Genomic DNA, 57,671 nt, shown 5'->3' on the forward strand with positions numbered 1-57,671 from the left:
CTCCAGGGCCGGGACGTCGTCCTGACCGTCCGGGGCGTGATCGAGCACCCCACCGGTCGGGTCATCGGTGAAACCCCGGCGCACCGGGTCGTTCCACGGTCGCCGAAGATCGTCGACGACTCCCCAGGCGAACCACACCTCACCGGCGATCCGCACGACGACCGCCGCCCAGTACACGACGTCGGAGTCGGTGCCGCCGGGGGTGGTGAGGCCGCCCAGGTGGGCCCACACGGCGCACTGGTACAGCAGCTCGCTGACCGACAGCACCCCCCAGTCCCGCCAGTCTGGACGCGCCAGGGCGGCCAGCGGCACGAGCAGGAGGGCGAACTGCGGGGAGAAGACCTTGTTGGTGCAGAAGAGGATGAGCAGGGCCAGGACGGCGACCTGCGCCACGCGGGGCCGACGCGGCACGGTGAGGACGAGCCAGGCGAGCAGCAACAACCCCGCCACCGTCAGGGTGCCGGCGATCCAGCCGACCGCGGGCACCTCCGACCCGGTCGTGTCCTGGATGACGTACCACAGGCTGCCCAGACCGGTGCCCGACCAGTAGATCGCCCGGATCATCGCCCACCACGTCGACGGATTGACGACCGCCGCGATGGCATGGCACAGGAGGAACGTCCCCAGGGCGGAGCCTAGGTACCGGCCCAGGTCGGACAGCAGGGTCGTGCGCAGGCAGAGCAACAACACCGCGAAGACGATGACGGCGACCTGCAGGCTCGTGGCGCAGGCCAGGCCGACGAGCACCCCGGCCACGATCGGACGGCGGCGGGCCCAGGCCAGCATCGACGCCATGGCCAGGGCGACGGCGACCATGGAGAAGTCGATGAGCCCGGCCATGAGGACGACCGGGCTGGCAGCGACGAGGAAGGCGTCCCAACTACGCCGGCGAGCCGTCCCGTCGCGCCCGCGAGACTGGATCGAAGCGTCGCTGCCGCGAGACTGGATGGATGCGTCGCTGCCGCGACCGAGGAGCATCGTCGCGACGACGACCGCGACGAAGGCCACGAAGAGCACCACCGACGCGATGGCCCAGTACGTGTTGGCGGCGTCGAGCACCTGCTGGGCCGAGGCCCGGGGGCCCACCGTCGCCCCGAACAGTCGCGCGACGGCCCGGCACAGGGTCATGACGGCCACCACCCCGGGCGACTGGAGCACCCCCGAGTGCCCGAGGACCATCCCGCCGCGGCCGATGCCAGACACCTGGTAGATGACCGGGATGTCGGAGTAGCACAACCGCTGGTAGGGGTCGACCGCCTTCGTCACGTCGTGCTGGATGCACGGGGTGATGCGGTACACGGTCGCCAACCACACGAGCAACCCGGTGAGGATCGCCCAGGGAGCCGGGTCGAAGAACACCCCGCGGCGCTGGGCATGGCGTCCCACCGGCCCGCCGATGCGTTGGTCCAGACCCCAGACGGACAGCCGGGAGCGCGACCAGGAGGGGGCGCGATCGCCACCGGCGGGAGGCTCGAGGGCAGGGGCGTCCGGGCTCGACCCGGCTGGAACGGTCACGTCCATGAACCCTATCCGCCAGCGCCGGACGAGGTCTGTCCCCCGCCGGTCGGTGCATTCGTCGGCTCCGGGGCGGCGTGGGTCGTCGACGTCTGCGTCGTGGTCGTCCGGGTCGACGTCGACGTCTGCTGGGTGGTCGGCTCCGCGGGTTGCGTCTGCGTGGTGCGCGTGACGCTCGGCTGTGGGGCCGACGTCGTCGGGGCCGCCTGGGTCGACGGCGCCTGGCTCTGCGGGGCCTGGGTCGTCTCGACACTGGTCGGTTGCGACTGGGTCGTCCGGCTCGTCGCGGAGGCACTCGACCCGCCGTAGTGGTGGCCGCTGAGGTTGACCCAGTCCGGATCGGCGAAGGATTCGGCCGTGAGCCCCTTCATCGCCGTCTGCATGTACTCGGCCCAGGTGAGCGCCGGATACGTGCCGCCGTAGAAGGTCTGGTCCCCGGACCGCTTGTACGGGTCGAGGTCGGCATTGCCGGCGTCACCGGCGACGAACATGACGGCGGTCGAGATCTGCTTGGTGTAGGCGACGAACCAAGCCGAGGTGATGGCCGACCCGACGCCGCTCGTGCCGGTCTTGCCGGCGACGTCGTAGCCGAGATCGGAGACCGCCGATCCGGTGCCCTGGGAGACCACCGACTCCAGGGCGTAGGTCGTGTCGTGGCTGATGTCCTGTTGGATCGTCCGGGTGCCGGTGGTCTTGGCGGTGTACAGCGTCTTCCCCGCGGAGTCGGCGACCTTGGCGACGATGTGGCTGGCCACCCGCACCCCCTCGTTGGCGATCGTCGCGTAACCACTGGCCTGGTCGAGCGGGCTGACCTCCGCGGTGCCCAGGGCGATGCGGTTGTTGTTGTCCCACCCCTGCCCCTTGGGAACGCCGGCGTCGTTGGCGGCCTTGATGACCTGGGTCGGGCCGTTGCCGATCTGGGAGACCATGTCGACGAAGGCCGTGTTGATGGACTTCTCGGTCGCTTCCTGGAGGGTCACCGTCCCGTACTGCTGGTCGAACTCGTTGCGCACCTCGGTGGTGTCGCCCTTGGGGGTGAAGGAGTCGCCGTCGAGGGTGGACTCGAGGCTGAACCCGTTCCTCATCCCGGCGATGACCGCGTAGGTCTTGAAGGTGGATGCCGCCGGACGGGCGGTCGTCGCCCAGTTGCGGGAGTTCGTCACGTAGTCGTCACCGCCGTAGAGGGCCAGGATTGCCCCCGTCCCCACCTGGACCGAGGCGATGGCCGGGTGGAGCTGGGACGACTTCGAACTCCCGGCGTTGGCCCCGGCGAGCTTCTTGTACTTCTGCCCGACGCGCACCGCCGCCGCCTGATCCTGGACGTCGAGGGTCGTCGTCACCGTCAGACCGCCGCCGTTGATCTGTGAATCGGTGAACCCGTCGTCGACGAGTTCCTGCTGGACGAGGTGGAGGAGGTACCCCTTCGTCCCGGACCACTGGTTGTTGATGGGAACGTCGGGGAAGGTCGGCAGTGCTCGATATGCCTGGTCGTGCACCGACTGGGTGATCCTGCCCATCTGGAGCATGCCGTCGAGGACGTAGCGGTACCGGTTGAGCAGGCGTTCCCGTGCGTCCTTGCCGCCGGACGGGTCGTAGAGGGTCGGGTTGTTGAGCACCGAGGCCAGGACCGCCGACTGCGGCACGGTGAGTTTCGACGCGTCCTCGTAGAAATAGGCCTTGGCTGCGGCCTGGACCCCGTAGGCACCGCGTCCGAAATAGATGGTGTTGAGATATCCCTCGAGGATGGACTGCTTGGAGACCTCGCGTCCCATCTTCTCAGCCAGGACGAGCTCGGTGAGTTTGCGCTGGGCGGTGCGGGACTGGTTGAGGTACAGCACCTTGATGTACTGCTGGGTGATCGTCGACCCGCCCTGCACCTCTCCGCCGCGCAGAATCGTCCAGGCGGCGCGGGCCATACCCTTGGGCGAGATTCCCGAATCGGTCCAGAAGGTGCGGTTCTCGGCGGAGACGACGGCGTCCTTGATCGACTGCGGCATCTGCTGGTAGCTGATCGACTGCCGATTCTGGATGGAGAAGCTGCCGAGCTTGGTCCTGCCGTCGTTGTAGTAGACGAAGGTCGTGTTCGTCTGGAAGTCCTTGTTGGGATCGGGCAGCTTGGTGCGCTGGTAGAAGGCGAAGAGCCCGATGACCGCGACGATCGCCAGGGCCAGGACGATGACGAGCAGCCACAGGAGGACACGGCCGATGACGTGGCCGGCCCCCGGGTTCCTCCGCCGTGGTGGGGTCCTCCGGCTGGAGTCGACCCTCCGGTGGGGAGCCCGGGATCTCGTGCTGCGAGCCGGGCGTGAACGATCAGCCATAGATGTCCTCCACGGTGGGTTGGTGACGCGGCGGGCGTCGACGCCGTCCGTCGCCCAGGACATAGTGGGTGAGGACGTGGTTCCAGCGGCAGTCGGGGCAGACCTCGACCTCGTAGACCCGGAACTCGCCGAACTCGTGCTCCATCTCCTCGAGTTCGTCCAGGGTGCGCAGGCGGCCCGAGTACTGTCCCAGCTGGGGCCCGAAGGTGTACCTCAAGAGCACCAGGCGCGGCGATTCGCACACCGGACACGGGGTCTCGAGCTCCTCACCGTGGTGCAGGGCCGAGCGAACCAGCATGGGGTCGGCGTCGCACTGGGTGGGGGCGTTGAGGTCGACCTGGGGGCTGCGCAACGCCTCCAGTGCTCGTCGGCGTTGCAGAGCGTGGGAGACCACTTCTCGCTGCGTCTGCATGTCCACAAGGGTACGGCCCGGGTACGACGGCTTCGACGATGACCGGCTGGGCCGGTCCGTGGTGTCCCTCCGGTTCCGACGCCGCGGGCCCTAGGTGTAGGAGCTCATGACGTTGGTGACGCGCGCGGGGGTTTGGCTGGCGGGTGGCTGGTCTCGGCAGGCGGTGTGGGGTCGATGGTAGTTGTAGTGGATGTTCCAGGCGGCCAGGGCGCTGGTGCGGGCGGACTCGCTGNGGGGCCACAATTGGTTGAGCAGCTGAAGCTCGGTTGCGGTCTCGTAGCGGTATCTGAAGGCGTGGCGGCGGACCCAGTCGCCGTTGCGCTGCTCGACGTGGGCGTTGTCGTTCTTCTTGTAGGGCCGCGAGCGGGACATCGCGATGTCGTGGCCCTTCGCCCAGTCGATGAGGCCCCAGTTGATGAACTCCGACCCGTTGTCGACGTGGACCTCCGCCACGGGCACGGGCATCTGGTCGACGATCCGGTCCATGCCGGCCCCGATGTGGACGAATGCCTTGTTCTTGACCGTGGTCAGGACCGTGTAGCCGGAGACGGGCAGGGTGGCCGACAAGGTCCACAGGAATTCCCCGACCAGGGTGTGGCCGCAGTGGGCCACGGTGTCGACCTCTACCAGCCCGGGATCGGTGATCGGCCCGTCCAGGCTGGTGCGCAGGGGCACCGCGGCACGCAGGATGTGAGGGGCGGGTCGGGTGGCTGACAGGCCGGCGGCCGGGTAGGCGGCGTCCTTGAAGGGTTTCAGGTACCTGTCGATGGTGGCCGCCGACATGGAGCGCAGTTCGGTCAGCACCGCGGGGGTGGCCCGGCGGGTGACTTTCCCGAACTCCTTGAAGCGTTCCAGCCTGTTCAGGGTGTCGTCCATCACGGGGGCCAGGTACTTCCCGGAGGGCTGACCCGTCACGCTCCACACGTGCTGGAGGACCTTCACGGCGTCGTAGGAGTACTTGCGGGGCCGGGGCCGGCGCTTCTGCTGGGACGCGGCACCTTTCCGCGTCAGGGCTGCCCGGATCGCGCGGCGGGCGTGGTCACGGGTCCAGCCTGTGGTGGCGGTCAGGGAGTCCAGCAGCACCGACTTGTCCTTCTTCGATGCGGCCCGGTACTGGTGGGCGTACTTCTTGGTGATCTCACGGCGTGCGGCCATCGACAGCTCCCGATCCATGGCCCGGGCCTACACCGTCAGTACGCGGACATCCTCATCTGAGGCACGTGCTGCCGCATCCGGACCTTTTACGTGAGTCTCGTCGCCGTGTCGCACGGACGGCGTCGATCGCCTACACTGTCGTGGTCCGAGGGGCATTGGCGCAGTTGGTAGCGCGGTTGCTTTGCAAGCAATAGGTCAGGGGTTCGAGTCCCCTATGCTCCACCCCGGCAGAGGTGTCGAACCCTCGTGGGATCGTCGGCGCCGCCCAGTTCTTCCCATGCGGGCGTGACCGTCCGCGCCGGACCTCGGCGAAGCGCTGGAGCCACTCCCTGACACGAGCCACCCTGGGTGGACAATGGCGCCATGAGTCGGACGCCGTCCACATCGGAGCCCCGGGGACGACGGCATCGCCGCTTCGTGAGCCGGGCGGTCGCAGCGATGACATGGTTCCAGGCCCTCTCCACACTCGTGGGCTGCGTGGAGCTCGTCGTGAGCCCACGGATGTTCGCCCAGCTGCTCGACGGCACGCCCTTCATGCGATGGCACGTCTTGGCCGCCGCCCTCCTCGGCGTGATCGTCGGCGGCGCCCAGTGGGTCGCGCTGGCGGTGCACCACTGGCGCCCGGAGTGGCTCGCCCTCGGGTACGCCGTGGCGGGCCTCGTCATGCTCGGATGGATCGCTGGCGAGTGCCTCGTCGTCGGCAGCTTCATCTGGCCACACGCCCTGTGGGGAGGACTTGGCGCGCTGCAGCTGGCGGGAACGACGATCTACCTCGGGGTCCTGGAACCCCACCCCGTCGCCCCGGGGCGGCGTCCCTGACAGGATCAGCTGGGAGCGCCCACGTCGCGTCCCCTGACCGCCACCACCACGAACGGAACCCCATGCCCACCGACGTCCTCACGGCGACCCTCGGCGCACCCATCCGCCCCGGGCTCCCCGATGGTGTCCGTCTGCATCCACTCGACGCCGGCGACGCCGATGCCCTGGCCGCCGTGTACCTCGAGTCCTACCCACCCGGGGTCGCGGCGTCGGATCTGGCGGACGCCCGACGCGAGATGGCGGCGACCTTCCGGGGTGAGTACGGGACCGTGCGCACCGATGCCAGCGTGAGCGCCTGGCACGAGGCCACACTCGTCGGGGCGATCATGGTCGTCGACCGCTCGATCTGGGACGCGTGGCTGGCGGGGCCGTTCATCATCGATCTGTTCGTCTCCCCTGCCCACCGCGGACTCGCCATCGGCCGGGCGCTCGTCACCCACGCCATCGGCGCCTGCACCGACGCCGGCGACCCGACGCTCAGCCTGCGGTTCGGCGCGGGCACCTCGGCGGCGGCCATGGCGATCTACCGGGAACTGGGTTTCCTGCCACGACAGGGGTGACGTCACCCCCGGGATTCGACCCGTTCCGGCGCGCCCCGCCGCCCCACCTCCGGCGCAGCCACCGATCATGGGAGGCGACGACGAGGGTGCCGGGGTAGTCGTCGAAGGAGTCCTCCAGGGCCGTGACGAGATCCAGCGAGAAGTGGTTCGTCGGCTCGTCGAGCAGAAGGATCTGCGGTGGCCGGGCCAGGAGGACCGCCAGGGCCAGCCGCCGTTGCTGCCGGACGCTGAGCTCGCCCACCGGGCGGTTCTGGTCGCGCGCGGCGATGAGCCCGAAGGTCGTCAGCGGCGAGCTCTGGGCAAGATCCTCGCCGACGAGGTCGGCGTACGACTCCGATACGCCCAGCCCTGACGCGCACCATGACAGGCGCCACAACCCCGAGGCGCTTTGCCCCACACTGAAACTCACACTCGCAGACGTGCACCGAGACTCCAAAACTCCAAGTGTGAGTTGTAGTCTGACGGCATGGAGTGGAGCGACGACCAACTGCGCCAGACCCTTGCCGATCTGCGCGCCCGTCGCGGCGACACGACGCTCATCGAGGTCAAGCATGCCTCCGGCGGTGTCCCGAAGGTGTCGGACACCCTCTGCGCTTTCGCCAACATGCCCGACGGGGGCACCATCCTCCTCGGGATCGACGAGGCACACGGCCGATTCGACGTGGTCGGCGTCAAGGACGTAGCTGCGGTCGAAGCCGGAATCGCCGGGCAGGCTCGGGACGCCGTCCAACCCTCTCCACATCTGGAGTTCCAGACTCTCACCATCGATGGCACACCGGTCGAGATCGTCCATGTCTCACCCTTGCGCATCGCTGACAAGCCGGCTCGCGTCGGGGACAGGGCCTTCCTGAGGCAGGCCGATGGCGACTACCCCATGCAGCTCCACGAGTTGCGCATGCTCGAGGTCGCCAAGCTCCATGTCGACGAGCAGATCGACTACGACCTGGCCCCGGCGACCGGCCGCCGGATGGAGGATCTGGAACCCGACCTCGTCACGGCCTACCTGACGGCGGTGCGCGCCCACGACGGACGGCTGCGTCACCATGCCGATGAACAGATCCTCCGCATGACGAACGTCCTCAGCGCATCCGGGGAACCGACTCTGGCAGGGTTGTACGCCCTGGGCGAGTATCCCCAGGGCCAATACCCAGCGCTCACCGTGACAGCGGCTGTCCAACTGCCGGGGGGCGAGGGCCAGGCTCGAAATCGCAATCTCCAGGACTTCACCGGGCCACTTCCGGTGCTCCTGTCCGACCTCATCGCGTGGGTCGAACGCAACCTCGACTCCGTGCGACGATACCGGCCGGACGGGCACATGGAGGCGGTGCCCGAGCTACCCCTCAATGCCGTCCGCGAACTCATCTCGAACGCTCTCGTCCACCGCGATCTCGGCCCCAACACCTTGGGGCTCGGCAAGCAGATCCAGATCCGGCTCACCCCGTCCTGCCTCTTCATCCAGAACCCGGGCGGCCTGCGCGGCGTCTCCCTGGCCCAGCTGGAAAGCGTCGAGCACGCCCAGGCCGCCGTGAACCAGCGTCTCTACCAGATCGCCAAGAGACTGCGGACTGCCGATGGTGCCTCGGTCATCGAGGGAGAGGGCGGAGGAATTCGCGAAGTGTTCCACTCCACGGCGGCACGCGGACTTCCACGGCCCCAACTCATCGACACGGGTGTGCAGTTCAAGGCACTTCTGTGGCGGTCCCGCGAGGACGTCGTCGAGCCGCCTGCGCCACAACCGTCGTCACCGACCCCGATCCGCCAGCGTCCCGATCCGAGTCCGGCGAACGCCACCCGGAACGTGGAGCGTGTCCTCGGGGCGCTTCGAGCCGACGATGACCTGACGATCCACGACCTCGTCAGGAACACCGGCCTGACGATCGGCCAGGTGCGTTATGCCCTGAGAGCGCCGCTTGCCGAGGGGATCGTCGTCATGGCAGGTGGTCAGGGTGTGCGATCGACGACGTACCGGATCACCCCACACTGAAACTCAAACTCGCAGACGTGCAACAACACTTCAAAAGTTGACGTGTGAGTTTGACGTCCCTCTACACGAGGGCCGACGCCACCACCGTCGTCCCGACGACTGCGGCCAGCAGGACGACGCCCCACAGGTCGGCCATCCCGAACCGGGACTCCCGAGCCCAGGTACGCCGCGAGGCGTGGGAGAACCCGCGCGAGTCCATGGCCCGCGAGAGCACCTCCGCCGAGCGCAGGGCGTCGAGCACCATGGCCAGGGTCATCGAGGAGGCGTAGTGCCACCACGTGCCCGGCGTCGCCCGGACCCCGGTGCCGCGAGGGCCGAGGCCACGCAGTGTCCGCACGTCTCCCGACACCCCCCAGGTACGGCGCATCTGGCCGACCCGGATGAGACCGGCCACCGAGGCGACGACCGGGCGCGCCGGCAGGTGTGCCCGCTGGCCGAGGGCGTCCCCCAGTCTCGTCGGGTCGAGGGCGCACGAGGTCATGGCACCGGGCAGGACGAAGACGAGGATGCGCATGGCCTGCCGCGCTGCCTCCCGCCACACGACCGGGTCGACAGAGCCCCGGAGGATCCCGCTGATCCTGCCGTGGAGCAGCAGGGTCGTCCACGCCAGGACCAGCGCCGCGAAGGCCACCGGTAGCACCCGGGTGAGCCCCTGCCGCCAGCTGCGGCAACACAGCAGCGCCAGGACCAGCGACGGCACGAGCCCGATGAGGCCGACGACCGGTGAGGTCACCCATCCCGAGGCGACCATGCCACCGAACCCGACCCCCAGGAGGGTGAGCGGGTTGAGGTGACGCTGGGCCCACGGGGCCCGCGGGGGCGTCACCTCAGGGTCCGGACGACGGTGCCCGGCCAGATCGACGACCTCGTCCGCCAGCGACATGACGAGCGGGTCATGGGTGGCGACGACGACCGCCACCCCGCGTCCTGCGGCCTCGGCCACCGCCCCGAGCACCGAGCCGACGAGGTCGGCGTCGAGCCCGACGGTCGGCTCGTCGAGGATGAGCAGGTCGGGTCGCTGGGCCAGGGCCGCGGCGATCGCCAACCGCCGCTTCTCCCCGCCCGAGAGGGTCATGGGGTGGCTGTCGGCACGCGCGTCCAGTCCGAACTCGGCGAGGCTGACCGCCCCCGCCTCGGCCGCGTCACCGGCGGGTCCGAAGTCTGCTGGTCTTGGGCCGTCCCTGTGGGGGGCCTGGGCGAAGGGCGAGGCCTCGAGTTCCTCGCGCACGGTCCGCGCCAGCAGGTAGTGCTCCGGATTCTGCGGCACCCAGGCCACCCGGCCCGGCTCCGGGCGCGGCCGTCCCGACCAGCTCACGGTGCCACCGGCCGGCCGGTCGAGCCCGGACAGCACCCGCAGCAGGGTCGACTTTCCGGTTCCCGAAGGGCCGGTGAGGGCGGTGATCGACCCGGCTCGCAGCTGCAGGTCGAGGTGGTCCAGGAGCGTCCCGGACCGGTCGGGCCGCGACACGGTGAGGTCCACGGCGGCCACGACGACCTCCCCGCTCACGGTCTCGCGGGACGGCACGACCGGGCCACGCGCACGCTCCAGGTACTCCGCCATGGGGACGACGGCGTCGACCCTGCCGGCGTCGAGGACGACGACCCGGTCGAGGATGCCCTCCCAGCGTTGCGGATGGTGGTCGACGACGACGAGGGTGCGCCCGGCAGCGGCTTTGACGACGGCGCCGCGGACGGCGTCGGCGGTGGCCTCGTCGAGCATCGACACCGGCTCGTCGAGCAGGACAAGGTTCGGGTCACAGGCCAGCACCCCGGCCAGGACGAGCCGCTGCATCTGCCCTCCGGACAGGTCGAGGGCACCGTGGTCGAGGTCGACCGCCAGGCCCACCTCACGCTGCCGGTCGACGACGATCGGCCAGATGTCCGGGCGTGGCACGCACGAGTTCTCCGGCCCGAAGGCGGTGTCCCGACCACAGCCCTCCGCGACGACGGCGTGGGCCGGCTCCTGCTGGAGCAGGCCGATGCTCGTGCCGGCTCCCTCGACGGTGCCCGACAGATCGTAGGTCTCCTCGTCGAGGAGTCCTCCGAGGGCGTGGAGGAGGGTCGTCTTGCCCGCCCCGGAGGGCCCCGCCAGGAGCACCCGGGAGCCCGGCTCGAGGTCGAGGTCGACCGGCCCGAGGATGGGCGAGTCGGCCCCGGGCGGGGTCACGGTGAGCCCACGGACCTGCACGCCCAGGCGCGTCGGCGTCGTCGTCATCGGGTGGGCCCGGCGACCGTCCTGGACCGCTCACGGCCCACCGGGAAGGGGTTGAGGGCTCCGGCATTGGCCAGGGCCACGACGATGGCATGACCGACGAGGCCGCCGAGGACCGCCCCCGAGATGAGACAGAAGATGACGAAGGCGACGGTGTCACCGGCGCGGAACACCGGGTAGTAGGCGATCCGCTCGTACACCGACTCGAAGGCCGCTGCCAGCACGCCGCCGATCATGGCGACCCTCACCCCACCACGTCGGTAGGCGAAGAGGGCGAGCGCGACCTCGACGCCGAGCCCCTGGAGCACCCCGGAGATGAGCGTTCCGTAGACCCACTGACCGCCCAGGAGGGCCTCGATGGTGGCGGCGAGCAACTCGGCCAGCAGGGCCGCGCCGGGCTTGCGGACGACGAGCCCGGCGACGATGCCGGCCAGCAGCCACAGCCCCATGTACAGCCCCTCGAGGGGCACGTAGACGTCCATGATCGGCTGCAGTGCGTTGAAGAGGGCTCCCAGCCCCAGGAAGATGACGCCGAAGGCGACGGCGATCATGACGGGCGTGACGATGTCGATGGTGCGGTAACGGGACCGGCTGGCCATGGTTGTCCTTCCACGGTGAGGAAGGGGTGCGCTCGCGCGCGAAAGAGGTTCCCGACTCCCTACGCCGGTATTGCCCGGTTCAGGTTCGAGGGTCTGGGCGGTGCCCACTCTCAGCATCCGGTGATGCTCCCCTGTCGTTCCTCCCATCGTAGGACGACCGAACCCCGACGTCACCTCGGACGAGGTGCCCGGGCGGCGCCTGCTCCGGGAGCAGGTGCCCGGGGACGGGTCAGCCGGCGTCGGACCCCGTCAGGGCGGCGAGGGCCTTCTCGTCGACGATGAATCGGGCCAGGCAGGCCTTCGGCTCCCCCGGCACCGGGGCGAACCGGACGCCGACGCAGCCCATCCCGGTGCGCTCGATCGTCCGGCCGACGAAACCCTCGCGCAGGGCGCTCGCGAGCTCGTCCTGTCGACCCCCGGGGGAGAACGGCAGGGCGTGGAGGATGAGCGTCGTCGGCTCCTGGGGGTGCTGCTCGGCGGCCATGCCGAAGTTCGTGAGGAAGAGCCGAATCTTCACCATGTGCTCGGACATCTGGAAGCCCGGGGTGATGCGTCCCTCGTGGCTGGGCACCTTGACGAGGTCCAGGGCGTCGTCGGCCAGGAAGGTGCCGAGCTGTCGGGCCCGACCCACCGGGTCCGAGCTCGTGGCACGCAGGAAGGCGTAGAGGGCCCGGACCTGGTGGCGCATGATGTCCGCCGGGGTGGCGGCCCCCTCGCGCAGCCGGGCGACGAACCCCCACGCCGGGCGGCCGGGACCCTTGACCGGCATCCGCAGACGCTCGATGAGTCCGGACGCCAAGAGGGCGTCCACCGACTCCCGGATGGAATTGGCGTGCAGGCCCGTGATCCGGGTGAGATCGAGGATCGTCACCGGTGCGGACTCGGCACAGACGCGGTCGAACATGGCCTGTTGGGCCGGCGTGAGGCGCGCGAAGACCCCGAGCGCCTCGGCCAGGCCGATCGCGCCCTCCGACTCGACGGTATGTGCCGCCATCATCACACTCCCGTCAGGTCGGGATCGACCGGACCGACGACCTGTGCTCCACGACGGCGATTCACAGGTCCTCACCTAGTTGAATGCTGAAGTTCCGGAGCATCCTCACCCGTTCCATGGCATCCCCCGACGGTGGACCCCCGACACACCGACACGCACGGCCACCCGTGCTCCGTCCCCTCACGACGGACGTCACGAACTGGCGTCATGATGGAGTCCCACCCATCAGGAGGTCACCATGGACGAGGTCACCGACAACCCCGAGCAGTCACGATACGAGGTCCACGTCGACGGTCGACTCGCGGGGTTCCTCGAGTACCGACGCGAGGGGGACGTCGTCCGTCTCCCCCACACCGAAATATGCCCTGACTACGCCGGGCGCGGCCTGGCCGGCCGTCTCGTGTCGCATGCCCTGGACGAGTTCGCCGCAGCCGGGGACACGGTCCGACCGGAGTGCTCGTTCGTCGCCGGGTGGCTCGAGCGCCATCCGGACCACCCGGTCGCGCGCGCCTGAGAATCATCCACGCCGGGCGCCCGGTCAGTCCCGCAGGGCAGATCCCGCGGCCCCCGTCGTATCATTTCGATGATCCGATCATCGAAAAGGAGTCGACGTGCCCACCGCTGCCATGAGTTCGCACGCCACCGGGCGCCTCCCGGGGCGGTCATGGCTCATCGTCGGGGCCGGGTTCGCCCTCCTCGCGGGACTGGACGGGGCCCTCGTCCTGCTCGGCGTGTGGTCGCCGCTCGACAGCGCCCGACTGTCGACCTGGCACGGGCCGCTCATGGTGCTGGGGTTCATCGGGACCGTCATCACCCTCGAGCGCGCCGTCGCCCTGGGCCGACCCACCGGGTACCTCGTGCCTGCGTGTTCGGGGCTCGGTGCCGTCGCCCTGGCGACGCCGACCCCTACCCGGATCGGACCGGCGCTGCTCACCGTCGCGCAGGTCGGGCTGCTGGCGATCTACGTGCCGCTGTGGCGACGCAACCGGGACGACGCCACCGTCATCCAGCTGGCCGGGGCCCTGTGCTCGACCGGGGCCGCAGCCCTGCTCACCGTCGGGTGGGACCCCTCCCAGGTCGTCGGCTGGCTCGCGTCCTCGATGATCCTCACCATCATCGGTGAACGCCTCGAGCTGTCCCGGCTCACCATGGTGCGCAATCGCGTCCTGCCCGCCCTGTCGGCCGCCCTCGTGGCCTCCCTCGTCATCTCGGTGGTGCGCCCGGGTCTCGGCTGGCGCCTCCTCGGCGCCGTCCTCGTCGTCCTGGCGCTCTGGTTGCTGCGCCGTGACATCGCTCGCGCCGGGCTGCGCCGGGGCGGCCAGGCCGCGTTCATCGGCGGGATGCTCATGGTCGGCTACCTGTGGCTGGCGGTGGCCGGCACGGTGTGGCTCCTGGCCGGACCGCTCAGCCCCGGACGGGGGTACGACGCCGCCGTCCACGCCGTCTTCCTCGGCTTCACCATGGGCATGGTCCTGGGCCACGTGACGATCATCCTGCCGGCCGTCCTGCGCGCCCGGATGGACTGGACCCCGTGGTTCTGGGTGCCGGCCGTGCTCCTCGAGGGGTCCCTCGTCACGCGCATCGGGGTGGGGGACGCCCTGGGCCGATCCGGCGCGGTCCGGGCCGGCGGCGTCGTCAACGTCCTCAGCCTGCTCACCCTCGTCATCGTCATCGTCTGTCACGTGCGACCCAGGAGGACCCGTGCCTGAGATCACCCACCCCGACCCCTCCGGCACCCCGGTCGCCCGACCCGACGCCGGATCGGCCCAGGGCNGCCGCCGCCCGATGTCGCGGCCGGTCCGTCGAGGGCCCGGCCGACGGCCACGGCGCCCAGGGCTGCTCCCAGACCAGCCACGGACTCGACGAAGGCGCGGCGTCCCGACCGGTGTCGATCTGGTTGACCCTGCTGATCGTCGTCGGCATCGCGTCCCACTGGGTGCCGCAGAGCCGCTGGTTGCTCGTCCACATGGTCACCCTGGGGGTGGCGACGACGTCGATCCTCGTGTGGGGCCAGTACTTCACCGAGGCCATCCTCCACACCAAGCTAGGCCCGGCCGACCGACGCCGTCAGGTGACGCGGATCTGGTCGCTGCAGGCCGGCATCCTGGCGTGCTGCCTCGGGATGGTCGGGTCGTGGCCGTGGGTCGTCGTCGCCGGGGCCACCGTCGTCGCCCTGGCGATGGCCTGGTACGCGATCGACCTGGGGCGTCAGGTGCACCACGCCCTGCCCGGCCGGTTCGACGCCACCGTGCGGTTCTACTGCGCCGCCGCCTGTCTGCTGCCGGTGGGGGCGAGCCTCGGGGCGATCATGGCCTTCTCCCCCACCGAACCGTGGCGCTCGCGGCTGCTGCTGGCCCACCAGGGGCTCAACCTCCTGGGATTCGTCGGGATGACGGTCGTCGGCACCCTCGTCACCCTGTGGCCGACGGTGCTGCGCACCCCCATGGAACCGCGTCAGGACCGACACGGACGGGTCGCCCTGTGGATCCTCGTCGGCGCGGTGGTCGCCACGACCGCCGGGGCCCTGGCCGGATGGTGGTGGCTCGGGGCGATCGGGGTGATGGCGCAGATCGTCGGGGTGTGCGTCATCGGCGCCGACCTCGTCGCCTGCGCCCTCCGCAAGCCCCCGCGCGACTACCCCGGGTACGCGATGGGGGCGGCCGTCGTGTGGTTCGTCGTCTGGCTGCTGTGGCTCGAGTGGACGATCCTCACCCGGCGGTCCGGGCTCATCGCCGACGACCTCACCGCACTGTCCGTGCCGGTCATCGTCGGCTTCCTGCTGCAGTTGTTGCTCGGCGCGATGAGTTACCTCATGCCCATGGTCATGGGCGGCGGACCGTCGATCGTCCGGGTGACGAATGCGCGGATGCACGCCTTCGGGGCGCTGCGGGCCGTACTCACCAACGCCGGCCTGCTCATCTGGGTGCTCGGCACCGGGTCGGCGATGCGGACCGCGGGGATGGTGCTGGCCGCGGTGGGACTGGCGGGCTTCCTGCCGGCGACCTTCGCCATGGTCCGGGCGGGCGTCCCGCTGCTCAAGGAGCGGGGGCGCCAGCTGGCGGCACGCCAGGCCGGGTCGGCGTCGGACGCCGGCCGGTCCGCGTCAGCCGAAGCCACGGCGGCACAGTCCACTGCGGCCCGGGCGCCCGGGACCCGGGTCACGGCAGCACCGTCCACTGCGGCCCGACCTGCTCCGGCCAAGCCCTCACCAGCCGGGACCGCACCGTCGGGACGCCGCGCCTTCGTCGAGTCCGTGGCTGGTCTGGGAGCAGCCCTGGGCGCCGTGGCCGTCGGCCGGGCCCTCGACGGACCGGCCGCGACATCGGGCGGCGGCTCCGGCGTCGTCGCCCCGACCGGGCACACGACGAGGGTCGCGGTGACCATGCACGACATGCGATTCCACCCCGGCACCATCGACGTCCCAGCCGGGGATCGGCTCGTCGTCACCCTGACCAACACCGACCCGACCCAGGTGCACGACCTCCAGTTCGCCAGCGGTGCCCACTCGCCTCGTCTGTCCCCCCGCCAGCACGCCACCGTCGACGCCGGAGTCATCAGCGCCCCCACGCAGGGGTGGTGCACCATCGTCGGGCACCGGTCGATGGGCATGGTGCTCCAGGTCAACGTCAATGGCGCGTCGTCGACGACGACATCGACGACGACGTCGAACCCGCGGCGTCACATCGACCTCACCCGGGCTCCCGGATCCGGGTTCGTCACCCGCGATGCGGTCCTGCCGACGCTGCTGCCCGGACGCACCCACCCGCTCACCCTCACCGTCCGTGAAGCCGTCCAGGAGGTGGCCCCCGGAGCGACGATTCGGGCCATGACCTACGACGGACGGGTCATGGGGCCGGTCATCCATGCCCGGATCGGCGACACCATGAAGGTCCACCTCGTCAACGACGGGTCGATGGGCCACTCCATCGACTTCCACGCGGGGATGGTCTCGCCGACGCCCAACATGCGCACCATCGCCCCCGGCCAGGCCCTCGACTACGAGTTCACCCTCAACCACGCCGGGATCTGGCTCTACCACTGCTCGACGATGCCCATGAGCGCGCACATCGCCGCCGGCATGTTCGGCGCCCTCGTCGTGCCGCCGCGCGACCTGCCATCGGTCGACCGCCAGTACGTCCTCGTCCAGTCGGAGGCCTATCTGGCGGCGGCCAACGGCAAGGAGGTCGACACCGACAAGATCGCGAACGAGACCCCCGACCTCACGATGTTCAACGGCCACGCCAACCAGTACGTCTTCGCCCCGCTCAAGGCCCGGGTCGGGGAGCGGGTGCGGATCTGGGTGCTCGCCGCCGGGCCGAGCCGCGGCATCAGCTTCCACGTCGTGGGCACCCAGTTCGACACGGTGTACAAGGAGGGGGCGTATGTGCTGCGTCGCGACAACCCCGAGGGAGGCGGGGCCCAGGCCCTCGACCTGGCCAGCTGCCAGGGCGGGTTCGTCGAGATGACCTTCACCGAACCGGGCCGCTACACCTTCGTCAACCACTCCTTCGTCGAGATGGAGCGCGGGGCGCGCGGGTTCATCGAGGTGACGTCATGAGCCTCACCGATCCGGGCCGCGGTGACCGCTCCAGCCAGGTCGTCGAGGCACTGAGACGCCGCGGCGGGGAGGCGACCTCGGCGCAGATCGCCGAGGACCTGCACCTGCACGCCTCCACCGCCAGGTTCCACCTCGACCACCTGGTCGCCGAGGGCCGCGTCCGGACCCGCCGGGAACAGCGCACGACGCGGGGTCGACCGCGCACCATCTTCCAGATCGTCGCTGACCCGGACGATGGGCCGCGGTCCTACCGGGTGCTCGCCGACATCCTCGTGGGGGCGGTGGCCCAGGCCGACGACCCGGCCGAGGCCGGCCGTCGGGCAGGTGCCTCGTGGGGACGTAACCACGGCGGCGAGGTCGTCCCGGTGCTCGAGGAGATGGGTTTTGCCCCCGAGCAGGACGGCGAGGTCATCGCGCTGCGGCACTGCCCATTCATCGATCTGGCGGCTGGCCGTCCCGAGATCGTGTGCCCGGTGCACCAAGGTGTCGTCGAGGGGCTCGTCGGCCAGCCGGTCGTGCTCGAGGCGCACCCGGGGTCAACCTGCTACCTGCGCCCGGGCGAGGCCGGCCAGAATCCTGGGGCCGCCACCGATCGGTGAGACGGTCTGCGGGCAACCGTGGCGGTGCCGGCCGCAAAGGCGGTGCTGCGCACCGCCGCCACCGATAATACTGCCGCTTGCGGTTCTCAACTGCTGATGCTACGTTTCACGATATGAACTGCAGCAGAATCTTCCGTGCACCGGTGAGCGCTATCTCGCCCCAGTGCATGTGCTGCATGTGTTGTCACTGACCTCTGCCTGAGTCCAAGCCCCCTCGCGTCCCCACACGGACCGCGTCCGGGGCGCTCCCACCGTTGCAAGGGACACCTCCGTGGTCAGACTCATCCTCCGAAGGATCGCCAGCTGGTTCGTCATGATCGTCGTCGCGACGAACGTCACCTACCTGTTGGCCAGCTGGTTCCTCGACCCGCGCTCCAACTACCGCGACACGCGCCCGGCCCCCACTGAGGCCCGCATCGACCAAGCGCTGGCCCCCTACAACCTCGACCCGACGGTGCCGCTGGCGGTGCGCTGGTGGCACTGGATCACCGGCATCGTCACCCGATGGGACTGGGGCAGTTCACCGACCGGTTCGTCGGTGAACGCCGAGATCGGCTACCGCGCCCTCACCAGCGCCGAACTGGTCCTCCTGGCGTCCGTGCTGTCGGTCGTCATCGGCGTGGCCCTCGGGGTGGTCTCGGCACTGCACCAGTACCGTCCCTCCGACCGAATCCTTCAGGCGATGTCGGTGGTGCTCTACAACGTGCCGACCGTCGTCGCAGCCCTGCTGCTGGTGCTGGGCGCCATCAGGATCAACGACGCCGTCGGTCATCGGGTCTTCTTCGTCACCGGCGACTCTTCGCCCGACGTCACGGGGTTCCTGCCGACCCTCGGGGACCGCGTGGCGCATCTCATCTTACCGACCATCTGCCTGACGATCCTGGGGTACGTCGGCTACCACCTCACCCAGCGCTCGCTGCTGCTCGACACCATCAACGCCGACTTCGTGCGCACGGCCCGGGCGACTGGACTCACCCGCTCCCAGGCGGTGCGTCGTCACGCCCTTCGCGCCTCCCTCATCCCGACGGCCACGTCGGTGGCGTTCAGCATCCCCGCCATTTTCACCGGCGCTGTTCTCACCGAGTCGATCTTCGGGTGGCACGGCATGGGCGAGTACTTCTCGGTGACACTCAACCGCAACGACGTCCACGGCGTCGTCGCCGTCGCCGCCTTCGGGGCTCTCATGACGGCGATCGGCGCCATCCTCGCCGACATCGCCACGGCGTTCCTCGACCCGAGAGTGAGGTTGTGATGTCGATCCACACCCAGGATCCTGCGGAAATGTATGAGCAGCCCGCTGTGGAGGCCGACTTCACCGCGACGGTGCCCGCGCCCCTCGTCACGCCGGCCACCGACCGCCCCGATGAGGACGATCAGCCCTTCGTGCGCCTGGGACGACGCCGTCTCCTGGCGCGCCGGTTCCTCCAAAACCCGTCGGCCATCGCCGGCACGATCGTCTTCGCCCTCATCGTCCTGTTCGCCGCCTTCGGTGGGCTGGGGACGCAGTACCGCTACGACGAGCCCGACTTCCTCGCCCTCACCCAGCCCCCGGGCGGCGACCACGTCTTGGGGACGACGACCGGCGGCAACGACCTGCTGGCCGAGGTCGTCCACGCCTTGCAACGTTCCCTCATCATCGCCGTGACGGTCTCGGTGCTCACCATCGTTCTGGCGGCCCTCATCGGGGCGGCGGCCGCCTATGTCGGGGGATGGGTGGAGCGGGTCATTCTCGCCGTCATCCACTTCCTGCTCGTCGTGCCGTCCTTCCTCATCCTGGCTCTCGTGAGCTTCCGGGCCGGAGGCGACTGGCGAGCGCTCATCCTCGTCCTGTCGATCTTCGGGTGGATGGGCACCGCCCGCGTCATCTGGTCGGTCTCCACGAGTCTGCGCGAACGCGACTACGTACGGATGGCCGAGGTCATGGGCGTGTCGCCGTGGAACATCATCACCCGCCACATCATCCCCAACCTGGGCTCCCTGCTCGTCATCAACTTCACGCTGGGCATCGTCAGCACCATCCTCACCGCGACAGCTCCCAGTGGATGTCGACGGTCTCCTAGGGCAAGTTCGACGCGCTCATCTCGGGCAACCGCTCCACCGACCCGTACGGCTCCTACATGCTGCCGGGCTTCTACGGCTCCAAGAACGAATCGAACATCACCGGGGTCGGCAACGCTCAGATCGACAAGGAAATCGCCGCTGTCAACGCGATGTCCGACCCGGCCAAGCAGGTCAAGCAGGCCAATGAAGTCGAGACGAAGGCGCTGGCCCTCTACGGCCAACTGCCGCTGTTCAGCGGCCCGTCCACCTACGGCGTCAAGAAGGGGCTGGCCAACGTGGGGGCGACCCTGCTCTACACCCCGCTGCCAGAGACGGTCGGCTGGCAGAAGTGAGCCGCCATCGATGACCGCCACAGATCCCTGCGCCATGGCCGGAAGAGACGTTGGGCCCGGATCTTGGCGGTGCCGGCCGCAAAGGCGCTGCTGCGGACTGCTGCGCGGGAGCGCCTCGGGTGAGAATGGCTCAGTCGCCCAGGCTCGTGCCGACCTCCCGGGCAGCGCGCACCCACGGATGGTCGGCGGGCACGTACTTGACCTTCCCGGCGACGTCCTTGAGCGGCACCGTGTCGGTCCCGGTACCGCGGGCCGCCACCATGACGCCGAACTGGCCGTCGTGCACCAACTGCGCCCCGGCGGTCCCCAGCCTCGTGGCCAGCAGCCGGTCATGGGCGCACGGGGTGCCGCCGCGCTGGACGTAGCCGAGGATCGAGACCCGCGACTCCAACCCGGTGGCCTCCTCGAGTTCGATGGCGAGCTTGAGGGTGTTGTCGCGCATCGACTGTTCGAGGTCTCGCTTGGCCTTCTTCGCTGCGGCCCGGGTCTCGGTGGTGGCCGAGTCGACCAGGGCCTGGGCGCCGGACAGGGCCATGGAGTCGGCGTGGTTGCGAGCCCCCTCGGCCACCGCGATGACCGAGAAGTTGAGCCCGCTGGCCCGCCTCTTCTCGACCGCCTCGGCGATGGCCTCGAGCCGGTAGGGCACCTCGGGCAGGAGGATGATGTCGGCGCCGCCGGCGATGCCCGAGCCCAGGGCCAACCAGCCGGCACGGTGCCCCATGATCTCGGCGAGGATGATCCGGTGGTGTGAGTGCGCCGTCGAGTGCAGCCGGTCGATGGCGTCGGTGGCCACCTCGAGGGCCGTCGAGAAACCGAACGAGTCGTCGGTGCCGACGATGTCGTTGTCGATGGTCTTGGGCAGATGGAGGATGTTGAGCCCGGCCTTCTGCAGCTTGTAGGCGTTCTTGGCGCTGCCCCCGCCACCGATGGTCACCAGGGCGTCGAGCCCGAGCTTCTCGTAGTTCTCGACGATGGTGGGGACCATGTCGGTCTCCTGACCGTCGATCATCATGCGATTGACCTTGTCACGGCTGGTTCCCAGGATCGTGCCGCCGACGGTGAGGATGCCCGACATCGACCTCTGGTCGAGCTCGACCGTGTGGTTGAGCGCCAGGCCCAGGAAACCGTCGTGGAACCCGACGAGATCCATGCCGTACTCGCGGATCGCCGCCTTGCCGAATCCGCGGATGGCCGCGTTGAGGCCGGGGCAGTCACCACCGGCGGTGAGGATTCCGACCTTCTTGTTCTTGCCCATGGGACCTCCCTGTCGAGTGGCGCCATTGTCGCAGAACTCGCGGCGGGCCGGGACGGTTCCGGACCCCATTGGCCCTGCCGGGGGGATCGGTACCGACCCATGCCGAGGATCGATGTCGATGCACCCCTGTGCCCTTACGATGACCCCCGTGATGACGACCTGGGCGCTGGCCATCGGTCGACGACACACTCGTACCGGTACCGACGACGTCGCCGAACTCATCGGGCGCCTCAGCGCCCCCCTCACCCTGGTCGCCCCGGACGGCGTCGTCACCCGTCGCGACCCCAGCTGGCAGCGTCCGCCCGAGCACACCGACGTCGACCTCGTCACCGCGACGACGACCGAGGCGGCGACCCTCATGGCCGCCCTGTGGCAGATCCGCGAGCTCCAGAAGTGGTGGGTCGGCGTCGGGGCCGGCACTCCCGATCCGTCCGATGGACCCACTTCGGGGCCCGGCGCCTGCCAGGACTCGGCCCGGGCGCGTGCCCGCAGCGCCCTGGGACAGGCCCGTGCCGAGGGCCGGGTGGCCGTCGTCTGGCCGTGCGGGGCGCAGTCCTGTGCGCGGGTCAGACGTGCCGTCCAGGTGCTCCTCGACGCCTCCTCGGCGCTCACCCCACGTGCCCGGGCGGTCGCCGAGCTCTACGACCGTGGCATGACGACGGGTCAGGCTGCCCAGACCCTCGGGGTGAGCGGCCCGGCGGTGAGCCAACGGCTGCCCCGCCAGCACTGGGAGTACCTCGTCGACGTGCGGGCGCTGGCCGTCGACCTGGCCGCCGAGGCAGCGCGGGCCCGCGTCGAGACGTCCGGTCAGGAGGGGTCGGGCAGGGCCAGGTAGATCGTCTCGAGGAACTCCTCGAGGCCCTGGTACGACCCCTCACGCCCCAGACCGGACTCCTTGACGCCGCCGAACGGGGCTGCGGCGTTCGAGAAGACCCCGATGTTCACCCCGACCATGCCGGTCTCCAGATGTGCCCCCATCCGCTGGATGCGGTCGATGTCACGGGTGAAGACGTAGCCGGCCAGGCCGACAGGGACGGCGTTCGCCAGCTCGAGGGCCTCCTCCTCGGTGCCGAAGGTGAGGATCGGCGCCACCGGTCCGAAGATCTCGGTGGACAGGATGGACGCGTCGGCCGGGACATCGGCCAGCACCGTCGGCGGGTAGTAGTAGCCCGTGCCGTCGGGGATCCGGCCGCCGCAACGCAGCGTCGCACCGGCGTCGACGGCGTCGAGGACGAGTTGGTGCACCCGGTCACGGTCGTGCGCGGTGATGAGCGGTCCGACGTCGACACCGTCCGTGAGGCCGTCGCCGACGGTCTGGGCGCTCATGACGGCGACGAACTTGTCGGTGAACTCGGCGGCCACCGACTCGTGGACGAGGATGCGGTTGGCGCTGATGCACGCCTCACCCATGTTGCGCATCTTGGCGGCCAGGGCCCCCTCGACGGCGCCGTCGACGTCGGCGTCCTCGAAGACGATGAGCGGGGCGTTGCCGCCCAGTTCCATCGAGGTGCGCAGGACGTGGTCGGCGGCCTTCTTGAGCAGGCTGACGCCGACCGGGGTGGACCCGGTGAAGGACAGCTTGCGCAGGCGAGGATCGTCGAGGACGGCGTCGGTGACCGCATGGTCGCGCCCGGTGATGACATTGACGACGCCACCCGGCAGGCCGGCGTCGACGAGGGTGCGGGCGAAGAGAAGGGTGGTGAGCGGGGTCGCCGAGGCCGGCCGGATGACGACGGTGCAGCCGGCGGCCAGGGCCGGGGCGGTCTTGCGGGTGGCCATGGCCAGCGGGAAGTTCCAGGGGGTGATGAACAGGCACGGCCCCACGGGACGCTTGAGGACGAGCTGGCGCACCGTGCCCTCCGGCAGGACCCCGTAGTCCCCGCGGATGCGCACCGCCTCCTCGGAGAACCAGCGGACGAACTCGGCGCCATAGGTCACCTCGCCGTAGGACTGGGCCAGAGGCTTGCCCATCTCGAGGGTCATGAGCCGGGCGAAGTCGTCGCGACGCTCGATGATGAGGTCGAAGGCACGTCGCAGGATGCTCGAGCGTTCGCGGGGCGAGGTCGCCGCCCAGGCGTCCTGGGCCCGGACGGCTGCGTCGAGGGCCGCCAGCCCGTCGTCGACGGAGGCGTCGGCGATGGAGACGAGGGTCTGCTCGGTGGACGGGTCGGTGACCTCGAAGGTCCGGCCTCCGGCGGCGTCCACCCAGGAGCCGTCGATGAGGAGTTGTGTGGGCAGGTCGGCTGGAAGCGAGCGGTCGGTGGTCGTCATGGACCCCACGGTACGACGGTGGGGTGAGGGTTCGGGGAGGGTCACGTCACCCTCCTCCCACGGGAGGACCCACGAACCAGTCCACCGGACGATCCGCGACGACGTCCCCGACGACAACACTGCTTGCCATGACCACGATGAGTGCTGCACCACGAATGACCGCCCCCACCCCACCGACCCCGCGCCGGGCAGCCCTGCTCGCCCAGGGCCTCACGAAGTCCTACGGCCGCACCCGGGCCCTGGACGGCGTCGACCTGGCCATCCACGAGGGTGAGTCGGTCGCCGTCATGGGGCCGTCCGGGTCGGGCAAGACGACCCTGCTGCACTGCCTGTCCGGGATCATCGCCGCCGACGCCGGATCGGTGCGGATCGAGCTCGACCAGGGTCCACTGCGGGTGGAGTCCCTGGACGCCGAGGGCCGGGCCCGGCTGCGGCGCCAGCAGCTCGGGTTCGTCTTCCAGCAGGGCATGCTCGTGCCCGAGCTCACCGCCGTGGAGAATGTCGCCCTGCCGCTGCTGCTCAACGGCGTCGACCGCGTCGAGGCCGAACGGCACGCCGCGCGCTGGTTGGCGGCCATGGGGCTGGGTGGCCTGGAGGCCAGGCGCATCGGCCAGCTGTCCGGCGGCCAGGCCCAGCGCGTGGCCATCGCACGCGCCCAGTCCACCGACCCGGTCATCGTCTTCGCCGACGAGCCGACCGGCGCGCTCGACAGTGCCACGGCCTCCGACGTCATGTCGGCCCTGCTCGCGACGACGACCGGACGGCGTCGGACCCTCGTCGTCGTCACCCACGACCCGCGGGTCGCCGCCCGCTGCTCGCGGACGATCCACCTCGTCGACGGGCGGATCACCCACGACTCCTCCACCACCGACTCGCCCACCACCGAGGTGACCCGATGACCACCGCCCTGCCTGCGCCCCCGGCGCCACTGTCCACACCCGGTCGTCCCCGGCCACGCCGGGGCACCCTCCTCCACCTCTTCGCCGCACCCACCCTCGCCGACCGACGCTCCTGGCGCCTGCCCGTCGTGGCCTTCGCGGTCATCACGACGATCGTCCTCGACGTCATCGGCGGTGCCGCCATGTTCTGGCGGATGACCGGGGACATCGCACCCCTGTACCGGATGCTCTCGACCCTGGCGGTCATCCTCCTCGTCCTGCCCCTGGCCACCCTGGCGGTCTCGGCGACGAAGTTGTCGGCCCGACGCCGCGACGACCGGCTCGCGGCGCTTCGCCTCGTCGGAGCCAGCTCGGCGACCCTGCGCGGGCTCACCCTCGCCGAGTCCGGCGCCAACGCCTTCGCCGGCATCGTCCTGGGTCTGGTCGGCTACGGCCTCAGCCTGCCCCTGCTGGGGATGCTCCACTTCGGGGGTCACGCCATCGGGGGCACGAGTCTCCTGCTCGACGGCGTCGTGCTCCTGGGGGTCGTCGCCGCCCTCATGGCCCTGGCCCTCGTGAGCTCTGCCGTCGGACTGCGCCGCGTCGAGATCTCCCCTCTCGGCGTCCGGATGCGCCAGGAGGCGGCCGGGGTGTCCCGGTGGCGGGTCGTCATCGGTGCGGTGCTCCTCGTCGCAGCGGTCCTGGCGGCCCAGTCGGCGCGCCTGCTCCAGGTGAAGCTGGGGGCCATCGTCGGAGTGGCGGTGAGCCTGTCGGTCATCGCCACCGGGCTCATCATCGTCGACATCGTCGGGCCGCGTCTGCTGGCCCTCCACATGCGCCGTCGACTCCGCAGGTCACGCACCGCGGTCGACCTCGTCGCCGCACGGATGGTGCTCGAGTCACCACGAGCGGCCTGGCGTCAGGTCGCCGCCCTCGGCTCGGCGTGCTTCGTCGGTGTGGCCGGTGGATCGGGGGTCGCCCTCATGAAGATGGCATCGGCCCAGGCGACCGCGCAGGACCTGGCGCTCATCCACGACGTGCAGACCGGGATCATCCTCACCCTGGCCTTCGCCTTCGCCACGGTCGCCTGCTCGGTCGGGGTCAACCAGGCTGCGGCGGTGCTCGACCGCAGGGACGTCGAGGTCGGGCTGGACGTCGTCGGCATGACCCTGGGCCAGCAGGACGCCGCCCGACGCAAGGCCGTGCTGAGCCCCCTGTGGTTCGTCATGGCCGTCTCGGTGGGCAGCGCCGCCGTCGTCCTGGCTCCCCTGGTCGGGGCTGCGCTGCTCATGCAGCCGCTGACGATCCTCGTCACGGCGGCGGTCATGGCCCTGGGCGCCGGCCTCGTCATCGTGGGGCTGCGCGCGACGCGTCCGGTGCTCTCCTCGGTGCTCGGCGAGGGACTGGCGCGGGCCGAATGATCCACGCGCTCCCGCGCAGGGCCGAATGATCCACGCGCTCCCGCGCAGGGCCGAATGATCCACGCGCTCCCGCGCAGGGCCGAATGATCCACGCGCTCCCGCGCAGGGCCGAATCATCCACGCGCTCCCGCGCAGGGCCGAATGATCCACGCGCTCCGGCGCTGGGCCGAGCGAACCCGGTCTCACCCCAACTGGTACTTGGCCACGACCTTGTCGATGCACTCCTGGGCCATCGCGGCCTCGGGCATCTCGGCGAACACCCGCAGCAGCGGCTCGGTCCCGGAGAACCGGACGATGACCCAGCCGCCGTTGCGGAAGTACACCTTGACCCCGTCCAGGTCGCTCACGTGGTCGACCTCGAGGCCGAAGTCGGGAAGGTCCTTGTCGACGTGGATCTGTTGGGTGAGCTCGGCCTTGCGCTCGGGCGTGAACCCGAAGTCGTCCTCGACCATCTCGAGGCGCCCGTACCGCTCCTCGATGTCGGCATAGATCTGGGAGAGGCTGCGACCCTTGCGGGCGATCATCTCGACGAGCAGGCTGGCGGCGTACACCCCGTCCTTGCCCTGGATGTGCCCCTTGACGGTGAGGCCCCCGGAGGACTCACCGCCGATGACGGCGTCGGTCTCGGCCATCTTCGAGGAGATCCACTTGAACCCGACCGGCACCTCGTAGCACCTCTGGCCGTGGGCCTCGGCGACCCGGTCGAGCAGGTGGGTCGTCGCCAGGTTGCGGACCACCGGCCCGGTCCAGCCCTTCTCTTCCAGCAGGTAGGTGTACAGCAGCACGAGGACTTGGTTGGGGTGCAGGAAGCGTCCCTGGTCGTCGATGATCCCGAGCCGGTCGGCGTCCCCGTCGGTGGCGATGCCCAGGTCGGCGTGACGTTCGAGGACCTCCTGGGTGAGCGAGTGGAGGGTCTTCGAGTTCGGTGACGGCAGCCTCCCCCCGAAGAGGGTGTCGCGCCGCTCGTGGATGGTGTCGACGTCACAGCGGGCCGTCATGAGAATGGTCTGGAGGCAGGTCCGCGAGACCCCGAACATGGGGTCGAGGACGACCTTGAGATGGGCATGGCGGATGGCCTCGAGGTCGATCTGGTCGAGGATGGCGTCGATGTACCAGTTCATCGACGTCTGCACGGTGATGAGCCCGTCGTCCAGGGCCTTGTCGGCGGGCATCGAGCGCACCTGCTCGTCGGGGATCGCGTTGACGGCGTCCTGCAGGGACGCGGTGATCTCGACCTCGGCGTCGCGCCCGCCCTCGGTGAAGACCTTGATGCCGTTGTAGATGGCGGGGTTGTGCGACGCCGTCACGGCCAGCCCGTAGGCGCAGCCCTTGTCGCGCACCGTCCACATGATCATCGGGGTGGGAGCGGGACGGTCGATGAGGTGGACGTGGACGCCGTTGGCCGCCAGGGTCTGCGCTGCCCACCAGGCGAACTCGGGAGAGAGGAACCGTTGGTCGTACCCGATGACGACGGGCCGGTCGGCGACCTCCTCGTGCTGGATCCGCTCGGCCAGCCCCTGGGCGAGTCGGCACACATTGGCCTTGGTGAAGGTGTCGGCGATGACCGCGCGCCAACCGCCGGTCCCGAAAACGATCTGGTCAGCCATGGCTCCACGCTACGGCCGCCCGATCACACCGTCAGCGAATGATCACCGACCTCTGCTCGTTCGATCATGCTCGGTGAGCGAGGCCGCCCTGGCGTCGTGCGGCCCGACGCCGTGCCGGGTCGTCGTCGATGCCGGCCAGGGCGACGTGCCACACCTCGGACTGGTGCCGACGCCGCCGTGCAGCCACCCGCCCGGTGACCACCGAGGCACCGACGAGGATCCCGAGGACGACGAGGACGGACTTGCGCATGACGCCAGCCTAGAGCTCAGCCCTGGGTGATCCGCGCCGCCCTGGTGAGGCGAGCGCGTTGGACCGCGAGCAGCCCGGCGATGGCCCCGACGATGAACCAGACCGCCGTCGTGAGGAGCTGCATGAACGTCGGTCGACCACCGGTGAGCACGGCGGTCGTCGCCTTGACGACCGGGGTGAGGGGCGAGAAGGACGCGATGGTCGACACCCATCCGGGCACGACGCCGACCAGCGCCACGGCGACGGTCGCGGCGAGGACGAGGGCGGCGAGCACCCGCCCCCATCCGTGGAACCAGCCGGCCAGGGCGTGGTTGACGACCAGGCACATGGCCCCGGCGGCCAGCAGCAGCCAGAACAGTCCGACACCACGTGCCACCGACAGGTCGGCGACCACGCTCGCCATGATCGTCAGTCCGGCGGCGACGACCGTCGTCATGAGCGCCCCGGCCCCCAAGGTCGAGCCGAGCAGACGCAGCGTCGACCTGGACGACCTCAGCACCCGGGAGGGCACGGTGCGCGCCACCGACCACATGACGAGGGACCCGAGCCACAGGCCGGCGGCCAGGAGCATCGCGGTGAGCGAGGCCGGGGTCGTCAGGGACGAGATGGAGGCCCCGACCGGCTGGGAGACGACGTCGGACAGGCTGTCGCGGTCGGCGGCCGAATAGGTCGGCACCTGCTTGGCCCCGTCGGCGAGCTTGTCGGAGTAGGTCTTCGTTCCGCTGGCCAGGCTGGCTGCGCCGGTGTCGAGCTTGATCATCCCGGCGCTGAGCTGGTCGGCGCCGCTGGTGGCGGTGTGGATGCCCGAGCTGAGCTGGCTCACCCCGGTGACGTACTGGTGCACCCCGGAGGTGAGCTCCGGCATCCTCGCCGCCGCGGTCGACACCCCGCCGGTGTACTGCGTCACGCCCGAGGCGAGCGAGGAGGCCCCGGAGGAGGCCTTCGTCACCCCCGCGGTGTACTGCGTCACCCCCGAGGCCAGGGAGGACGCCCCCGTCGACGCCGTCGAGACGCCGGCGGTGTACTGCTTGACCGCCGAGGCCAGCGACGTGGCGCCGGAGGCGAGGGTCTTGCCGCTCGTCGTGAGCTGGGCCCCCTGGGTGGCCATGGTGTCGGCGCCGGTGGCCAGCTGGTGCACCCCGGCCTGGAGCTTCGACATGTCGGCGGCGGCTCCCGAGAGGGCTCCGACGGCCTGCTGGGCCCCGGCGGCCGCCTTCTGGGCGCCGGTGGCGACACCCTGCGCCCCGGTGAGCAGGCTCTGGCCGGTCGAGGAGTCCTTGGTCTCCAGGCCAGTGACCGCGGCGGTCGTCCCGGCGCGCACCCCGGCCGCCCAGCCCGAGGCGAAGGACTGGGTCACGGTCGGCAGCAACGCCTGGCAGATGAGGGTGGGGGCCGACTTCGAGCAGGTGGCCAGGAAGGTCGACGTCACCTGCTGGCTGACGTCGGCTGGCACGGCGATGGTCCGGGTGCCGTCGGCGTACTGGCTCATGACCTGGTCGTAGGTCGTCAGGCCCTTCGACACCCCGGTGGCGCCGGTCGACAACTGGCTCAGACCGGTCGTGAGCTGGCTGAGATCACCGAGCGAGGTGCTGGCCCCCGACAGCTGCTTGTCGAGGGTGTCGAGGCCCCCGGACAACTGGCGGACGCCGGCGACGAGCTTGGCGGTCCCGTCGGTGTACTGGGTGACGCCGTCGGCCAGCTTCGCGGCCCCGGAATCGAGCGTGGACCCACTGGTGGACAGGGTGGTGAGCCCCGAGGCGAGCTGAGTCGCACCCGAGTCGAGCTTGGACCCGTTCGACGAGAGCTGGCTCATCCCCGAGGCCAGCTGAGTCGCACCGGAGTCGAGCTTGGACCCGTTGGCGGCCAGGGTGGTGACGCCGGCGGCGAGGGTGTCGATGCCCTTCGACATCGTCGTGCCCGAGGTGGCCAGGGTCGAGGCGCCCGAGTCGAGGGTGACCATGCCCTGGGCGAACTCGCTCGTGCCCGAACTGGCGGTCTTCGTGCCGTCGGCGAGTTGGGAGGCGCCGGTGGAGAGCTTTTCAGCTCCCGAGGCGATCTGGGTGAACTGCTTGTTGAGGGTGTTGAAGCCGACGTAGACGTTGGACAGGTACGACTTCGTGAGCGAGGTGCTCAGCGCCCGCTGGGCGGCGTCCGCGGTGATCCGAGCCACCGTCGACGAGGCGATGGGCGAGGTGGTCGACGTCGTCACCTGGACCTTGGCGCGGGTCGCCTTGGCGGCGTCATTGGCCGAGAACGAGGTGGCGTCGGCCGAGAAGGAGCTCGGGATGGTGACGACGGCGGCGTAGGTGCCGTCGGCCAGGCCGGACGCGGCGTCCTGGGAGCTCGTGAGGGTCCAGTCGACGGTCCGTCCGTCGGTGAGCTCACTGTCGGACTTCATGAGTTCGGCGGTGAGCTGGCGCCCCATGGGCACCGTCTGTCCCTTGACGGTCACCGCCTTGTCGTCGTTGACGATGGCCGCCTTGACCTGCCCGATGCGGTCCTGGTACTTCCACGTCGCAGCCAGCAGCGACCCGATGACGAGCAGCGGCAGGAGGACCAGACAGATCATCCCCGCCCACCCCAGAGGGATCGTCGAATGGGACCGCTCGACACCCATGTGGCGACGACGGGGCCGGGTGCCCCCGTCGCTGGTGGACCCGTCGAGCGTCGACTCGGGGCTGGTCGACTCGGTGCTGCTCATCGGAGTGCTCCCTCGTGGAGGTCGTCGGAGGTGGGGGTGGACTCGTCCTGGTCGAAGGTGAGGTGGGCGTCGGGGTCGAGCCAGTCGAGCCGCTGGGCACGCTGACCTCCCAGGAGCACGGCCATCTCGTGATCGGTGCGGGCCAGGTCGACCAGTCCCGACAGCGCCGCGCGGGCCTCCTCGGTGACGACCCGGTCGGCATGGTCAACGACGACGAGCCGGGGGTGGCGGGCGGTGGCGTCGAGGGCGTCGGGGACGAAGGTCGTCGAGTCGGCGTCGAGGAAGACCGTCCACCGTCGCACCCGTTGGGCCCGCTCGGGAAGGAGTTGGCCGACGATCCGGGCGCTGCCGGCGTCGGGGGTGAGCCGCCCGGTGAGGGCGAGCAGGAGCCCGGTGACCTGGCCAGGTTCGCCGATGGCGGCGCGCACGTCACCGGGATTGAGGTGGAGGTCGATACCGGAGAAGAGCGGCGCGACGGCCAGGCCCTCGGCGTGCAGGGCCTCGGTGTGCTCGGGGGTCGGCCACGAGGTCATCGACTGTTCGTGGGTGATGGCCGAGCCCTCGATGTCGAGCAGCGGCATCCGTCGGTCGAGCCAGGCCGGCAGCCACCAGGCCCTGTCGCCGAGGAGGACGAGGACCGCCGGGACGAGGGCCATGCGCACGAGGAAGGCGTCGGCGGCCACGCCGATGGCCAGGGCCAGGGCGATCTCGCGCAGCGCGTTCATGCCCTCGGGGACGAAGAAGGCGAAGACCGCGAACATGATGCTGCCGGCGGCCGAGACGACCTTGCCGGAGTGGACGAGCCCGTCGATGACGGCGTCCTTGGCGGTGGCGCCGCGGGCGTACTCCTCGCGCATCCGGGAGACGAGGAAGACCTCGTAGTCCATGGCCAGGCCGAAGAGGATGCCCATGACGACGATGGGCATGAAGGCGATGATGGGCACCGGGCGGTCCATGTTGATGATGGACAGGCCGATCCCCCGGTTGAAGACGAGCTGGGAGGCGCCGATGCCGGCGCCGACGCTGAGCAGGTAGCCGAGCACCGCCTTGATGGGCACGACGATCGACCGGAAGACCATGGTGAGCAGGACGAGGCACAACCCGACGACGAAGATGCCGAAGGGCAGCAGGGCCGAGCTGAGCTGGTTGCTCACGTCGATCTTGATGGCGGTGAGGCCGGTGACGGCGGTGCTCACCCCGTACCTGGACTGCCACGTGTCGTGCTGGGCGTTGAGCCGGTGGACCAGCTGGGTGGTGGCCTCGTCGGACGGGCCGGTGGTGGGGATGACCTGGATCATCGCGGTGTCGGCGTTCTGGTTCGGCACGGCGACGGCGACCATCTTGACCCCGGGGATCTTCTCGATGTCGGCCTTGATGCCGTCGATGACGGTCAGCGGGTCGGTCTTCTGGACGATGTCCGCGGTGACGATGATGGGACCGTTGAAACCGGGCCCGAACTCCTGGGTGAGGACGTCATAGGTCTGGCGCGAGGACGTCCCGGCCGGATTCTCGCCGGCGTTCGGCAGGGACATGACGAGGTCCTTGGCCGGCACCGCCAGGGCACCCAGACCGACGACGACGACGAGGATGGTGAGCACCGGCACCCGGGTGACGACGCGCGCCCACCAGCCGAAGACCCCTCGACGCGGGTCCTTGGGCCCGGCGGCCGCCTTGGCCTTGGCGCGGGCCCTCGGGCGCATCCGCTCACCGAGCAGACCCATGAAGGCCGGCAGGGCGGTGAGCGCGATGAGCACGGCGAAGGCCACACCGATGGCCGCGAAGATGCCCATGACGGTGAGGAAGGGGATGCGCGCCACCGACAGGCCGATGAGGGCGATGATGACGGTCGCCCCGGCGAAGATCACCGCGGACCCCGAGGTGGCGACGGCCGTCGCCGCGGACTCCTTGGCCTCGGCACCGTCACGCAGCTGGTCCCGGTGCCGCGAGAGGATGAAGAGGGCGTAGTCGATGCCGACGGCCAGACCGAGCATGACGGCGAGCATGGGGGAGGTCGAGTTCACCGCGGTGAATCGGGCGGCCAGGATGAGCAGGGCGTAGGTGATCCCGACACCGAGCACCGCGGTGACGATCGGCAGCCCGGCGGCGACGACCGACCCCAGGGTGACGACGAGGATGACGAGGGCGACGGCGACGCCGGCCACCTCGGTGAGCGAGAGCGAGGGCAGGGTCGTCTCGAAGGCCTGGCCACCGACGTACACCTTGGCTCCGACCGGCAGGGTGTCCTGGATCCTCCGGCCGGCGTCGAGCAGCTGGTCGCGGTAGCTCTGCGGGAACTCGGTGGCCGAGTACTGGCCGCCCAGATCGACCTGGATGACGGCGGCACTGGCCGATTCGTTGACCAGCCCGTGGACGTACTTGTCCCAGGGTGAGGTGGCCGACTTGACGAAGGGCAGCGCGTCAATCGTCTTGAGGGCCGCCTCGATCCTCGGCCGCACGTCGGAATCGGTCACCCTGGTGCCCTTCGGCACAGTGATGACGATGTTGCTCGTGAGGTTCGCGGCCTGGGGGAAGGTGGCCTCGAGCTTGTCGTAGGCGACCTGGGAGGGGGCGCCGGGGATGGTGAAGGCGTCGTCATAGGAGCCGCCGACGGTGCCGGCCAGGCCACCGAGGACCGCCGCCAGGAGCACCCACACGAGCAGGACGGACTTGGGCCGCTTGAAGCACCACGCCCCCAGGTCATGAAGAAATGCCGACATCCCTGCTCCTCGCTCGCGATCCGGACCGGATCACCCCAGGGCATCGTGAGACGCCCCGAGGCGCGTGCCTCGCCGCGTCCCGTGACATCGCACGGACCTTGACCCCAAGGCTCTCGATACATCATCGTATCGGATACAGTTCTGAATTGAGTCAGGCGGAGGCGTGGAAGGAGACGGCGATGACGACCGGTCAGAAGGGGGAACCCGTGAGCGCGCGGCGCACGGCCACGCGCAATCGACTGGCCGACGCCGCCATCACGGTCTTCGCCCGCAAGGGGGTGGCCGGATCGAGCGTCGAGGAGATCTGCGAGGAGGCCGGGTTCACCCGCGGCGCCTTCTACTCGAACTTCGACTCACGCACCGAGCTGTGCCGTGAGGTCGTGCGACGGTACACCGAGCAGTGCTACCGCAGCGTCCACGAGGCCGTGCCGCCGCACGTCGACGCCTCGCAGCCGGTGCGCGCCCAGCTCGAGGCAGCCCTCCAGGCCTTCACCGGAACCGTCGTCAGCGACGTCGACACCATCATCGCCATGACCGAGATCCGCCTCGAGGCAGCGCGCAACCCCGAGTTGCGGGCGGCCTTCGCCGAGATCACCGGCACCTTCGGGCCGCGGTTCACCCAGATCCTCCAGGACGCCCTCGAGGCCAACGGGATCGACCTGGGCCTGCCCATCGACGAGTTCATCGACGACCTCCACGCGGTCTTCGACTACCAGGTCCTCGAGACGCTCATCGGTGACGGGCGGATCGACCTCCAGCGGGCCAGCCGGCGGCTGGCGACCCTGGTGAGCGCGTTGCTGGGACTCGACTGAGCCGGGCACCGGGCCCGGCTCGTCGACCAGGGTCGTTCAGTAGCCGAGGACCTTCCGGCGCTCGGGCAGCCAGGCGATGGCGTCGCGGATGCCGTCGGCCGGGGTGAGCTCGGCGCTCCAGCCCAGCAGATCCTTGGCTCGGTGCGAGACGGTGTAGGCGCCGGCGACGTCACCGGGGCGCGGCGGCCCGTAGACGACGTCGAGCGGCTTGCCGGTGGCCTCCTGGAAGGACTCGACGAGCTCCTTGACGGTGACCCCGTTGCCGGTGCCGATGTTGAACACTTGGTAGGGCTCGTCCACCGTCACCTCGTCGAGGTGTTCGAGGGCTGCGACGTGGGCCCGCGCGAGATCCCACACGTGGATGAAGTCGCGGATGCCCGACCCGTCCCGGGTCGGCCAGTCGACGCCGGTGACGGTGAACGTCGATCCCTCGAGCCAGGCGTCGATCATCTTGCCCAGGACGTGCGTCGGGTGCTCGATCTGCTGGCCGGAGCGCAGCTTGGGGTCCGACCCGATGGGGTTGAAGTAGCGCAGCGACAGGGCCTTGAGGTCGGAGGCATGGGCGGCGTCCCGCAGGATGAACTCGACCATGAACTTCGTCGTCGCGTAGGGGCTGCCCGGATCGAGGGCGGAGTCCTCGATGACCTTGAACTCGGCGTCGGTGGCGTAGATCGAGGCCGAGGAGCTGAAGAGGATCCGGTTGACGCCGTTGCGGGCCATCCCCTCGAGCAGCCTGACGGTCTTGCCGACGTTGTTGTCGTAGTAGTCGAGCGGCTGGGAGACCGACTCGGGGACGACGATCTTCGCGGCGCAGTGGACGACGGCGTCGACCCGGTTCTCGGTGAACACCCGGTCGAGGAGCTCCTGGTCTGCGATGTCACCCTCGTAGAACCGGCGGTCACGGACGAACTCGCGTCGACCCGCCGACAGGTCGTCGAGGATGACGACCTCGTGGCCGGCCTCCTCGCAGGCTGAGGCGACGGTCGAGCCGATGTAGCCGGCTCCTCCGGTGATGAGAATCTTCATGGGTCCTCCACGTCCTGAACGGTGATCGCATCCCATCGTATTGAGCCCCGACGACCGTTCGAGGGGCCGGGGCGTCAGTCGGTCGCCGGGACTGCACATTGACGGGCCCTTCCTAGACTGGACCCATGGCCGCGACAGCCCAGGAGCCCGAGTCGACGCCGAGCCGGGTCGGCTCGGGGTCCGACAGGTCGAGCGCCGGAGGTGCCGGATCGCAGCGATCGCGCCTCCGGGTGAGCCGGGCGACCTCGCTCATGGCCTCCCCCCAGGCGACCCTGGCCGCGACCCAGCGCGCCGGCGCCTCGGTGCGCGCGCGCCTCACCCGACTGGCACCGGGACGCGGCGAGGAGCCACAGATCTCCATCCCCGGGATGGAGGAGGTCCTCGATCCCAAGATCGACGACGGCCGTCCCGTCGACTCCGAACGGGCGATGTGGACCGACCTCACCATCGTCCTGCTCCTGGCGGTGGCGGCGGTGGTGCCCTATCTGGCGGCCGTCGTCCAGCAACCGAGCACCGAGTACATTGCCGCCCTCGTGTCCTCCCTCGTCATGGTGCTGGCCCTGCTCGTGCGCCGCGACCACCCCATGGTCATGCTCGCGCTCGTCGGGCTCGGGGGGCTCCTGCAGTTCGTGTTCGTCCCCTTCCCGGTGCTGTCGATGCTGGCGGTGCCGATCGCCTCCTACTCGGTGGCCCGATGGGTGGACGGACGCCGCTCTCGACTCGTCCTGTGGGTGGGGGCCGTCGGAGCCGTGCTCGGTCCGACGCGGTGGAAACCGACCCTCACCGCCGACTACGACCCCACCTCGGGCACCCCGTGGGTGCTGTGGTTCCTCGCCATGACGGTGTGCGCCGGCCTCGTCCTCACCCCCTATGCGGTGGGACGTCGGCTGCGCGAGTCCGCGCTCATCGAGTCCCAGCAGCGCATCGCCAAGGCCCAACGGTTCCGCTCGATCCTCGCCGAACGGGAGCAGGCGGCCCGGGTGGCCGAGGAGCGTACCCGCAACGACATCGCCCGCGAGCTGCACGACATCGTCGCCCACTCCCTGTCGGTCATGATCGTCCAGGCCGAGGGCGGCAAGGCGCTGGCCGCGAAGAAACCGGAGGCGGCGGCGCAGGTGCTCGACACCATCGCCGACACCGGACGGGACGCGCTGGTCGAGATGCGTCGCATCGTCGGGGTGCTGCGTCAGGACCCGGCCGCCCGGGCCGAGTACGCCCCCTCCCCCGGCCTGGCCGACATCCCCGATCTCGTCGAGCGCTCCGGGCAGCGGGTGAGCCTGGAGGTGAGCGGGACCCGTCCGGAGGTCTCCCAGACCACCGGGCTCACGGCCTACCGGGTCGTCCAGGAGGGGCTCACCAACGTCCTCAAGCACGCCGGACCCACCGCCCACGCCGTGGTCCGCGTCAGCTACGAGCCTCACTCCATCACCCTCCGGGTGGACGACGACGGCTTCGGGGACGCCGTCAAGGGGGACGGACGAGGCCACGGCCTGCAGGGGATGCGTGAGCGGGTGACGTCGATGGGCGGCACCCTCGAGGTCGGCCCGCGCGAGGAGGGCGGGTTCTCGGTGCGGGCGGTGCTGCCGGTCCGGGGGGACGCGCGTCGCTAGACGGTATGGGTGACCCCGTTTCGGGGTGAGGCTCTGGTGGGCCGGGGCCTCACCGCGCAACGATGCGTGGGTTGCCGGACAGGGGCGGCCTGTCTGGCCTTTCCGACATACGTGGGAGGCCCCGGTGTTTACCGAGCGTACGAGTGTTGGCCTGGACGTGCATGCCCGCAGCGTCGTGGCGCATGCCATGGACGTCCAGACCGGAGAAATCTTCAAAGCCCGTCTCTGCCCCGATCCCCTGGAAGTGACGGCCTGGATCAAGGCCCTGCCCGGCCCGGCAGCGGCGATCTACGAAACCGGACCGACCGGATACGGACTCGCCCGAACCCTCCTGTCCCACGACATCAGGACCGTGGTGGCGGCCCCGTCGAAGCTGCAGAAGCCGGCCGGATCGCGGGTGAAGACCGACGCGATCGACGCGGAACACCTCTCGACCCTGCTCCGGCTTGACGCGTTCACCGCGGTCACGGTCCCCGACGAGCTCACCGAAGCAGCCCGTGACCTCGTCCGCGCCCGGGAGGACTGCCGCTCCGACCTGATGCGATCCCGACACCGGCTCTCGAAACTCCTGTTGCGTCACGGGATCGTCTACTCCGGTGGGCAGGCCTGGGTCGGCGCCCATGACGCCTGGTTGCGGCGGCAGCGCGTCGAATCCCCGCTGCTCCAGGCCGCCTTCGACGAGGCCTACGACAGTGTGGTCACGATCACGGCGCGCCGTGATCGTCTCGACGAGCGGATCGAAGCCATGGCCGTCGACGGCCCTTGGACCGACACGATCAGGCGGCTCGGCTGCCTGCGAGGGATCTCGACCCTCACCGGGTTCGGGCTGGCGGTCGAGATCGGCGACTGGAACAGATTCAGCGGCAACTCGATCGGCTCTTACCTGGGCCTGGTCCCCTCGGAGAACTCCTCAGGCCAGTCCCGCTTGAATCGGCCTGGGTTTCGTTCCGTTCTTGAAGCAAGGATGGAACACGATGAACCAGAAGTACTCTCCCGAGATGCGCGAGCGCGCGCTGCGGATGCTCGATGAGGCCAAGGCCTCTGGTGAGCACTCGAATCTGATGTCCGCCGTGCGGCATGTTGCGGGGCTCCTCGGGATGAGCGCGGAGACGCTGCGGGTGTGGCATCGCCGCCGCGAGGTCGACGCCGGCGCGAAGCCCGGTGTCCCGAGCGATGTCGCTGAGGAGAACAAGCGCCTGCGCCGCGAGGTGGCCGAGTTGCGGAAGGCGAATGAGATCCTCAAGGCTGCGAGCGTGTTTGTCGCGAAGGAGCTCGACCGGCCCTGACCGAGATGATCCGCTTCATCGACGAGTATCGAGAGCGGTTCGGGGTCGAGCTCATCTGCCGGACGCTGCGCCCGGCAGTGCAGGGATTCATCACGTCCCGCGGGTATCGCGCCGCGAAGACCCGCGTAGCCTCCGCCCGGCAGCTGCGCGACGAGCTGCTGGTGCCCGAGGTCGCCAGGCTGCATGCGCAGAACTACGGCGTCTACGGGCAGCGGAAGATGCATGCTCTCCTGAAACGGCAGGGGTGGGGCATCGGCCGCGACCAGACCGAGCGCCTCATGCGCCTCGCGGGAGTGCGTGGGGTTCGCAAGTCGAAGAAGGTGTTCACGACCAGGCCGGACAAGGCGCAGGCCCTAACGCGGGACCTCGTCCAGCGGCGGTTCCGTGCGGACGCGCCGCGACGACTCTGGGTTGCAGACATCACGTATGTGGCCTCCTGGGCGGGCTTCGCATACGTCGCGTTCGTCACCGACGTCTATTCACGTCGGATCGTGGGCTGGAACGTCGCGGCGACGCTGCGCGCGGAGGTGCTGCCGCTGCAAGCGCTGGACATGGCCGCCTGGGGCGCGGACGGCCCGCTGGACGGGCTGATCCATCACGCCGATCACGGCTCGAACTACATGTCGATGGTCTACACCGACCGGGTCGTCGAGCTTGGCGCAACACCCTCGACGGGAACCGTCGGGGACTCGTATGACAACGCCCTCGCCGAGGCGGTCAACAACCTCTACAAGACCGAGCTGATCCGCCAGCGCGGCCCCTGGAGGACCGTCGAGCAGGTCGAGCTCGCGACGCTCGAATGGGTGTGGTGGTGGAACCATCAACGCCTGCACGGCGAACTCGGCATGCGCACCCCGATCGAGATCGAGGACGCGTACTACGCTGACCTCGAATCAGGCCTCCCGGCGACCGCCGGACAGGGAAACCGATAGGAACGAAACCCAGGCCGATTCAGGGGCCGGGCGGGCGACCCCCTGTTCGGGGTCAGGCTGACCCTGCACACGGGCCGGGACCTGCTCACCGACCGGCAGGCCGCCCGCCTGGAACAGGTGTTCGCCGCCGACGCCCACGCCCCGGTCCAGGTCACCTGGGCGGTCTACCAGGAGATCGTGGCCGCCTACCGCGCCGAGAACCGTGCCGAGGGCAGACGCATCATGGCCCACCTCATCGACGCGATCGCCACCAAAGTCCCGAAGGCCCTGCCCGAAGTCACCACTCTGGGCCACACCCTGAAGAAGCGGGCCGACGACATCCTGGCCTACTTCGACCACCCCGGGACCTCGAACGGGCCCAGTGAAGCCATCAACGGCAGACTCGAACACCTCCGCGGCATCGCCCTGGGATTCCGCAACCTCACCCACTACATCACCAGATCACTCCTGGAGACCGGAGGATTCAGACCCCGACTACACCCTGGATCCTGAAGAGCCNGTGAAGCCATCAACGGCAGACTCGAACACCTCCGCGGCATCGCCCTGGGATTCCGCAACCTCACCCACTACATCACCAGATCACTCCTGGAGACCGGAGGATTCAGACCCCGACTACACCCTGGATCCTGAAGAGCCTGACAACCCCCGACCTCGGCGGCGGACGTGTGTAGGTGGCTGGGTACGTGCGGTGCCATCGATGGTTGGAGCTTCGGGTGTCAGGCGTGACCGATGGGGGTCCAGTGGTAGCGCTGCGACATCATCGGGGATCGTGAAGGTGTCCCCGGTGACGGTGTGGTGGGCGGCCAGGGCGGGTCCGATCATTGCTTCGATGAGGGGTTTGGTCTGATCCCATGGTCCTACCTGGGTGCTGGCGTTGTAGGCCGCCATCTCGATCTCGGGGACGACGAGCCGGTCCGGGACGGTGATGGTGTTGAAGCTGTAGCTGGGTCGAGCGAGGACCCGGCCGAGGGCGTCGGTGACGTCGTGGGGGTCAGGATGAAGCCACGTCGCAATGAGGGCGAGATCGATGAGGTCGCGGCGGCGGGTCGACATGTTCCCCGAGTGCAGGGTGTACATGGCGGTGGTTTTCTCGGCGGTGTGTTCAGCCAAGGGGATGAGGGGGATCCGAGGCCAGTCGTCGAAGCGTGTGAGGTCGAGGCGCGGACGGAGACCGAGGACGTCGGGCGAGAACTCGAAGGCCGGTGTGAGAGCCACATCCAGGCCGATGTTAGGCATCTTGCGCCACTGGCCACGCCTGTCGGTGATGAACGGGGTGATCTTGGCGCGCAGGAGGTGTCTTGTCGGACCCACGGCGCTCCACCCGTCTCGCAGTTGGAACCGGAGACAGTCATCAATGGGTGTCGGCTGGCCGATCAGGGAGCGGATGTGTTCGACGGCGGCGTCCACGCTAGTGGCGAGGATCGTGGCATCAATGTCCTTGGTGAGTCGGGATTGGTGAGGTAGCCGCGCCATCATGGCCTGGCCACCTTTGAGGACGAACTGGTCGTGTGCACACAGCCGTGCTACGAGTCGTTGCATGACCCAGACGTGGACGGCGAACTGGCGCTCTTCTACGTTGTCGAACGTACGGGCGGACGCATCGGCCAGGGCTGCTCGTATGGCGTCACCGTCGCCATACGCGGGTCGGTTCATGCCACTTTCTCCAGGTAGTAGGGCAGGGATTCTTTGACGGCGTCGGGGCCCATGACCTCGCAGACGCGGTCGATGGTCCAGCCGTGTTCTTCGACGAGTTCGAGCATCCATCGGGAGCGGTGTTCACCGTCCATGAGACGCATGTGGCCCAGATCGTAGGTGGTGCGTTCGAGGGTGGTGACCGGTAGTCCGTCGATCCAGCACATGTCGTCGGGGCTCAGGCGATCGACGTGGACGGTGTATCGCTGAACGTGGCGCGAGGTGGGCCGGGTCAGGTGCGACTCCATGGGAAGGTCCCACGCCCCGTGGAACTCGGCAGCGGTGTAGTGAGAGAACACCCCCACCGGAATCGGGTCGTTCAGCTTCTCCTGCGTGAACATGGCTGGCTCCAACGACTCCCAGATGACACGGTGCCACCCGTGCATGGTGTCGAACAGCGCCGGCACGTAATAGACCCCCCTCTGCGCGACGGCCAGAATGGTGTCGTCGGCGAGCATCCTGGGGATGCTGGAGGGGTTGATGCCGTAGCGCAGGAGCTGCTGGCGGGTGACGACTCCGTCCTGGCGGGCAGCCAGGTCGACGGTACGGGCGTAGTCCTTGAGCGCCGTCATGACACCCCCTCTTTTGTCGGATATGGTAATAGTGTAGCCGGTTGGGGGTTGCTGGGTGTCATCTGGCCTTCGCGACTTTTTCAGTGGGCTGGGCGATGATGGAGGTAGTACCTTGATCTAGGAGCAGCCATGGGCCGACGAGTCCTCACGGTCACGGAGATGACCTTCCACCAGGCGCGGGTTCACAACGGTGAGACTCGGGCGCCCTCAGACCTCGACGGCGCGGATCTCCTTGAGGTGTTTCACGACTGGGTCACCGCCATTCCCGAGGAGGATCAGTCGTTCGCCAAGCAGCAGACCTACGTGCGTGTGGAATCTGTCATCCGAGTAGGAGCTCGTGTCGAGTTCCTCGATCTTCGTGTCGGATCGTATGGCGAGCCCGGTGAGGTGCGAGACATCAAGACCGGCACGGTCGTCCACACGATCACCGACGACGAAGCCCCGGTCGGCTCAAACCGCGCGTTGTTGTTCGTTCCTCTGGTTGGCGAACGCGCGTATTTCTTGGCTGAGGAATCTTCGAGGGGGTCCGCGGGTGGTCGAATCATGGCGATGTTCAAGCACCACTTCTCGACGACAATGGACACCGTCACCTTGGTCACGAGCAAGGCCGTCGAGGCAGAGAGCTGGCTGGAATTGGCGAACCTGACAGAGGTGGAGGTGCGCACGACTGGCAAGAGCGTGGACGTGGCCGACGGCCCTGACGTGAAGGTCGGACGTGTTTCGTACCTCGCACGGCCTGAGCGTGGACTGAAGTTCTTCCCGCGTCGGCTCCTTGGGCGACTCACTGATCAGGATGTTCTCAAGCAGATAGTCTCCGTGCAGGACCTCGACCCTTCGCACGAGGTCTATGTGACGATGCAGCAGGGGGGCCGCTCAAGGAAGTTCCTTCTCGGCGATGAGTCTGGCCCCGCCATCCGCGAGTTGCTGTCCGCTGCCGGGGACCCGCCGCTGCCCGACAACGAACTTATCAGCCGCTGCACTGATCGCGTGTCGAGGCTTCTTGAACGGCAGGGCGGCCAGTGGAATCCAATCTGGAGCAATCGGCCGAGGGAGTGATGCAGCATGGGAAAGTCATCGCTGTGGCGAGTCCCCGCTGACCATTTCCGTACGCTTTACGACTCCAGGACCAACAAACCCGACTGTCGAGCGTGGATTGCCCAGACGCTGGTGCCGGTCATGCTCGGCGTCGTATCTGGGGTCAGGGGTGCGACGTTGAAGGATGTCGGCGGGCCGGTCGCCGGTGTCTCAATCGTGGCCGGTCTGCTGTTCTCGATGTCGATCTTCCTCTTCCAGCTCCGCACGACGCTGAGCCAGGACAAGCGGTTAACAGAGACTGATTTCCGTTTGGTCGACGAGTGCATGGCCAACACGTTGTGGGCTATCGTCTGGGGCCTGGCGCTCACGCTCTACCTCGTGGTCATGGGCGCAGGCGAGTGGATGGACCGAGGCGTGCTCCGCACGACATGGACAGGCGTCGCCATCGCCGCAGGTACACACTTCCTAATCGTGATCATGATGTGCCTCAAACGGCTCCGACGGGCGTATGAGCGCATCGCGATGAAACGCCAATAGGTTTCGCGCAAGAATGGAGCCCTTGTTGCAGGCTTCGCGCGGCGCAGCTCTCTCGACGCTCCTGACGATCTCCTGGGCCCGGGCCGGGCTCTGTGTCCCGATGAGGTGTTCATGAACCTGGTCTTGCGGGGCCGCCGCGCTCGTGACGCTGTCCCAACAACGCGACCTTGCGTCGTCAGTATTGATCGAGTGGCCGGCAGCCAAGAGAACCGGGTGTTTGCTGTCGCAACGGACAAGCAGCTCGAGGCGTTCTGCGGGCATTCGATGATCGTCGACCCCCAGGGCACGGTGCTAGCTCGTTCCAGCCTGGACACCCGTTTGTCATCAAAGCCGAAGGGGCTCTTCCCAATCAACGGTGTAGTTGCTGCTTGAAGCCGCCGGTCTCGAGGAGGCTGCGGGCGATGTAGTGGGTGAGGTTGCGGAAGCCCAACGCGATGCCGCGTAGGTGCTCGAGTCGTCCGTTGATGGCCTCGGTTGGGCCGTTGGACGTGCTGGGACGGTCGAAGTAGGCCAGCACGTCCGCGGCGCGCTTGTTCAGCGTCCGGCCCAGTCGAGCGACCTCGGCAAGACCGGCCGGAACACCACGGGCCACGGAGGCGATCAGCGCGCTCATGGTGGCCTTCCCGGCAGTGCGGTCGGGGTCGCGGTAGGCGGCGATCATGCGCTGGTAGACGCTCCAGGTGACCTCGACCGCGACATGACGCTCATCGGCGAACAAGTCAGCCAGCCGGACCTTCTGGCGGTCGGTGAGCAGGTCGGCGCCGGTGTGCAGAGTGCGTCGGGCCCTGTACAGCGGGTCACCGGCGCGGCCCCGTCGGCCGAAGATGTCCTGCTGAGCGCGTTGTCGGCATTCGTCCAAGGCGTCGGCGGCCAGGTGGATCACGTGGAAGGGATCCATCACGGCCGTGACGTGCGGGATCTCCTCGACCACGGCCGTCTTGAACCCGGTGAACCCATCCATCGCGACGACCTCGCCCTGTTCCCGCCACGCCTCGTCGCGGCTCGCGAGCCACGTCTTGAAGGCGGCCTTGGAACGCCCTTCAATCATGTCCAACAGCCGCGCAGAACCGGTCCCATCCCGCACACCGGTGAGGTCGATGATGACGGTCACGTACTTGTCCCCGCGGCGAGTGTGACGCCAGACGTGTTCGTCAACGCCGAGCACCTTGACGCCATCGAAACGGGTGTTATCGCTGATCAGGCGCCTGCGTCCTTCGTCCAGGACGGCGGTGTTGGCGGTGCCCCACGCCACCCCGAGCGCTTGCGCCATGCGACTCATCGACAGGTGTGCCACCACGAGTCCTTCGAGCGCCCAGGCCAGAGCTGTCTTGGTGAGCTTGCACCGTGGCGCTGCCGCGGCGTTGATGTCTTGGCGCCACACGTGCCCGCAGCCAGTGCAGCGGTAGCGACGCAGCCGGACCTGCAGAATCGCCGGGCGCCATCCCAGCGGAGCATGGGCCAGTTCCCGCACCGCGCAGTCGCGCACGCGCCCTTCGCAACCGCACCGTCGGCACCAGCGGTCATCGGCGACGACGCGGCAGGCCAGCACTGCCTTGTGCGGAAACAAACACTGACCGACTGCTTGTAGGCCCAGGTCATCCAGGCCGGTGACGGTGGTCAGGTCGGGGTCGCTGAAGGTAGCATCGAACACGTCGAGGTCTTTCGGATGGCTGTGTGAGAACTTCCATCCTCGGAAGACCTCGACGCCTATCCCGGCAGCGACACACCCACCCCGGCCCGCTCAGGTGAACACGGCACCTACACCCTCGTCTGGGAAGAGCCGGTTTGTCCACGACCGAGCCGATCACGCCCCTAGCTCCGTGGAAGGGTGTTGACGACACCGCGTTCACGACCGCGGGGTGAGCCAACTGGCCCAAGGACCGGCGCCTCTACGGGTACAGCGGCGGCATCGCGCCCGCCGCATCGGAGCAGGCCGACAACGCCGACCACACCCAGCCCCCCTCCGGGGAAGTCGAAACGGTCACACCACCGGATCCCCGGACTCACCGGGGTGATCCACCCCTAGGTGTGAAGAACCGCTTTAGGTGCTCCCATAGCGAGCCAGTCATCCGGTTGTAGGACGTACTCGCATCAGAGGGATCAGCGCCCTTCACGGGCGTACACGCCGCCCTCAGAGAACGCCAGCAACTCCCCAGTCCCGGAGCTGGTCTGATACAGGTGTTCTTTTCATGCCACGCGATGAGCTCTCCTAGAGTACCCATGGCCACAGTCGGCGGACAATCCCTAACAAGCAATTCTCTTAGCTGAGTCGGAGTCAATCGTTTTTCAGACATAGGGACGATGACGCCATCGACAAATCGAAACATGTTTCCTTGGGAGTCGCAGATCAGACTAGTCTCCGACTCGTATCCTGGCTCAAGAAAATTGCACAGGTCGTCGAGCGAGGAGAAGCTCGAAATCCAGCCCTCATCGTCCACCGAGAAATACGTCACCATCGTTGCCTCCACCGGCTGAAGAAAGGCCGCGCCTGCCACGGACGATGAAGTCTGATACCACCTATACCACGTCGGTGATAGTGGATAAACGCCCACCGGGATTCCCCTGGAATTCGATGACTGTGGATTCCGAAAACACGAACACCATTGTGATAAAAGTCAGTTCCCCTAGCAGTTGGACGACGATTGTAAGTCATTGCGAATCTAGCCGTTGAATTCTTAAACCGATGGCCGACTACCCGACCAATCCCGCCGTGCGACATTCCGCCGATACCGCCCCATAAAGCGCTGGCCCCTGCGCGACGCCATGACCAGCTCCGTGACCCCGCATGATAGGCGGAGTAATGAGCAAACCCTGCAACCGCTCCCACGGCAACCCCGCAAACGATACTGGCTCCACACGCAAGTGCTCCTGCGAAGCCCGCCACAATGACTGCCCCGCCGAGAGCGCGACGCCACCAGCTGTTTCCGTCGAGGTCTTGGGTGTTGATGGGGTCGTTGGGGTAGCCGTAGGCAGTGTCGCCGCCGCGGTATTGCGGATCCAAGCTGGTGAACAGTCCGGTGGCCTGGTTGTAGAGGCGGGCTCCCATCAACGTGATGCCGAGAAGACCGAGGGTGGCGCGTTCATGCTGACCGAGCCAGCCGTAGCCGATCCCGCCCTGAGTAATGCCGACTGGGGTGCCGTACTCGGTGTACTCACCCCACTGGTCGATCCCCGTCGCAGGCTCAGTACCGGTGAGGGTGCTGGTCGCGACCACGTCCCCGCGAGGCCCAGCAAGGTCCAGCGTGGCCTTCGTCTCGCCCCCAGCAGTGGTGACGGTCAAGCCAAGCCCATCACCGGTCAGCGACAGATAACGACTCGCGATGCTCGCCCCGGCTGCGGTGACGACGCTCCACGTGGGGTTGTCCGACTCGTCGGTGTAGTGCCGCACCAGGCTGCTGGAGGTCTGGGTGCCGAGCACCACACTGCCCTGACTGGTCCTCTGAACGAGCCGCCGGCCCGCGCCGTCGAGAGTGAAGGTGACGTTCACATCCCCCTGACTCACCGATTGTGCGGCGTCGCTGTCGTCGTAGCCGATCGTCATGTCCCCGCGACCAGGATTGGCCGTGTCAGCGGCCGGAATGCTGGTCTGACGCCCCAAGGGATCAGTCACATAGCCACCCGCCCCGTCCGCGCCGGTCATGGGCCTGTCCGCCGCATCAAAGGCACGCCTGGTGACGGTGACACCGGTGTCGGCACACACGGAGGTATTCGATGCCTGGCTCTGGCTGGTGCGGTTACCATTCACATCGAAACCGTAGGTACGACGCTGACACCTGGCCGTACCCGGATCGTTACCAGTCAGGTCATCGACCTTCACCAGACGCCCCGCCATGTCATAGGAGTAGATCCGATCCGAACGGGTCGCACCCGCCCCATAGGCCGAACCACCACCCGGGGACCACTCACGCGTCGTCCTGCCCGCCGCGTCGGATTCCGACGACCAGCCGAACCACTGCTGGTCATCGGTGACCTCACCGGTCTCGGGATCAGTTCCCTTGCCGGAATAGGTCAGGTCCACCAACTCACCGGCCGGATCATACGAGTGCCGGCGGATGATGCTGCCGGGCAGCTTCTCCACGGTCGCGGCACCGTTTGAGTCGTAGGCGGCGGTCGCCGACCACGACCGGCCACCGACGGTCTGGGTCACCTTCGTCACCAGACCACGAGTCTCGGCCTGGCCGTTGGCGTCGGTGCCGTCGTAGACGTAGTCGGCTATCGGCGACTCGGATGACCTGCCCGAGGGCGTCGTAGGTGGTGGTCGACGAGTCGGTGGCCTGCCCGGCGGGAGTGTTGCTGTAGCCGATCTGACGGCCCCAGCTGTCCCACGTCTTGCTGGTGGCACCCGCGCTGGACGTGGTGCCGGTGACGCGGCCGTAGTCGTCGTAGCTGGTCGTGACCGGCGGCACCGGGGTGGAGCCGGTCAACCCCGAGGAGGTGGTGGCCACGGTGACGGGCCGCATCCTGGCGTCGTGGGTCGTGGTCGTGGTGACGGTGGCGCCACCGTTGGTGGTCTGGGACGTGGCCACCTGCTGGTCCCACGTGTAGTCGAGGGTCTTGGTGACGGGCAGTTGGGTGCCGGCACCCGGGCCGGTGGTGCAGGTCAGGCCGATCCATTCGGTCCTCTGGCACGCAGCCACGTCGTTGCCCGCGGTGTAGTAGGTCGTGACCCTCGTGCCCGGGTCAGCCTGCTTGCCCTGGGCGGAGGGTTGGCGCTGCTGCACGACCCGGCCCTGCGCGTCGTAGACGGTCTCGCGCGTGATGTCGCCGGCGGTCACGGTGCCCGAACCATCCATGTCGGTGGTGACCGCCGTGGGCTGGCCGAGGTCCCAGCCTGTCTTGCTGCCATCGCTGGTCTTGCCGTCATAGGACGTCAGCGTGGTGCTCAGCACGTCGTGGGTGTCCCAGGAATCGGTGCCGGCGGTGATGGTGCTGGTCTGTGTCTTCGTGACGAGCCGGTAGGGCTGACGGGAGGCCGGATTGATCTTGGCCTGCTCGCCGTTGTCGTAGGTGGTCGTGGTCACCGGGCGGGCCCACACTCGCTCCCCGGCCTGGTCGCTCATCCAGCGGGCCGGGCCCGTGACCTTGGTGACCACGGTACCGGCCGGGGTGACGACCGTGCCGTCGGCCTGCTTCCAGTCCGGGTTGTAGTCGGTATCGGTGGACGCGGTGGTGATGTCGCCCAGTGTTCCGAGACGCAGCTGTTCTGTGGCGCGGGCGTCCCAGTGCCGCACGACGTTGTCGTGGTCATCGTAGATGTTCGCGTCGAGCTGCCACGATCCGGCGCCGTAGGAGCCGGTGTGGATGGTGTAGCCCTGCCCGTCGGTGAGGTACACGGTGGCACGATGCCAGGCCGGGTCATTCGCGGCGGGAACACCCGTGATCTTCTGGTCGGGGCCGAACACGGCAAACGTCGTCGCCGCGCCACGCGGCAGTTGGTAGCTGTCGAACCGGCCCAGGTCGAAGTCGCTCACCGAGGTCGGCTGGTCGTACACGAACGCCGCGACCTGTGCCGTCCGGTCGGCCCCGGCGACACTACTGGGCAGGGCGCGGGAGACCTTGTCCAGGTGGTTGTTGGCGTAACTGAACTGGTAGGCGTCCTGCCCGGGCGGGGTGATCGAGGCCAGGAGCAGCGACTTGTCGGTGGCATTGCCGGTCCAGCCGTAGCCCGTGGTCAGCCCGGTCACGGCGTCGGTCTGCGAGGACATGGTGCCGTCGGCGTTGTAGGTGTAGGTGGACAGCACCTTGTCGCCGGTGGCGTCGACCTGCGCGGTGACCTTGTCGACGCGCCCCTGGGCGTTGTAGCTGATCTTCAGCAGCCGACAGCCGGCTGTCGGGGTGCCCGGCACACAGCTGGTCACACCCACCGGCAACGGAGCGATGATCGCGCTCACCCGGCCGGCGCTGTCACGCTGATAGGTGGTCTTGCCCGGCGTCGCCGGATCCGTCACGTCCGCCACGACGAACAGCGTGGCGGCGTTGGCCGCCGGAGCCGTGGCCGCAGTGAAACGGGTCTTCGTGCCGTCCTCATCGGTGAACGTCAACACCGGGGCCCTCGCCGTGCCGGACACGGCCAGGGTCGTGCCGCTAGTCGCGGTGCCCTCATCCACCGGCGTGTAGGTGCCCAAGGCGAAATTCGCGTCGCCACGACGTGTGGGGGCGGCGTAGACCAGGCTGTCCCCATCAGGGCTCACCACCGCGATCGTGCCGTCATCAGCAGTGGAGTCATACACCTGAGAGGCCGCTAGGCCAGAATCCCCGCCATCGAGATCGGCCACCCACCCGGGGCCGAACACCTGCTTGTCGACAGAGACGTCCCCGGCGAACGAGGCATGCGACCGGCCAATCGACAACGCACCGGTGGCAGAAGGCAACTCGGCGTCGGTCTCGGAGACCGTCAACTCACCAGTCCACAACGCCACCGTCCCCGGCCCGGCACTGGTGCTGGGGAAACCCTGCCCCACCGCGTGCGGAACCCGCACGATCTCCCGGCTCGCCGAGCACCGCTGCCCGCCGACACTGTAGGTGAAGCACACCCGCACGTCGATGGAGGTCGGGACGCGATCCTTGACGGTCTTGTCATCACCGTCCTTCACGCCGACCAAGCTGCCAGTGTCGAGCAGACCGCGCAGGTCCACGCCACTGCCGGTGGCGGACTGCGTGAACGAGTTGCTCGCAGGGGCACTCACCCACGCCCCATCCGACGACCCGGCCACGCGCCACTGCACCACACCCGAGCCCCCACCGGGTCCACCATCGCCCGTCACCTGGACGGTGCCGGTCGTGGTCTGCCCCGCAATCGGAGCACGCAGACCCGGCAGGCCGTAGCCGAAACTGTAACTCACCAGCGCCGACTGACGGCCCACCGGGGACAGCGCAATCACCCGCAGACTGTGCAGCCCGGCGGAGCCACCCAGCGAGAACGTCGCCGTGGTCGGCGTGCTCGTCGTCGGCTGGGCGACCATCATGTCCTGGAACGCGCCACCATCAATCGAATAACGCAACGAGGTGGCCGCCGAATTCGATGTCGCATCCGCCGCAGTCATCGTCACCGTGCACGTCTCGGCCGACTTGACCGCATCACCCCACGAATCGTTCTGCGTCGGACAGGTCACCGTCGGCGTCGGCGGAGCAGACAGGGTGACGTAATACTCCATTGCCGGACCCGACCACGGCCCCAGCAGCATCGAATCGTTCGCGCGAGCCCGCAACCATGCGTGGTCATTGTCCACCAGACGTGTGGTGGACACACAGGACGCCGTCGTCCCCGCAGCCTGATACCCCGAAGCACACAACACCGTGCCATACCCCGAACCAGCAGACCCCAACCGGTGGAACTCCACCTTCGAGGTGTTCCCGTCCGCATCCGAAGGCACCTGATCAGCCAGGCGCGGGTCGGGGGAGCCCACGTACAACTTCCCGTTGACCACCTGCGAGTTCGACACCGTCGGCACATTGACCGCGCCCGGAGCCCGATCATAATTCAGGCTCATGACCGGCCGATACGACGAATCGTTGGAATAGAACCGCTTCCACCCATACGGATCCGATTCATCATCGGCACGCAACATCATCCCCACACTGCTGGCCGTGCTCGTCGACCACGCCTTCGCCTGCGCGGTCATGTCAATGCTCACCCGGCCATCCGGACATGCCGTCGACGCACCCCTGGTCTCGGTCGAGGAGGCCCGTCTGGCGCCGATCGTGGGCTGCGCCGTCCACCGCGTGGCCGACGACGCCACCCCCGAGTCATAGGACGACCACCCCCGCGCAGTGCACGACCACGAATGGAACTCCAACAGACTCAACGACGCCGACGTGACGTACTTGCCCTTGAAGACAGCAGCGTCAAAACTCAGAAACGACCGAGCCACCTGGCCCGAACCATTGTTGCCCAGCTTCAGCTCCGAGGAGGTGGACTCATCCGTGGCGTAGCCCTGCTCCACGAACGTGTCAAAAATAGGGTACGACGTACTCTGCGCATACGTCGGATCGATCGTCACGGGGAACACCCGCTCCGAACTCGTCAACCACGAAAGATCGGCCTGCACCTGCATGAATGCCTGCCACTTCCTGCCCCGCCGCTTCACCGCACCCGGAACAAACTTCACAGGCTTCTCGGCACCCTTGCCGTTCGCCTTCGCATTCCTCGAGTCCCACATCGACGGCTGCGACCAATGCCCCAGATGCTTGCCCTTCGTGTTCCGAACCGTCACCGTGCCGCCCGCCGTGACAAGTTCCTGCGACGAACCCACCGTCGTCGGCAAGGCCAGCACCCCACCGGTGGCGTACCGCTTCACCAACTCACGAGCCCCAGCAGCCGAGTTCACCAGCCACACCACCTCGAACCCAGCCGGCCGAACCTCAACCCGCACATCAACGCCCGAAATCACGTCCCGATAGGTCGCCGTGGATCCGTCCAACGTCGGCTCGGGCAACCTCACGCCGTCCAACCCCATCGACACACGATCCGCGCCAGACTCCCCCGCCGGGGCATCCACCAGCGTCGCGCCACCCGCACTCGAAAGGGTCGCCCCACCCGGCAACGCCGCGGCGTGCACCCCCGAGGAATCCTTCACCAAGGTCGTGTCGATCGCACGCCACCCCCCAGTCTCCTGAGCCCCCGCATCCTTGAACCGCACCGGAGCCGCCGCAATCTCCTCCTGCACCCGACCCGAGGCATGCACAAACACCCGACGCGTCGCCGAACGCTCACTGAGCACCTCCACCGGCACCCCCTGAGCCCGGGCCGTCACCGACGCCGACACCCAATCCTCACGCGTCACCACACCCGACAACGGCACCAAACCATCCACGCCCACCGGCACCACATCACGCGCAGGACCAGACCCCGACGGCGGCGGGGTTGACGGCCCCACCGCCCGGGCAATCCCCTCAGCCGGAGCGACCGTCACCGCCAACACACACGCCACGACGCGTCGACCACGCGAACCCACTATCACAGGGCCTTCCAGGAAACACTCACACAAAAGGAGCAAGGGAAGCGTACCCGGATTCCCCGACGATTGTGGGCAGTTGAAGCACGCCGCCGCCAAGCTCTACGCGCGACTCGGGTGGACCCCCGGTGGTCCGAGACCGAACCGCGCGCCCTTCTCACGATTGAAAGTCGCCCCCGTTCAGTCCAGGGGCTCCTCGAGCAACTTGAGAAGGAAGGCGAACCGAGCCGGCTCCCGGCTGGCCAGGCGGCGCAGATCGTCCGGACGCACCGGGTCGGCGGTGCCGCGGCTGCGCGAGGTGACGAGGGCCCCGACGAGAGCGGCGACGTCGAGGCGCCGGGCCAACGGGAGGTCGGGCCACCGGAAGGTCCAGGCCAGGGCGGCCAGGGTGGCGTCACCGGCCCCGGTCGTGTTGACCGGACTGATCGGCACCGCCGGGGCGGCGACCTCCTCGCCGGTGCGGGCGTCGACCCCGATGATGCCCTGCCCACCGCAGGTGACGACGACGAGCGGGACGGTGCGCGACAGTTCTCGGGCGGCCTCCAGGGGGGTCGGGGCGCCGGTGAGCACCATCGCCTCCTGGGCATTGGGGGTGTATGCGGTGACGTGGGAGACGGCGTCGAGCAGCTCGGGCTGGGGGTGGTCCTCGAAGCCGTGGTCGACGACGACCGTGATCCCCGCGGCCGCGGCCGACAGCAGCCAGTCGGGGGCGGGCAGGGCGAGGTGCGCGACGATGACGTCGACCCCGGCCAGATCCGGGGTCCCGAGCGCAGGGGCGGGCGTCTCGACGGTGGCCATGGCCCGCTCGGTCCCGGCGGCCAGGCTCACCGTCACCGGCAGCGACCACCCCGGGGTGACGCGGCTCGGCGTCAGGTCGATCCCCCAGCCCTCCAGAGCGGCCCGGCACTGGGCGGAGGAGGGGTCATCTCCCAAGGGTGCGGCCAGGCGACAGTCGGCACCCAGGGACGCCAGCATCCGCGCGGAGTTGGCGACCCCGCCCCAGGTCTCGACGAAACTCGTGGCGTACCGCTCCTCGCCCAGGGCGGGCAACCGGTCGAGCCCGGACATGACGAGGTCGCGGTAGGTGACGCCGGCGCACAGGACGACGGGGCGGGCAGGGTCGGTCATGGTCCAACCTTTCCATGGTGTGCTCCGATCATCCTCGCGGGAGTCCGGGGAGGCACCCACCCGACGCGCACGGTGTCGCGGCAGCCGCGCACCATCCCTGAGCGAGCCGGCGTCGACGTCGCTGGCCCACCCTAGGATCAACAGGGTCGGTCGGCTCCCCGTCGGCCCCGACCTCACCTGCGAAGGAGCTTGTCATGCCGGATGTCCCCACCACGAGCTCGGCGCTCCCCTCGCTCCTGCCCACGCCCTCACGGGTCGCGCTGACGGCAGGGACGACCCCGCTGCCGACGGTGCTGCGGTGGTCGGGCCCGCTGGAGGTCGTCGACGCCGTCACCGTGCTCACCGAGCGACTGGCCCCGGCCCTCGACGTCGTGCCTGCCGGTGACGACCCCGCGTTCCTGTCTTTCGACGTCGACCCGTCCCTGCCCGAGGAGGGATACCGGATCGAGATCTGCGAGACCGTCTCGGTGCGCGCCGGGTCCGGGCAGGGAGCCCGGTGGGCCGTCCAGACGCTGCTCCAGTTGCTGCCGGCCTGGGTGTACGGACCCGGGCCGCTCGACGTGACCACCCTGGTGCTGCCGCGTGGGGTCGTCGAGGACGCCCCGCGGTACTCGTGGCGCGGCGCCCACCTCGACCCGTGTCGCAACTTCCTGCCAGCGGAGTTCATCCTGCGGTTCCTCGACGTCATGGCGATGCACAAGCTCAACCGGCTCCACCTGCACCTCACCGACGACCAGGGGTGGCGTCTTCCGGTGCCGGGCTACCCGCTGCTCACCGAGATCGGCGCGTGGCGTCCCGGCACGGTGCGCGGCCACCAGCCGCCGCCCGACGAGCTCGACTGCGACGACGTCGCCGAGCACGACGGCATCCGGCACGGCGGGGCATACACCGTCGAGCAGCTGCGAGCCATCGACGCACGGGCCACGGTGCTCGGCATCACGGTCGTCCCGGAGGTCGACCTGCCCGGTCACACCGAGTCGGTCATCGCCGCCTACCCGGAGCTGTCCTGCTCGACGCGGGTCGAGCATCCACGCACCTGCTTCGGGGTCTCCTCCCACCACATCAACCTCACCGAACCCGCGCTCGACCTGTGTCGGGCGGCTCTGGACGCCGTCATGGAGATCTTCCCGGACTCGCCGATCCACATCGGCGGGGACGAGTGTCCCGGCACCGAGTGGTTCGAGCACGAGCCGACCAGACAGCGCCTGGAGGAGCTGGGGATCACGACGACGCACGAGGCCCAGGCGTGGTTCGAGCAGCAGATCTGCGCGCACGTCATGGGTTCGGGCCGGCGGATCGTCGCCTGGGACGAGGTGCTCGAGGCCGGCGCCCCCCAGGGGGTCACCGTCATGGTGTGGCGCGACGCCGCCGACGTCCAGCGGGCCGCCGACGCCGGCCACGACGTCATCGCCGCCCCGGTGCGCCACACCTACCTCGACTACGCCAGCGCCCTGGGGCCGAACGAACCCCTGGCCATCGGCGGGCCGCTCACCATGGACGACGTCGCCGGCCTCGCGCAGGTGCTGGCCGGGGTCGACTCACCGCACCTGCTCGGTGGGCAGTTCCAGTTGTGGGGCGAGTACCTGCGCACGCCGGCGTCCGTGGAGTACGCCGCCTTCCCGCGCGGTTGCAGCATCGCCGACCAGTTGTGGACCGGAGAGCCGGCGCGGCCGGAGTCGGAGCTGGCCGGTCAGACCGCCCGGCTCACGGCGATGGGGGTCAACTGGCGGCGGTGAGGAGGGGCATCACCGGGGCCGGGTCGGCGCCCAGGAGCGCACGCGGGAGTCGTCGAGACTCGGGACCCACAGGTCACCGGCCCCCTCGACGACCGAGCCAACGGCCAGGACGAAGGCCCCTGCGGCACGCCCGGCGTCCACACCGGTCGGTGAGTCCTCGACGACGACGCACCTGGTGATGTCGGCGTCGAAGGTTGCGGCGGCGGCCAGGTAGAGGTCCGGGTCGGGTTTGCCGCGCTCGACGTCATCCAGCCCGAGTTCGGCCCCGAAGAGCCCGGTCCACCGCTGACCCGCCAAGGTGCTGTGCACGAGACGACTGGGCGAATTGGACGCCACCGCGATCGGTACCCGACCGGCCAGTCGACGCACGAGGTCGTCGGCGCCGGGCATGGCCGGGACGCCGTGTGCGAGGTTGTCCTCGATGAGCCTGCCGATGAGGGTCGCGACGTCGTCCGGGTCGGTGCCGGGGTGGTGTTCGATGTAGAGGTCGACGACGTCGCTGATGGTGCCACCGAGCAGGGCGGGATCGGTGTCGCGGGGAATCGGCTGTCCCCACAGCTGCTCGGCGGCCAGGAACCAGGCCTCGAGGGAGTCGACGAGGGTGCCGTCCATGTCGAAGAGGACGGCGTGGACATCGGTGGGTAGCTGGACGTCAGTCATCATCGGTGCTCCGGAAGTCGTCGAGCCCCTGGAAGGTCTCCGCGAACTCGTCGAGAAGGTCACGGGCGACGTTGACGGAGTCGACGAGGCGGTGGTGCGTCAGGGCCAGGAGGGCGTCGGTGCGGCTGTGCTCGACAACAGCGGCGATGATGCGCCGCTCGACGTACTTGGCGTTGACGACCAGACCCCGTCCGTGCTCGGGCAGGACCGGGTCGGGAAGGGGGTGGATTCCTGCCCCGTCGACCCGGCACGGGATCTCGACCACGGCGGCGTCGTCGAGATCGGCGATGGCGCCGCGGTTGGCGACGTTGAGGATGAGTTCGGCAGGGACGTCATTGGCGATGGCGTGCATGATCGCCAGGGCGACCTTGTCGTATCCACCGGTCTCCAGGTCGGCCTCGTCGCGGGCGAATTCCCCCGAGACCTCGCGATTGGTCGCCATGTACGTCTGTTCCCGTTCCAGACGGGTGCGTTCCCACAGCCCGGCGACGTCGTCGACGTCGTCCGCGGCCCCGTAGAAGCGGCCCTGCTGGGCGTCGAGGAAGGCCCCCCGTGGGGCCGAAGCGGCCAGATCGGTGGCCAGGTCCTCGCGCTGGAAGTAGTAGTAGTGCAGGTACTCGTTCGGCACGGCCCGGAGGGCCCGGACCAAGGGGGCGCCGAAGAGCCGACCCTCCTCGAAGCTCTCGATGAGATCGGGGCGGGCCAGCAGCCGCGGCAGCAGGTCGACTCCGTCGACCTCGAGTCCGGTGAGCCAGCCGAGATGGTTGAGGCCGGCGTAGCGCAGGTGCACCCGACCATCGCCGGCGAAGAGGGAGGGCACGTCCTGCGGGGCGAGGTCGGCGTCCTGGAGGGTGGTGAGGATGCGGCGGGCCAGGCCGACCGGTGAGTCGCAGATGCCGACGACCCTGTCGCCGAGGAACCGCTGCATGACCTCGGTCATGACGCCGGCCGGGTTGGTGAAGTTGATGACTCGCGCCTTCGGGGCGTGGCTGCGGATGGCCTCGACGATGCCCAGGACGACGGGAATGCCACGCAGGGCGTAGGAGATGCCGCCGGCCCCCACGGTCTCCTGGCCGATGACCCCATGACGCAGGCAGATGGCCTCGTCGAGGGCACGGGCGTGGGTGCCGCCGACACGGATGGCCGAGAAGACGAAGTCGGTGTCGGCCAGGGCGGTCGGCAGGTCGGTCGTCGCGACGACCGCCGGCGGGTTGGGCAGGGTCGGGGCCAACTGCGACAGGACTCGACTGATGACCTCGAGGCGATGGGTGTCGGTGTCGTACAGGCGCAGCTCGGTCACCCGCTCGGGGGACTCGTCGCGAGCCAAGGCCTTGAAGACGAGGGGGACGCGGAACCCGCCTCCGCCGAGGATCGTGAGCTTCATCGTGGTCCTCCTCGGCGTCGAGTGGTCCAGCACGCTCCGCCGGGCCACGCTCGCCACCCTACCGGGCCCTCAGACCCGGCAACACGGGCGGCTCGCCGTCGACCGGTGTCAGCAGAAAAATGCCCTGAGTGGGGAAAAGCTCCCCTCCAGGGGAGGATAGTCGCGCTCAGGGGGTTTTCCTGACGTCCACCCATCGAGCCCCTCCCGAACCCGGGCGACCCAGCACCGTGGGCGGGCCCGCCCATCCCCGCAGCGGCGCTTCCGCCCCCGTACCATGGGCTCGTCACACGGCGACCAGGAGGTTCCATGTCCGATCCGATCCGGGTGCTCCTGGTCGACGACCAGTCCCTCGTCCGCTCGGGGTTCCGCATGCTCATCGAGGCCGAGGACGACATGGAGGTCGTCGGTGAGGCGGCCAACGGTGCCGAGGCCCTCGACGTCCTGCGGGCCACCCCGGTCGACGTCGCCCTCATGGACATTCGGATGCCCGTCATGGACGGGGTCGAGGCCACCCGCCGCATCGCCGCGTCTCCGCTGGACACCAAGGTCATGATCCTCACGACCTTCGACCTCGATGAGTACGTCTACTCCGCCCTCAAGGCCGGGGCCTCAGGGTTCCTCCTCAAGGACGCCCGCCCCACCGAACTCCTCTCGGCGATCCGGTCGGTGGCGGCCGGGGAGGCCGTCGTCGCTCCCTCGGCGACGAAGCGACTGCTCGACCACGTCGTCCCCACCCTCCCGTCCGACCCGCACGCGGCCGATGAACGTCTGGCCATGCTCACCGACCGGGAGCGTGAGGTGCTCGTCGAGATCGCCAAGGGGGCGACCAACTCCGAGATCGCCCAGACGCTCTACATGGCCGAAGGCACCGTCAAGACCCACATCGGCCGGCTGTTGAGCAAACTCGACTGCCGTGATCGGGTCGGGCTCGTGCTCCTGGCCCACGAAGTGGGGCTTGTCCACTGAGCCCATCCACTGGGCCCACGACGTGGGTTGCACCGAGCTCCGTGCCACCGGAAGATCTCCGGAACCCGTGACCCTCCTGTGGTCTGATCCCGGAATCATCCCCAGGGACGATGCCCCGCC

42 protein-coding genes, 1 tRNA gene, 3 pseudogenes and 1 riboswitch (1 of these 47 only partly in view) are annotated in these 57,671 nt (G+C 68.9%); of the genes and pseudogenes, 24 read left to right on the top strand and 22 right to left on the bottom strand.

From position 1 onward, the window contains the following. The 3 genes from E0E30_RS12130 to E0E30_RS12140 form a co-directional block, all read right to left on the bottom strand. Nucleotides 1-1,386, bottom strand: partial view of a DUF2029 domain-containing protein gene (locus E0E30_RS12130; protein WP_130866892.1) — the 5' portion only. Its footprint begins 87 nt before the window's first position; the window shows 1,386 of its 1,473 coding nt (coding positions 1-1,386); the start codon lies at nucleotides 1,384-1,386; the stop codon falls past the left edge of the window. Nucleotides 1,387-1,526: 140 nt separating this feature from the next. Beyond that, nucleotides 1,527-3,836 (bottom strand): transglycosylase domain-containing protein, encoded by a 2,310-nt coding sequence (locus E0E30_RS12135; protein ID WP_130866496.1) that lies wholly within the window; start codon nucleotides 3,834-3,836, stop codon nucleotides 1,527-1,529. Next, complete coding sequence (locus E0E30_RS12140) at nucleotides 3,829-4,248, bottom strand: DUF5318 family protein (protein WP_130866497.1); 420 nt, start codon at nucleotides 4,246-4,248, stop codon at nucleotides 3,829-3,831. Before E0E30_RS12140 ends, E0E30_RS12135 begins: the two co-directional genes overlap by 8 nt. A 1,304-nt stretch (nucleotides 4,249-5,552) precedes the next feature. On the opposite strand from E0E30_RS12140, the gene E0E30_RS12155 reads away from it, so the two are divergent. The 3 genes from E0E30_RS12155 (at nucleotide 5,553) to E0E30_RS12165 (ending at nucleotide 6,782) form a co-directional block, all read left to right on the top strand. Then, nucleotides 5,553-5,625 (top strand) — tRNA-Ala (locus tag E0E30_RS12155). A 267-nt stretch (nucleotides 5,626-5,892) separates the two neighbouring features. Then, complete coding sequence (locus E0E30_RS12160) at nucleotides 5,893-6,222, top strand: hypothetical protein (RefSeq protein WP_245306605.1); 330 nt, start codon at nucleotides 5,893-5,895, stop codon at nucleotides 6,220-6,222. Between the two features lie 62 nt (nucleotides 6,223-6,284). Then, complete coding sequence (locus E0E30_RS12165) at nucleotides 6,285-6,782, top strand: GNAT family N-acetyltransferase (protein WP_130866498.1); 498 nt, start codon at nucleotides 6,285-6,287, stop codon at nucleotides 6,780-6,782. On the opposite strand, the gene E0E30_RS12170 is transcribed toward E0E30_RS12165, so the two are convergent. Further along, complete coding sequence (locus E0E30_RS12170; RefSeq protein WP_130866499.1) at nucleotides 6,700-7,335, bottom strand: ATP-binding cassette domain-containing protein; 636 nt, start codon at nucleotides 7,333-7,335, stop codon at nucleotides 6,700-6,702. The genes E0E30_RS12165 and E0E30_RS12170 overlap by 83 nt on opposite strands. Between E0E30_RS12170 and E0E30_RS12175 the strand changes: the two genes are divergently transcribed. Next, nucleotides 7,249-8,766 carry an ATP-binding protein gene (locus tag E0E30_RS12175; RefSeq protein WP_130866500.1) on the top strand — a complete coding sequence of 506 codons (1,518 nt, stop codon included), beginning with the start codon at nucleotides 7,249-7,251 and terminating at the stop codon, nucleotides 8,764-8,766. The genes E0E30_RS12170 and E0E30_RS12175 overlap by 87 nt on opposite strands. A 61-nt stretch (nucleotides 8,767-8,827) precedes the next feature. On the opposite strand, the gene E0E30_RS12180 is transcribed toward E0E30_RS12175, so the two are convergent. The 3 genes from E0E30_RS12180 to E0E30_RS12190 all read right to left on the bottom strand — a co-directional run bounded on the left by E0E30_RS12180 (nucleotide 8,828) and on the right by E0E30_RS12190 (nucleotide 12,571). Beyond that, nucleotides 8,828-10,981, bottom strand: coding sequence for an ATP-binding cassette domain-containing protein (locus E0E30_RS12180; protein ID WP_130866501.1), 2,154 nt, complete (start codon nucleotides 10,979-10,981; stop codon nucleotides 8,828-8,830). Next, nucleotides 10,978-11,577: an ECF transporter S component gene (locus E0E30_RS12185; RefSeq protein ID WP_130866502.1), complete on the bottom strand. Its 600-nt coding sequence runs from the start codon at nucleotides 11,575-11,577 to the stop codon at nucleotides 10,978-10,980. The genes E0E30_RS12180 and E0E30_RS12185 overlap by 4 nt, the downstream gene beginning before the upstream one ends. A 39-nt stretch (nucleotides 11,578-11,616) precedes the next feature. Further along, nucleotides 11,617-11,720: riboswitch (TPP riboswitch) on the bottom strand. A gap of 86 nt (nucleotides 11,721-11,806) precedes the next feature. After that, nucleotides 11,807-12,571 (bottom strand): helix-turn-helix domain-containing protein, encoded by a 765-nt coding sequence (locus tag E0E30_RS12190; protein ID WP_130866503.1) that lies wholly within the window; start codon nucleotides 12,569-12,571, stop codon nucleotides 11,807-11,809. Nucleotides 12,572-12,806: 235 nt separating this feature from the next. On the opposite strand from E0E30_RS12190, the pseudogene E0E30_RS12195 reads away from it, so the two are divergent. From E0E30_RS12195 to E0E30_RS12225, 7 genes and pseudogenes are all read left to right on the top strand, one after another. Further along, a pseudogene (locus tag E0E30_RS12195) lies at nucleotides 12,807-13,085 on the top strand (GNAT family N-acetyltransferase); the annotation flags it as partial. A 157-nt stretch (nucleotides 13,086-13,242) separates the two neighbouring features. Continuing rightward, nucleotides 13,243-14,280, top strand: a complete 1,038-nt coding sequence (locus tag E0E30_RS12200) for a hypothetical protein (protein ID WP_130866894.1) — start codon at nucleotides 13,243-13,245, stop codon at nucleotides 14,278-14,280. Between the two features lie 257 nt (nucleotides 14,281-14,537). Next, a complete protein-coding gene (locus E0E30_RS12205; protein ID WP_245306687.1) occupies nucleotides 14,538-17,129 on the top strand; it encodes a multicopper oxidase domain-containing protein in 2,592 nt (863 codons plus the stop codon). Next, nucleotides 17,126-17,728 (top strand): helix-turn-helix transcriptional regulator, encoded by a 603-nt coding sequence (locus E0E30_RS12210; protein ID WP_130866505.1) that lies wholly within the window; start codon nucleotides 17,126-17,128, stop codon nucleotides 17,726-17,728. Before E0E30_RS12205 ends, E0E30_RS12210 begins: the two co-directional genes overlap by 4 nt. Before the next feature lie 271 nt (nucleotides 17,729-17,999). Continuing rightward, on the top strand, nucleotides 18,000-18,980 hold the full coding sequence (locus E0E30_RS12215; protein WP_130866506.1) for an ABC transporter permease: 981 nt from the start codon (nucleotides 18,000-18,002) through the stop codon (nucleotides 18,978-18,980). 29 nt (nucleotides 18,981-19,009) lie between these two features. Beyond that, nucleotides 19,010-19,705: pseudogene (locus tag E0E30_RS12220) on the top strand (ABC transporter permease); the annotation flags it as partial. 140 nt (nucleotides 19,706-19,845) lie between these two features. Then, nucleotides 19,846-20,121: a hypothetical protein gene (locus tag E0E30_RS12225; RefSeq protein WP_210115826.1), complete on the top strand. Its 276-nt coding sequence runs from the start codon at nucleotides 19,846-19,848 to the stop codon at nucleotides 20,119-20,121. A 130-nt stretch (nucleotides 20,122-20,251) separates the two neighbouring features. On the opposite strand, the gene E0E30_RS12230 is transcribed toward E0E30_RS12225, so the two are convergent. Continuing rightward, entirely contained in the window at nucleotides 20,252-21,445 is a 1,194-nt protein-coding gene (locus E0E30_RS12230) for a 6-phosphofructokinase (protein ID WP_411914004.1), read from the bottom strand. Between the two features lie 82 nt (nucleotides 21,446-21,527). Between E0E30_RS12230 and E0E30_RS12235 the strand changes: the two genes are divergently transcribed. Beyond that, a complete protein-coding gene (locus E0E30_RS12235) occupies nucleotides 21,528-22,211 on the top strand; it encodes a hypothetical protein (protein ID WP_411914031.1) in 684 nt (227 codons plus the stop codon). Here the strand turns inward: E0E30_RS12235 and E0E30_RS12240 are convergent. Continuing rightward, complete coding sequence (locus E0E30_RS12240; RefSeq protein ID WP_130866509.1) at nucleotides 22,184-23,647, bottom strand: NAD-dependent succinate-semialdehyde dehydrogenase; 1,464 nt, start codon at nucleotides 23,645-23,647, stop codon at nucleotides 22,184-22,186. The genes E0E30_RS12235 and E0E30_RS12240 overlap by 28 nt on opposite strands. Before the next feature lie 155 nt (nucleotides 23,648-23,802). Between E0E30_RS12240 and E0E30_RS12245 the strand changes: the two genes are divergently transcribed. Beyond that, nucleotides 23,803-24,546: an ABC transporter ATP-binding protein gene (locus tag E0E30_RS12245; RefSeq protein ID WP_130866896.1), complete on the top strand. Its 744-nt coding sequence runs from the start codon at nucleotides 23,803-23,805 to the stop codon at nucleotides 24,544-24,546. Further along, entirely contained in the window at nucleotides 24,543-25,946 is a 1,404-nt protein-coding gene (locus E0E30_RS12250; RefSeq protein ID WP_130866510.1) for an ABC transporter permease family protein, read from the top strand. The genes E0E30_RS12245 and E0E30_RS12250 overlap by 4 nt, the downstream gene beginning before the upstream one ends. A gap of 182 nt (nucleotides 25,947-26,128) precedes the next feature. Here E0E30_RS12250 and E0E30_RS12255 read toward each other — a convergent pair whose 3' ends face one another. From E0E30_RS12255 to E0E30_RS12270, 4 genes are all read right to left on the bottom strand, one after another. Next, nucleotides 26,129-27,553 (bottom strand): phosphoglucomutase/phosphomannomutase family protein, encoded by a 1,425-nt coding sequence (locus E0E30_RS12255; RefSeq protein WP_130866511.1) that lies wholly within the window; start codon nucleotides 27,551-27,553, stop codon nucleotides 26,129-26,131. A gap of 64 nt (nucleotides 27,554-27,617) precedes the next feature. After that, nucleotides 27,618-27,803, bottom strand: coding sequence for a hypothetical protein (locus E0E30_RS12260; protein ID WP_130866512.1), 186 nt, complete (start codon nucleotides 27,801-27,803; stop codon nucleotides 27,618-27,620). A gap of 16 nt (nucleotides 27,804-27,819) precedes the next feature. After that, nucleotides 27,820-30,504: a YhgE/Pip domain-containing protein gene (locus E0E30_RS12265; protein WP_130866513.1), complete on the bottom strand. Its 2,685-nt coding sequence runs from the start codon at nucleotides 30,502-30,504 to the stop codon at nucleotides 27,820-27,822. Beyond that, entirely contained in the window at nucleotides 30,501-33,221 is a 2,721-nt protein-coding gene (locus E0E30_RS12270; RefSeq protein WP_130866514.1) for an MMPL family transporter, read from the bottom strand. Before E0E30_RS12270 ends, E0E30_RS12265 begins: the two co-directional genes overlap by 4 nt. Nucleotides 33,222-33,400: 179 nt before the next feature. On the opposite strand from E0E30_RS12270, the gene E0E30_RS12275 reads away from it, so the two are divergent. Further along, entirely contained in the window at nucleotides 33,401-34,033 is a 633-nt protein-coding gene (locus tag E0E30_RS12275; RefSeq protein ID WP_167853948.1) for a TetR/AcrR family transcriptional regulator, read from the top strand. 36 nt (nucleotides 34,034-34,069) lie between these two features. On the opposite strand, the gene galE is transcribed toward E0E30_RS12275, so the two are convergent. Then, nucleotides 34,070-35,059 carry a UDP-glucose 4-epimerase GalE gene (gene galE / locus E0E30_RS12280; protein WP_130866516.1) on the bottom strand — a complete coding sequence of 330 codons (990 nt, stop codon included), beginning with the start codon at nucleotides 35,057-35,059 and terminating at the stop codon, nucleotides 34,070-34,072. 251 nt (nucleotides 35,060-35,310) lie between these two features. Between galE and E0E30_RS12285 the strand changes: the two genes are divergently transcribed. From E0E30_RS12285 to E0E30_RS12300, 4 genes and pseudogenes are all read left to right on the top strand, one after another. Further along, complete coding sequence (locus E0E30_RS12285; protein WP_130866897.1) at nucleotides 35,311-36,669, top strand: sensor histidine kinase; 1,359 nt, start codon at nucleotides 35,311-35,313, stop codon at nucleotides 36,667-36,669. 157 nt (nucleotides 36,670-36,826) lie between these two features. After that, complete coding sequence (locus tag E0E30_RS12290; RefSeq protein WP_167853866.1) at nucleotides 36,827-37,699, top strand: IS110 family RNA-guided transposase; 873 nt, start codon at nucleotides 36,827-36,829, stop codon at nucleotides 37,697-37,699. Further along, nucleotides 37,644-38,887, top strand: a protein-coding gene (locus E0E30_RS12295; RefSeq protein ID WP_130866517.1) for an IS3 family transposase whose coding sequence is annotated in 2 segments (ribosomal slippage) — nucleotides 37,644-37,929 and nucleotides 37,929-38,887 — 1,245 coding nt in all. Because the reading frame shifts where the segments join, the coding sequence is not laid out codon by codon here. The genes E0E30_RS12290 and E0E30_RS12295 overlap by 56 nt, the downstream gene beginning before the upstream one ends. Nucleotides 38,888-38,908: 21 nt before the next feature. Beyond that, nucleotides 38,909-39,379, top strand: a pseudogene (locus E0E30_RS12300) (transposase); the annotation flags it as partial. A 120-nt stretch (nucleotides 39,380-39,499) separates the two neighbouring features. Here E0E30_RS12300 and E0E30_RS12310 read toward each other — a convergent pair. Together E0E30_RS12310 and E0E30_RS12315 are read right to left on the bottom strand one after the other, a co-directional pair. After that, a complete protein-coding gene (locus tag E0E30_RS12310) occupies nucleotides 39,500-40,540 on the bottom strand; it encodes a nucleotidyl transferase AbiEii/AbiGii toxin family protein (protein WP_167853875.1) in 1,041 nt (346 codons plus the stop codon). Continuing rightward, complete coding sequence (locus E0E30_RS12315; protein WP_130865001.1) at nucleotides 40,537-41,151, bottom strand: type IV toxin-antitoxin system AbiEi family antitoxin domain-containing protein; 615 nt, start codon at nucleotides 41,149-41,151, stop codon at nucleotides 40,537-40,539. Before E0E30_RS12315 ends, E0E30_RS12310 begins: the two co-directional genes overlap by 4 nt. A 129-nt stretch (nucleotides 41,152-41,280) precedes the next feature. On the opposite strand from E0E30_RS12315, the gene E0E30_RS12320 reads away from it, so the two are divergent. The 3 genes from E0E30_RS12320 to E0E30_RS12330 all read left to right on the top strand — a co-directional run bounded on the left by E0E30_RS12320 (nucleotide 41,281) and on the right by E0E30_RS12330 (nucleotide 43,095). Next, the gene (locus tag E0E30_RS12320) at nucleotides 41,281-42,207 is read left to right on the top strand and encodes a hypothetical protein (protein WP_130865000.1); all 927 of its coding nucleotides are present in this window, start codon (nucleotides 41,281-41,283) and stop codon (nucleotides 42,205-42,207) included. Nucleotides 42,208-42,213: 6 nt separating this feature from the next. Further along, complete coding sequence (locus E0E30_RS12325; protein WP_130864999.1) at nucleotides 42,214-42,723, top strand: hypothetical protein; 510 nt, start codon at nucleotides 42,214-42,216, stop codon at nucleotides 42,721-42,723. A 111-nt stretch (nucleotides 42,724-42,834) separates the two neighbouring features. Further along, nucleotides 42,835-43,095: a nitrilase-related carbon-nitrogen hydrolase gene (locus E0E30_RS12330; protein WP_130864998.1), complete on the top strand. Its 261-nt coding sequence runs from the start codon at nucleotides 42,835-42,837 to the stop codon at nucleotides 43,093-43,095. On the opposite strand, the gene E0E30_RS12335 is transcribed toward E0E30_RS12330, so the two are convergent. The 4 genes from E0E30_RS12335 to E0E30_RS12350 all read right to left on the bottom strand — a co-directional run bounded on the left by E0E30_RS12335 (nucleotide 43,073) and on the right by E0E30_RS12350 (nucleotide 52,805). Next, complete coding sequence (locus E0E30_RS12335) at nucleotides 43,073-44,374, bottom strand: ISL3 family transposase (protein WP_130866518.1); 1,302 nt, start codon at nucleotides 44,372-44,374, stop codon at nucleotides 43,073-43,075. The two genes, E0E30_RS12330 and E0E30_RS12335, sit on opposite strands and share 23 nt — an antisense overlap. A 798-nt stretch (nucleotides 44,375-45,172) precedes the next feature. After that, nucleotides 45,173-46,870 carry an RHS repeat-associated core domain-containing protein gene (locus tag E0E30_RS12340; RefSeq protein ID WP_130866519.1) on the bottom strand — a complete coding sequence of 566 codons (1,698 nt, stop codon included), beginning with the start codon at nucleotides 46,868-46,870 and terminating at the stop codon, nucleotides 45,173-45,175. After that, entirely contained in the window at nucleotides 46,758-51,536 is a 4,779-nt protein-coding gene (locus E0E30_RS12345; RefSeq protein WP_130866520.1) for a DNRLRE domain-containing protein, read from the bottom strand. The genes E0E30_RS12340 and E0E30_RS12345 overlap by 113 nt, the downstream gene beginning before the upstream one ends. A gap of 321 nt (nucleotides 51,537-51,857) precedes the next feature. Beyond that, a complete protein-coding gene (locus E0E30_RS12350) occupies nucleotides 51,858-52,805 on the bottom strand; it encodes a carbohydrate kinase family protein (protein ID WP_130866521.1) in 948 nt (315 codons plus the stop codon). Nucleotides 52,806-52,999: 194 nt separating this feature from the next. Between E0E30_RS12350 and E0E30_RS12355 the strand changes: the two genes are divergently transcribed. Next, nucleotides 53,000-54,541: a beta-N-acetylhexosaminidase gene (locus E0E30_RS12355; protein WP_130866522.1), complete on the top strand. Its 1,542-nt coding sequence runs from the start codon at nucleotides 53,000-53,002 to the stop codon at nucleotides 54,539-54,541. Between the two features lie 9 nt (nucleotides 54,542-54,550). Here E0E30_RS12355 and E0E30_RS12360 read toward each other — a convergent pair whose 3' ends face one another. Beyond that, nucleotides 54,551-55,201, bottom strand: a complete 651-nt coding sequence (locus tag E0E30_RS12360; RefSeq protein ID WP_130866523.1) for an HAD-IA family hydrolase — start codon at nucleotides 55,199-55,201, stop codon at nucleotides 54,551-54,553. Further along, nucleotides 55,194-56,585, bottom strand: coding sequence for a 6-phospho-beta-glucosidase (locus tag E0E30_RS12365; RefSeq protein WP_130866524.1), 1,392 nt, complete (start codon nucleotides 56,583-56,585; stop codon nucleotides 55,194-55,196). The genes E0E30_RS12360 and E0E30_RS12365 overlap by 8 nt, the downstream gene beginning before the upstream one ends. A 306-nt stretch (nucleotides 56,586-56,891) precedes the next feature. Here E0E30_RS12365 and E0E30_RS12370 point away from each other — a divergent pair, with 306 nt between their 5' ends. Further along, the gene (locus E0E30_RS12370) at nucleotides 56,892-57,551 is read left to right on the top strand and encodes a response regulator (RefSeq protein ID WP_130866525.1); all 660 of its coding nucleotides are present in this window, start codon (nucleotides 56,892-56,894) and stop codon (nucleotides 57,549-57,551) included. Nucleotides 57,552-57,671: the final 120 nt, after the last annotated feature.

The organism is Acidipropionibacterium timonense, from assembly GCF_900605005.1.
GTDB lineage: Bacteria > Actinomycetota > Actinomycetes > Propionibacteriales > Propionibacteriaceae > Cutibacterium > Cutibacterium timonense.

Coding starts and splice junctions, on each gene's coding strand:
- galE (WP_130866516.1), bottom strand. CDS start 35,059: ATGAAGATTCTCATCACCGGAGGAGCCGGCTACATCGGCTCGACCGTC.
- E0E30_RS12170 (WP_130866499.1), bottom strand. CDS start 7,335: ATGCTTGACCTCGATGAGCGTCGTGTCGCCGCGACGGGCGCGCAGATC.
- E0E30_RS12255 (WP_130866511.1), bottom strand. CDS start 27,553: ATGGCTGACCAGATCGTTTTCGGGACCGGCGGTTGGCGCGCGGTCATC.
- E0E30_RS12210 (WP_130866505.1), top strand. CDS start 17,126: ATGAGCCTCACCGATCCGGGCCGCGGTGACCGCTCCAGCCAGGTCGTC.
- E0E30_RS12165 (WP_130866498.1), top strand. CDS start 6,285: ATGCCCACCGACGTCCTCACGGCGACCCTCGGCGCACCCATCCGCCCC.
- E0E30_RS12250 (WP_130866510.1), top strand. CDS start 24,543: ATGACCACCGCCCTGCCTGCGCCCCCGGCGCCACTGTCCACACCCGGT.
- E0E30_RS12180 (WP_130866501.1), bottom strand. CDS start 10,981: ATGACGACGACGCCGACGCGCCTGGGCGTGCAGGTCCGTGGGCTCACC.
- E0E30_RS12230 (WP_411914004.1), bottom strand. CDS start 21,445: ATGGGGTCCGGAACCGTCCCGGCCCGCCGCGAGTTCTGCGACAATGGC.
- E0E30_RS12275 (WP_167853948.1), top strand. CDS start 33,401: ATGACGACCGGTCAGAAGGGGGAACCCGTGAGCGCGCGGCGCACGGCC.
- E0E30_RS12235 (WP_411914031.1), top strand. CDS start 21,528: ATGACGACCTGGGCGCTGGCCATCGGTCGACGACACACTCGTACCGGT.
- E0E30_RS12190 (WP_130866503.1), bottom strand. CDS start 12,571: ATGGCGGCACATACCGTCGAGTCGGAGGGCGCGATCGGCCTGGCCGAG.
- E0E30_RS12140 (WP_130866497.1), bottom strand. CDS start 4,248: ATGCAGACGCAGCGAGAAGTGGTCTCCCACGCTCTGCAACGCCGACGA.
- E0E30_RS12355 (WP_130866522.1), top strand. CDS start 53,000: ATGCCGGATGTCCCCACCACGAGCTCGGCGCTCCCCTCGCTCCTGCCC.
- E0E30_RS12260 (WP_130866512.1), bottom strand. CDS start 27,803: ATGCGCAAGTCCGTCCTCGTCGTCCTCGGGATCCTCGTCGGTGCCTCG.
- E0E30_RS12310 (WP_167853875.1), bottom strand. CDS start 40,540: ATGAACCGACCCGCGTATGGCGACGGTGACGCCATACGAGCAGCCCTG.
- E0E30_RS12325 (WP_130864999.1), top strand. CDS start 42,214: ATGGGAAAGTCATCGCTGTGGCGAGTCCCCGCTGACCATTTCCGTACG.
- E0E30_RS12270 (WP_130866514.1), bottom strand. CDS start 33,221: ATGTCGGCATTTCTTCATGACCTGGGGGCGTGGTGCTTCAAGCGGCCC.
- E0E30_RS12135 (WP_130866496.1), bottom strand. CDS start 3,836: ATGGCTGATCGTTCACGCCCGGCTCGCAGCACGAGATCCCGGGCTCCC.
- E0E30_RS12360 (WP_130866523.1), bottom strand. CDS start 55,201: ATGACTGACGTCCAGCTACCCACCGATGTCCACGCCGTCCTCTTCGAC.
- E0E30_RS12320 (WP_130865000.1), top strand. CDS start 41,281: ATGGGCCGACGAGTCCTCACGGTCACGGAGATGACCTTCCACCAGGCG.
- E0E30_RS12245 (WP_130866896.1), top strand. CDS start 23,803: ATGACCGCCCCCACCCCACCGACCCCGCGCCGGGCAGCCCTGCTCGCC.
- E0E30_RS12240 (WP_130866509.1), bottom strand. CDS start 23,647: ATGACGACCACCGACCGCTCGCTTCCAGCCGACCTGCCCACACAACTC.
- E0E30_RS12370 (WP_130866525.1), top strand. CDS start 56,892: ATGTCCGATCCGATCCGGGTGCTCCTGGTCGACGACCAGTCCCTCGTC.
- E0E30_RS12225 (WP_210115826.1), top strand. CDS start 19,846: ATGCTGCCGGGCTTCTACGGCTCCAAGAACGAATCGAACATCACCGGG.
- E0E30_RS12315 (WP_130865001.1), bottom strand. CDS start 41,151: ATGACGGCGCTCAAGGACTACGCCCGTACCGTCGACCTGGCTGCCCGC.
- E0E30_RS12265 (WP_130866513.1), bottom strand. CDS start 30,504: ATGAGCAGCACCGAGTCGACCAGCCCCGAGTCGACGCTCGACGGGTCC.
- E0E30_RS12365 (WP_130866524.1), bottom strand. CDS start 56,585: ATGAAGCTCACGATCCTCGGCGGAGGCGGGTTCCGCGTCCCCCTCGTC.
- E0E30_RS12285 (WP_130866897.1), top strand. CDS start 35,311: ATGGCCTCCCCCCAGGCGACCCTGGCCGCGACCCAGCGCGCCGGCGCC.
- E0E30_RS12330 (WP_130864998.1), top strand. CDS start 42,835: ATGAACCTGGTCTTGCGGGGCCGCCGCGCTCGTGACGCTGTCCCAACA.
- E0E30_RS12185 (WP_130866502.1), bottom strand. CDS start 11,577: ATGGCCAGCCGGTCCCGTTACCGCACCATCGACATCGTCACGCCCGTC.
- E0E30_RS12175 (WP_130866500.1), top strand. CDS start 7,249: ATGGAGTGGAGCGACGACCAACTGCGCCAGACCCTTGCCGATCTGCGC.
- E0E30_RS12350 (WP_130866521.1), bottom strand. CDS start 52,805: ATGACCGACCCTGCCCGCCCCGTCGTCCTGTGCGCCGGCGTCACCTAC.
- E0E30_RS12205 (WP_245306687.1), top strand. CDS start 14,538: ATGGTCACCCTGGGGGTGGCGACGACGTCGATCCTCGTGTGGGGCCAG.